Raw genomic sequence first — 54,018 nt, 5'->3', positions numbered from 1 at the left:
ACCGAGATTCTGCCGCTCTATGCGCGCCTGTCCAACGCCGAACAGAACCGGGTGTTCCAGGCGCACAGCGGCCGCCGCATTGTGCTGGCGACCAACGTCGCTGAGACCTCGCTCACCGTGCCGGGCATTAAATATGTCATCGATCCGGGCACCGCGCGTATTAGCCGTTACAGCTACCGGACCAAAGTGCAGCGTCTGCCGATCGAGCCGATCTCTCAGGCGTCGGCTAACCAGCGCAAAGGGCGCTGCGGCCGCGTGTCGGAAGGGATCTGTATCCGTCTCTATTCGGAGGATGATTTCCTCAGCCGCCCGGCGTTTACTGACCCGGAAATTCTGCGTACCAACCTGGCGTCGGTGATTTTGCAGATGACGGCACTTGGACTGGGCGACATCGCCGCATTCCCGTTTGTCGAAGCGCCGGATAAGCGCAACATTCAGGACGGCGTGCGCCTGCTGGAGGAGCTCGGCGCGATTACCCTGAGCGAGGAAGGTGCGTACAAACTGACGCCGTCCGGGCGTAGCCTGGCACAGTTGCCGGTCGATCCGCGGCTGGCGCGCATGGTGCTGGAAGCGCAGAAATTTGGCTGCGTGCGCGAAGTGATGATTATTGCCGCTGCGCTTTCGATTCAGGATCCGCGCGAGCGTCCGGTGGAGAAACAGCAGGCATCTGACGAGAAACACCGGCGTTTTGCCGACAAAGAGTCGGACTTTCTCGCCTTTGTTAATCTGTGGAACTACCTGCAGGAACAGCAGAAAGCACTGTCCGGCAACCAGTTCCGCCGCCAGTGTAAAAGCGATTATCTCAATTACCTGCGCGTGCGCGAATGGCAGGACATCTACACCCAACTGCGTCAGGTGGTGCGGGAACTGGGCATGCCGCTCAACAGCGAGCCGGCACCGTACCGCGAAGTGCACTGCGCGCTTCTCACCGGTTTACTGTCGCACATCGGTCAGAAAGATGCGGAAAAACAGGATTTTACCGGCGCACGCAACGCGCGTTTCGCTATTTTCCCCGGTTCCGGGCTGTTTAAGAAGCCGCCAAAATGGACCGTGGTGGCGGAACTGGTGGAAACCAGCCGCCTGTGGGGCCGCGTTGCGGCGCGCATCGATCCGGAGTGGATCGAACCGCTGGCCCAGCATCTGCTGAAGCGTAGCTACAGTGAACCGCACTGGGAGAAAGCGCAGGGCGCAGTCATGGCCACCGAGAAAGTTACGCTGTACGGGCTGCCGATTGTGCAGGCGCGTAAGGTCAATTACAGCCGCATCGATCCGCAGCTCAGCCGGGAGTTGTTTATTCGCCATGCGCTGGTGGAGGGCGACTGGCAGACGCGTCACGCCTTTTTCCGCAACAACCTGAAACTGCGCAGTGAAATCGAGGATCTGGAGCACAAATCGCGGCGGCGCGACATTTTAGTCGATGACGAGACGCTGTTTGCGTTTTACGATCGCCGCATTGGCAGCGAGGTGGTCTCAGCGCGGCACTTTGACAGCTGGTGGAAACAGGCCAGTAAGGACAATCCGGATCTGCTGAGCTTTGATAAGCAGATGCTGATCAAAGACGGCGCGGAGAAGGTCAGCCAGCTGGATTACCCGAACTTCTGGTATCAGGGCAACCTGAAACTGAAGCTCAGCTACCAGTTCGAACCGGGGGCCGATGCGGATGGTGTGACGGTGCACATCCCGCTGCCGCTGCTCAACCAGGTCGACGAAGCCGGCTTCGAGTGGCAGATCCCCGGCGTGCGCCGCGAGCTGATCATCGCGCTAATTAAGTCGCTGCCCAAGCCGGTGCGGCGCAACTTTGTGCCGGCGCCCAACTATGCCGAAGCCTTCCTTGGCCGCGTGACGGCGCTGGAGCAGCCGCTGCTGGATGCGCTGGAGCGTGAGTTCCGCCGCATGTCTGGCGTCACCATTGAGCGCGACGCCTGGCAGTGGGATCAGGTGCCCGATCACCTGAAAATGACCTTCCGCGTGGTGGATGAGCACAACCGGAAGCTGCAGGAAGGCAAAGACCTGCATCAGCTGAAGCAGGTGCTGAAAGGCAAGGTGCAGGAGACGCTGTCCAACGTGGCGGATGACGGGCTGGAACAGCGCGGGCTGCATTTGTGGAGCTTCGGCGATCTGCCGCAAAGCTACGAGCAGAAGCGCGGCAACTATCAGGTCAAAGCCTGGCCGGCGCTGGTGGATGAAAAAGACAGCGTCGCGATTCGCCTGTTTGACAGTGAACGCGAGCAGCAGAAGATGATGTGGCGCGGCCAGCGGCGGTTATTGCTGCTGAACATCCCTTCGCCGATCAAGTATCTGCACGAGAAGCTGCCAAACAAAGCCAAGCTCGGGCTCTATTTTAATCCGTACGGCAAAGTGCTGGAGCTGATAGATGACTGTATCGCCTGCAGCGTGGATAAGCTGATGGCGGACGCCGGTGGGCCGGCGTGGCAGCAGGAAAACTTCGAGCAGCTGCGCGATAAAGTACGCGCTGAACTCAACGACACGGTGGTGACCATCGCCAGCCAGGTCGAGCAGATTCTCACCAGCGTGTTCAACATCAACAAGTTCCTCAAGGGGCGGGTGGACATGACGCTGGCACTGGCGCTGGCGGATATCAAAACGCAGCTGAGCGACCTGGTGTATCGCGGTTTTGTCACCGGCAACGGCTATCAGCGGCTGGGTGACACCCTGCGCTATCTGAACGGTATTGAGCGCCGGCTGGAGAAGCTGCCGGTTGATCCGCACAGCGATCGGGCGCGGATGCTGAAAGTGCAGGCGGTGGAGCAGGCGTGGCAAAGCTGGCGCAACAAGCTGCCGCCGCAGCGTCAGGACGATGAAGAGGTTCAGGCGATCCGCTGGATGCTGGAAGAGCTGCGCATCAGTTATTTTGCGCAGCAGCTGGGCACGCCGTATCCCATCTCCGACAAACGTATCCTGCAGGCGATGGAGCAGCTGGGCTGACTTATTGCGCCAGCGCTTCCAGCTTATCTTTAAAGGATGTGACGGCGATGGCGCGGTTATCGGCGCGATAACGATCGGCCGGTGCCGGCGCCGAGCTCTGTACCGCAATCAGCTGCCACTCGCCGTCACGCTTCAGCAGCAGCGGTGAACCGCTGTCGCCGGGCAGGGTGTCGCACTGGTGCGACAGCACGGCACGCTGCGCCCAGCCGGTGATCAGGCAATCGCTGTGCGAGTAGAGCGTATCCAGATGGTCAGCGGGATAACCGGCCTGTGTCACTTTGCGGTCGGTGGTTTTCAGCGCGGCGGTTAAATCGCTGCGCGAACCGTCAAACAGCGGAATCGGCACGATACCGGACGGCGGATTGTGCAGAATCACCAGGCCGTAATCGTAAGGTGCCGCGTCTGGCGGCACGATCCAGCCTTCACCATCCGCCTGCAGACGCCGCGCCAGCGAAGACTCCACGCGCGCGTCAATATCATGAATTTCGTAACGCCAGCCTTTGGCACCCGCCATAAAGCGCAGCGCGACCGGCTTGTCGAATTTGCCCGGGGGCGTCAGTAAGCAGTGTCCGGCCGTCAGCGCCAGATGGGCCGAAATCAACGTGGCACTGCACAAATTGCCGCTTTCCGTCTCTAACTGACCAATGGCATCCCACGGCGCCGCACTGACGTCGGTAATGGCTTTACGATGATCTTTGCCGAAGAACAGGGTCTTAATCTCTTCCGGGCTGGGGCCGTCTTCATCATCGGCATGGGCTGTGAGGTTAAAGCTAAAAAGACCTACAAATAACAGGATAGCCAGGCGCATAGTTCTCTCAATGGCGAGAATAAATAGAGGTTATGGTCATCACGCTTGAGCGATAACTATAGTCGGTGAGCGGTAAAAAAGGGAGAAATATTGTAGTAATCAGCACGCTACAACGACTAGATAAAAAAGCTGGCCGCAATAATGCCGCACAGAATCATGACAATCAGGATAATTTCGAAGCGATAGCGACGCACCATTTTTCGCTACTCCAGTAAATAAACACCCGGCAGAACCGGGTGTTTTCAATCATTAATGCGGTGTTGGCGCGCAAGGCAACCTTATTTAGCAGCTTTTTTCGCTTTGTGGTGCTTTTTAGCAGCCTGAGCTTTCTGAGCAGCAGGTTTGGTTACTTTTTTGTGGTGCTTTTTAGCAGCCTGAGCTTTCTGTGCAGCTGGCTTGGTGGCTTTGTGGTGTTTTTTAGCAGCCTGGGCTTTCTGAGCCGCTGGCTTGGTGGCTTTCTTGTGGTGCTTTTTAGCGGCCTGGGCTTTCTGAGCAGCTGGTTTGGTGGCTTTCTTGTGGTGCTTTTTAGCCGCCTGCGCTTTCTGAGCCGCTGTTGCTTTCTTCTCTACTTTCTTGTGCTTTTTGGCAGCCTGCGCTTTCTGAGCAGCGGCTTTTTTGTGGTGAACAGCTTTGTGCTTAGCCGGTGCAGCGGTAGTTGCAGCAGCAGCAGGAGCAGCAGTTGTTGTCTCAGCAGCGAAGGCTACAGAAGACAGACCCATAGCAGCGGCGATCACCAGCGCAAATAATTTTTTCATTGCAAAACCCTCGAACTATTTTTTCATGTGTAGCCCACTGCGGGGCCGGTGAATGCACTATATGTAAAACAATTCGCGCCTTCAGTGAGGGAATGGTATCGGCGTGTAACGGATTGTACAAAGCAGGAAAACCGGGCAGGGCGGGAATAGTTGCGGACCACGCTCCGCGGAAAAAACGGCGGCCGGGCAGGCCGCCGCACGAATCAGGCAGAGAGATAACGCTGTTCCAGATGCTGACGGAAATAGTGTGGATTGAGCGCTTCGCCAGTGGCATTGATCAGCAGCTGCTGCGTCGGGAAGCGGCTGCCGTGCTGCCAGATGTTCTGCTGCAGCCAGTCAAACACCGGTTGCAGTTCGCCTTGCTGAATCAATTCGTCCACCTGCGGAATTGCGCGTTTTACCGCCTGGAACAGCTGAGCGGCGTACATCGCGCCCAGCGTGTAGGTCGGGAAGTAGCCGAAGGCGCCGTCGGTCCAGTGAATATCCTGCATACAGCCGTCGCGGTAGTTGCCGCGCGTATCGATACCCAGCGACTGCTGCATTTTTTCATCCCACAGCGCCGGAATATCCTCGACCTCAATCTCGCCTTCAATCAGCGCCCGCTCGATTTCGTAACGTAAAATCACATGGGCCGGATAGCTCAGCTCATCGGCATCGACGCGAATAAAGCCCGGCTTCACGCGCTGGGTCAGCCGAATAAAGTTGTTGCGCTCCAGCGCCGGCTGGTCGCCCATCAGCGCCACCACCTGGGGATGAATATGCTGCAGGAAGGCGTGACTGCGACCCAGCTGCATCTCCATAAACAGGCTCTGCGATTCATGCATCGCGGTCGAGCGCGCCAGCGCCACCGGCTGTCCGCGCCACTGCTGTGGCAGATTCTGCTCATAGCGCGCATGGCCGGTTTCGTGGATCACGCCCATCAGCGCGCTGAGAAAATCATTTTCGTTGTAGCGCGTAGTGATACGCACATCTTCCGGTACGCCGCCGCAGAACGGGTGCGCGCTCACGTCCAGGCGGCCGTGATTAAAATCAAACCCTAACGTCGCCATCACGCTCAGGCCGAGCTGCTTTTGTGATTCGATGGCGAAGGGGCCGACCGGCTGGGCAATCGGCGTTGCCTGCTGGCGGGCTACCGCTTTTTGCAGCAGATCCGGTAGCCAGCTTTTCAGATCGCCAAAGGTGCTGTCGAGCTGCGCGCTGGTCATGCCTGGCTCAAACACATCCAGCAGCGCATCGTAGCGTGATACGCCGAGCGCATCGGCGCGCAGCTGTGCCTCTTCGCGGCTCAGCTTCACCACTTCTTTCAGGTTAGCGCTGAAGCCCTGCCAGTCGTTGGCCGGACGCTGACTGCGCCACGCGTGTTCACAGCGCGAGCCGGCCAGCGATTTGGCTTCCACCAGCGAGGCCGGCAGCAGCGTTGCCTGGCGCCACGCGCGCTGCATTTCGCCCAGATTGGCCTGCTCCACATCGTTCAGCGACTCCTGTCCGGCGGCGTCAAACAGCCCGCCGAGGCGCTTGTCGGTCAGCAGCTCGTGCATAAATACGCTCAGCTCCGCCATCGCTTCTCCACGCGCCTGGCTGCCGCCCGGCGGCATGGTGGTTTGCATATCCACGCCGGCAATCGCGCCCAGATGGCCAAAACGCGCCAGGCGCTGAAAAGTGCGGCTAAGTTCCTGATAAGCTGCAGTCATGTAACAAGCTCCTTATGAAGGTAAGCGCGGCGTCACGTCGCGCAGGGGGAGATCAACCGGCCAGCAGAAGCGCACGCAAGCGCCGCCCAGCGGACTGCTCTCAATCGAGACCTGGCCCTGCAGCGCCTGCGCAATAGAGTGCACAATCGCCAGACCGAGGCCGCAGCCGCCGGTGGCGCGATCGCGGCTGGGATCGAGCCGTACGAAAGGCTCGAATACCCGCTGGCGTTCATCCGGCGGAATGCCCGGACCATCATCTTCAACCTGCAGATTGCCGATGGCGCCGTCAAACCACAGGCTGACGCGCAGCCGCTGCTGCGCATAGCGCAGGGCGTTATTCACGAGGTTATCCAGCACGCGCTCCATCAGGCGCGTATCTGCCGCGCCAATGTTTTCCAGCTGCGGAATATCCAGCGTAATGTGCGTTTGCGGATTCATGGTCTGCACGTCAGCGATGTGCACGCGCAGCCACTGGGCCAGATCGAAAGATTGCAGATTGAGGTCAACGCGCGGCCGGTCGAGGCGCGCATAGGTCAGCAGCTCCTCAATCAGGCTCTCCAGCTGGCCGACGTCACGGTTCAGCGCCGCGGATTCTGCCGCGCTGAGGTTTTCACTCATCTCCAGCCGGTATCGCAACCGGACCAGCGGCGTGCGCAGCTCGTGCGCGATACCATCAATCAGCTGTTTTTTACTCGCCACCAGCGTATTGATGTTGTCCGCCATCTGGTTGAACGCCACGCCAAGGCTGTGCAGGCTGGAGGTGTTTTCAAAATGGGTGCGCACGTCAAGCTCGCCGCGACCAAAGCGCTGAGCCGCTTTCTCCAGCCGCTGCATCTCCTGCCAGTGAGGCCGCAGCCAGATGAACACCGGCAGCGCCAGCGACATGCCAATAAACGCCAGCAGGGCGATATCAAGGATGCGCATCTGGTGCAGATAAAACAGGTAAGGAATCGGTCCGACCGACAGCACATAGTGGCTGCGCGGGATGTGCTGCAGGAAGGTGTACTGATCGTCAAGGGCGACGATCTCACCGGCGCGCAGCCGCTTCATGTCGGCTTCGTCCAGCTGATATTTGCTCATCGGTTCGATGTGCAGCTCAAAGGATAAATCGAGATCGAGGTTGCGGATGGTTTTATTCCAGTCGCGCGGCGGGATCTCACGCAGCTCGCTGCGCATCAGAAACAGCGAGCTGGCCATCAGATCGTTCATCGACTGGCGTCCGGCGCGCTCGGCGGTGAATTTGTACACCAGACCCACCAGCAGCGTCATCACCAGGAAGCAGACGAACAGCAGCAGATAGAACTGAATGAAGAGCTTTCTCATCAGGAGCGGGTATCCCAGGCCTGCGGCGCGAACAGATAGCCTTTGTTACGGATGGTTTTGATGCGGAACGGCTCGGTGGCGCTGTCGTACAGTTTCTTGCGCAGGCGTGAAATGGCGACGTCGATGCTGCGATCCATGCCGTCATAGCTCACGCCGCGCAGGGTTTTCAGCAACGCGTCACGGTCGAGAATTTCTCCGGCGTGGCTCGCCAGCTCCCACAGCAGGTCAAAATCGGCGGTCGAAAGGGTGATCGGTTCGTCGAACAGGATCACCTGGCGGTTGAGTGCATCAATGGTGAGTGAACCAAACCGCAGCACCTTTTGCGAGCTCTGCACGGCGGGTGCGGCTTCCGGTTTGGCCACGTGCGCCTGGCGCAGATGCAGGCGCAGACGCGCCAGCAGCACCGCCGGCGGCGTGGTTTTCAGAATATAGTCATTGGCGCCCATCTCCAGCGCCAGAATGTGGTTCATGTCGCTGTCGAGCGAGGTCAGCAGCACAATCGGTCCCTGCCAGTGCGCACGCAAATCGCGGCACAGCGTCATGCCATCTTTGCCCGGCAGCATGATATCCAGTAATACCAGATCCGGATCGGCGGCGAGAATGGTCGCTTCCGCGCGATCGCCGCGCGTCTCAACCAGCACCTCAATATCGTGGCGGCCAAGATAAGCCGCAATCAGTTCGCCGACTTCCGGCTCATCTTCCACATAGACAATTTTGTTCATAATGCTCTGTCATGGCTGAGAATGTCAGCAGCATAGCTTTTCCTGGTCCTGAGCTCTACGCTACCGCACGAATTATCCTTGTCTTACTGGTATGTACACCGTGAAATGTGCCATTATTACCGGCGCGTTCTGGCGCAAGGTTCGGAATCGTACTGAAAACAGGAGGAGTGCGAGGGTGTCTGATAAAGAGCTGGCTTCAGCCGGATACAGTGACCGCATCTGCTTCAACTACAGTGACTTCCTTTCCGCTTCCTGCAAAAAACGCTGGAGCTTTGTCGATGCCATTTACGGCGTGATGCCAATTTTTGGCATGGTGACGCGCAAGTCCGGGCACAGTTTACAGGCCAGCGACGACCATCTGAAAGAATTAGCATTACAAATCATTTCAACCCAGGTCAGCGACGAAATTAACATCGCCCGACTGATCACCCTGGCCGAACAGCAGCACATCAGCCGCTTCGATATTCAGTTGCCTTATCCGCTGTCCGCTGAGCAGCTTGACGCCATCCATCTGGAATACCGCAAGCCGCTCAATCTGACACAGCAGAACGATCTGCTGTGCGTTTCCATTCCCTTACAACCGCACTGATTAGCGCGTCAGCTGCCACAGCGCGGGCAGTGAGGCGGCAATTAACAGCACGATGGCGATGCGCTCCAGCGCAAACAGCGGTTGGTCGCCGCGGCCACCGCGTCGTGCATACAGGAATAGCAGCAGACCCGGCGCGTAAAGCACCACCGACAACAGCAGATGCAGCGGCCCCGAGGCGTACAGCAGCCAGAGCCCATAGGCGCTGGCACCGAGGCCCGTCAGCAGGGCCAGCGGTTTATGCTGACCGCGCACCACTTTCACCAGAAACAGACCGACCAGCAAATAGGGCACGAGGATCATTTCTGAGGCGATGGTCAGCAGTGTGTTGTAATCCGCGCCGGTAACCGCAATCAGAATCAGGCACACCTGCACGCTACCGTTGGTCAGCCACAGCGACGCCGCCGGCGCGTTATGGCGGTTTTGCCGGGCAATGCTGCGCGGAAACGCGCCCTGCTGCGCGGCGAGGAACGGGACTTCTGCCGCCATAATGGTCCAGCTGAGATAGGCCCCGCATACCGAGATAATCAGGCCAACCGCAATCACCGCATCGCCCCAGTGACCGAGCAGCCGTTCCATCAGACCGGCCATCGACGGATTGCGCATCTGCGCCAGTTCCGCACGCGGCACCACGCCAAGCGACAGCAGCGTCACCAGCAGATAGACCAGCAGCGCGGCCAGCACCGCCAGCAGCGTGGCGCGCCCGACATCTTTCTTGTGGCGCGCGCGGGCAGAGACCACCACCGCGCCTTCCACGCCAATAAATACCCACAGGGTGATCAGCATGGTCTGTTTAACCTGCTGCCACAGCGGCTGGCCGAGCGCCGCGCCATCAAAGTCAAAACGGAAGCGATCGTAATTAAACGCCAGCAGCGCCAGCACCACGAACAGCAGCAGCGGCACCAGTTTGCCCAGCGTCGCCAGCAGGTTGATGCTGGCCGCGGTCTGTACGCCGCGCAGCACCAGCCAGTGCACCAGCCACAGCAGCACGGAAGCGCCAAGCATCGCCTGCCAGGTGTTGCCATCGCCAAACACGATGCGATCCGGCGTATCGGTAAAGAAGCTCAGCGCTGAAAACACAATTACCAGATACGAGACGTTGGCAATCACCGCACACAGCCAGTAACCCCAGGCCGAGCAGAAGCCGGTCAGCTCGCCGAAGCCGGCGCGCGCGTAGGTGAAGATGCCGCCATCCAGTTCCGGGCGCAGACGCGTCAGCAGCAACATCGCCAGCGACAGAAAGAGGATACCGACACCGGTGATCAGCCAGCCGATCAGTAGCGCCGCCGGACCGGCAACCGCCGCCATATTTTGTGGCAGGCTAAAGACGCCCGCGCCGAGCATCGAGCTGAGCACCAGCGCAGTGAGCGCGCTAAGACCTAATTTTTTATCCAAAACGCCATTCCTGAGCAGCAGAGTGTGCTGGGTAGTAGTTGTTCAGCCAGAGTGTAACGTGGCAATCAGTCCCGTTTAAAACGGAATACCCTGAAAACAGGCGGCAGATTTTACGGAGAGCGAACGGTGAAGGCAATGCAAGACTATGCAGATTTGCACACGGATTATGCAAACGGCAGGGCGACGGTCGCCGCCCTGCGCGGGGATTATTTAAACAGGTCAGCGGTAACGGTCAGGTTGCCGCCGCTCTGGTTCTGCCACTGGCGCGTAATGTGATAGTACTTCGCGCCTTTGGCGATGGCGCGTTTGCCCACGGCTTCTGAGATCTCGGTTGGCGTGCCAAAGTGATCGGAGAAGGAGATGGTGTCAAACGGCTGCATCTGTGCGGCCGTGATCGCATTGACTTCCTGCACGCTGCGGCCATCCGGCTGCGTCACAGTATAACGCTGACCGGTAGAGCTTTGGGTTTCAAAGAAACGACCCACGCTGGTGCTTGGCGTATCTGAGGAAGCAACGCCAGGGATTGCCACTTTCTTCGCCGCTGCGCCGCCCGCAGCCAGGGCTGCTTTACCGGCTTCTGAATCAGCCGGAATGGAGTCAGATGTATCCTGCACCACGCGCGCTTTGGCATCGGCTTTATACACGTAGGCGGTCACGTACTGGTTGCCACCGTTGTTAGCATCCACCTGACGCACAATAAAGAAGGAGGCCGCGCCTTTGTTTTTCGCCGCTTTGGCGATGGCTTCGTTCACGTCCGGCTGGCTGGAGAAGAAGCCGCTGACGGAGACGGTGTCAAACGGCTCAAGGCGATATGCTTCCGCCTTCGGCAGTTCTTTCACTCCGTTGAACATCCGGTATTGCGTGCTTTGTTCCACTTTCGCTGCATTGGCTTTGTACAGATCGGCGGTAACGCGCCAGTTGCCACCGTTACCGTTGCTGTCGTTGATGCCCTGCACGTAGAAAGAGTCCGCGCCTTTGGCGTCGGCGGCTTTAGACACGGCGTCTGTTGCATCGCCAATTGCATTAAAACGGCCGCTAATATTGATACGTTCGAATGGTTTTAACGCGGCCGCTTGTTCTGGCGTTAACTCTTTGGCAGCAAACGCATTGGCTGCCAGCAGTGATAACAGGGTCGACGCCAGAATGGTGTTCTTCAGCTTCATAAAAATGATCCTTCGCCTTACGCAAATTGAGTACGAAAACGTGCTGGACTCTTGATGTATAACAGATTAGCCGCTGATTATTGCATGTAATAATCGGCCTGTCTCAGCCAATTTATGCGCATAACATTGACAATCCCAGCATTTTATTCATCGGCCTGTCATCTTTCGCTGTTATGGCTTTTTTTTGGTCAGCTTACCGCTTTAACCGGTATCGCTTAGTACCATAATAGTTAACGCATTGTTAAATATAGGTTTTTAAAAACAGTTAATTCGTCATGACACGATTAGGCACAGCAGATTATTTTCCATAATGCCGCAAACCTGGTCGCATCCCGCGGTATTCATCGCTGGCATCTGAATATCTGTGTGAATGTCATAAGTGTGCGTTATGGCGCTAGATCGTCCTGGGCATTTTCAGTAGGTTATAAAGACTTTGTTACATAGTGCATTTCGCTCATAAAAAGCTGAAACAGCGTTTCGGCTTTTAAGCATGTGCCCCTTACAGAACCTCATCCTTTAATCATGGAAAGGAAACAGTATGTTAATTGGGATACCCAAAGAGCGGTTAGCTAACGAGTCCCGCGTCGCAGCGACGCCAAAGACCGTTGAGCAGCTCGTTAAGCTGGGATTCAGCGTCACCGTTGAGCAGGGCGCCGGTCTGCGCGCCAGCTTTGATGATGACAGTTTTATCGCCGCCGGTGCCAGCATCAGTCATCCGCAGGATGTCTGGCAGTCCGACATCGTGCTGAAGGTGAACGCGCCAGACGACAGCGAGATCGCCCTGATGCGCGCGGGCAGTACGCTGGTGAGCTTTATCTGGCCAGCACAGAACCCGGCGCTGCTGGAGAAATTAGCCGCACGCAACATCACCGTAATGGCGATGGATTCCGTACCGCGTATTTCACGCGCGCAGTCGCTGGATGCGCTCAGCTCGATGGCGAACATCGCCGGTTACCGTGCCATTGTCGAAGCAGCCCATGAGTTTGGCCGCTTCTTCACCGGGCAAATCACCGCCGCCGGTAAAGTGCCACCGGCCAAAGTGATGGTCATCGGGGCTGGCGTGGCCGGTCTGGCGGCGATTGGCGCGGCGGGCAGCCTCGGTGCCATCGTGCGCGCCTTCGACACCCGTCCGGAAGTGAAGGAGCAGGTGCAGAGTATGGGCGCCGAGTTCCTTGAACTCGACTTTCAAGAGGAAGCGGGCAGCGGCGACGGTTACGCCAAAGTGATGTCCGAGGCCTTTATCAAGGCGGAAATGGCGCTGTTCGCGGCACAGGCGCAGGAAGTGGACATTATCGTCACCACCGCGCTGATCCCGGGCAAGCCGGCACCGAAGCTGATCACCGCAGAGATGGTGGCCAGCATGAAGCCGGGCAGCGTGATTGTTGATCTGGCGGCAGCCACCGGCGGTAACTGCGATCTGACTGTCGCCGACCGCGTCACGCTGAGCGACAACGGCGTCAAAATCATCGGCTACACCGATCTGCCGAGCCGGCTGCCAACGCAGTCCTCGCAGCTGTATGGCACCAACCTGGTGAACCTGCTGAAGCTGCTGTGTAAAGAGAAAAACGGCGAGATCGTGGTTGATTTTGACGATGTCGTGGTGCGCGGCGTCACGGTAATTCGTGACGGCGAAGTGACCTGGCCTGCGCCACCGATTCAGGTCTCTGCTGCGCCACAGGCCGCAAAACCTGCCGCACAGCCGCAGGTGAAAGCGGCAGAGAAGCCCGCTGCGCCGTGGCGCAAATATCTGCTGCTGGCGCTCGCGGTAGTGCTGTTCGGCTGCCTGGCCAACGTCGCGCCAGCGGAATTCCTGTCGCACTTCACCGTGTTCGCGCTGGCCTGCGTCGTCGGGTATTACGTGGTGTGGAACGTCAGTCACGCGCTGCATACGCCGTTAATGTCCGTCACCAACGCCATCTCCGGCATTATTGTGGTGGGCGCGGTGCTGCAGATGGGCCATGGCGGCTGGGTCACCTTCCTGGCGTTTATCGCCGTCCTGATTGCCAGCATTAATATCTTCGGTGGTTTCACCGTCACCCAGCGCATGCTGAAAATGTTTCGTAAGAATTAAGGGGTAACAACATGTCTGGCGGATTAGTGACTGCAGCATACATTGTTGCCGCAATTCTGTTTATTTTCAGCCTGGCCGGGCTCTCGAAGCATGAGACCTCAAAGCAGGGCAATATTTTTGGTATCAGCGGCATGGCGCTGGCGCTGCTCGCCACCATTTTTGGTCCGCACAGCGGCCACGTGGCGTGGATTCTGCTGGCGATGGTGATTGGCGGTGCGATTGGCGTGCGTCTGGCGAAGAAAGTCGAAATGACCGAAATGCCGGAGCTGGTGGCGATTTTGCACAGCTTTGTCGGTCTGGCGGCGGTGCTGGTCGGGTTTAACAGCTACCTTGATCACGCGCCAGGACTGTCGGCGGTGATGGAAAATATCCATCTGACCGAAGTGTTCCTCGGCATCTTTATCGGCGCGGTGACCTTCACCGGTTCGGTGGTGGCATTTGGCAAACTGCGCGGCAAGATCTCCTCAAAAGCGCTGATGCTGCCGCATCGCCATAAAATGAATCTGGCAGCGCTGGTGGTCTCATTCCTGCTGATGCTGTGGTTTGTGCGTACCGACAGCACCGCTGCACAGGTCGTTGCGCTGCTCCTTATGACGGTGATTGCGCTGGTGTTCGGCTGGCATCTGGTGGCGTCGATTGGCGGTGCGGATATGCCGGTGGTGGTCTCGATGCTCAACTCCTATTCGGGCTGGGCGGCGGCGGCGGCGGGCTTTATGCTGAGCAACGACCTGCTGATCGTCACCGGTGCGCTGGTGGGCTCTTCCGGTGCCATCCTGTCGTACATTATGTGTAAAGCGATGAACCGTTCCTTTATCAGCGTGATTGCTGGCGGGTTCGGCACTGACGTGAGCGGTGCGGATGCGGGCGAAGAAGCGGGCGAACACCGTGAAATCAACGCGGAAGAGACGGCAGAACTGCTGAAAAACTCGACCTCAGTGATCATCACGCCGGGCTACGGGATGGCGGTCGCCCAGGCGCAGTATCCGGTGGCAGAGATCACCGAGAAGCTGCGCGCGCGCGGTATTAAGGTGCGTTTCGGTATTCACCCGGTAGCCGGTCGTTTGCCGGGGCACATGAACGTGCTGCTGGCGGAAGCCAAAGTGCCGTACGATGTGGTGCTGGAGATGGATGAGATCAACGATGATTTCAGCGATACCGACACCGTGCTGGTTATCGGTGCCAACGACACCGTCAACCCGGCGGCCCAGGACGATCCGCGCAGCCCGATTGCCGGTATGCCGGTGCTGGAAGTGTGGAAAGCGCAAAACGTCATCGTGTTCAAACGCTCGATGAACACCGGCTATGCCGGGGTGCAGAACCCGCTGTTCTTTAAAGAGAACACTCAAATGCTGTTTGGCGATGCCAAAGCCAGCGTCGAAGGCATTCTGCGCGCGCTGTAAGAAACGAAAGGGCGGTGATGTCACCGCCCTGATAAGCTCAAACCAGGGCGGCGCAGGATGGCCGCCCTGCGTTATTTAATCCTCTTCATCTTCCTCATCGTCGAGGTCAATCGGCGATTTAAAATCATCCGGCTTGATCGCCAGCAAATCACAGCGCAGGTGATCGATCACCTGTTCAGCGGTATTGCCGAGAAACGCAGCTGACAGACCGGTACGACCGATGGTGCCCAGCACCACAATCCCGGCGTCGAGATGCGAAGCGATATCAGGGATGACTTCTTCCGGCAGGCCCTTCGCCACGTGAGTGAACTCCTCGCCGATGGAGAATTTCTGGCGCAGCGCTTTCATCGCCACCAGGTGCTGGCCGCGAATCGCATCGTTATAGACGCTGGGATCAAAATCCGGCAATTCGATGGCAATGTTAATCGGCGTGACAGGATAGGCGCCCACCAGATGCACTTCGGTGTGATTCACCATTTCAGCCAGCTGCGTGGTCTCGCGGATCAGTTTTTGATTAAGCTCATCATGATGCGGTTCCTCGCTGGCAAGGTTTACCGCCACCACCGCTTTGCCGCCTTCCGGCCACGGCTGGTCTTTTACCATCCATACCGGGCACGGGCACTTACGCAGCAGGTGCCAGTCGGTGGGGGTAAAAATCACCGCTTCCAGACGATCGTGCTGGTGCGCCATCTTCAGGACCAAATCATGCTGATGCGCCAGCACTTCCTGAATGATGGCTTCGTACGGCCGGTTATGCCACACCACTTTGATCTCGATATCCACGCCGGCTTCCAGATAGGCCTGCGCCTGTTCGCGGATCCATTCGGTACGCTGGCTAATCACCCCTTTGCGCATGTTGACGCGCTCGTCGGGCGACAGCAGGGTGGTCATTTCGTAGGAGAAGTCGTAGATAGGCAGGAAGGCTTTGATTTTTCCGCCGATACGTTGATTGAGATACACCGCACGCCGCAGCGCCGGCTGGTCGTCCTGCTGAGCATCAATCGCCACCAGAATATGCTGATACCGGGACATAAGGCACTCTCCTCAAACCAAAGCGAAGTTGGATTAAAGATAGCCTAAGATGGCGCAGGGCAGAAGCGGAAAAGTTGTTGCCGGATCAATAAAATAACATTTATCGACCCGGTAGGCGGTTACGCTGCCTGATCGGTCTGGCCGGCCAGTTCAGCCAGCAGCGCATGGTTTTCGATGGTGATATATTTGCCTTTCACCGCCAGCATGCCGCTTTTCTGGAAACGTCCCAGCAGACGGCTGATGGTTTCAACGGTGAGTCCCAGATAGTTACCGATGTCACCGCGCGTCATGGTCAGGCGGAATTCACGCTGTGAGAAACCGCGCTGGCCGAAGCGACGCGACAGGTTCCAGATAAACGCCGCCAGACGCTCTTCCGCGTTCTTCTTCGATAACAGCAGGATCATATCCTGATCGCCTTTGATCTCGCCGCTCATCAGACGCATCATCTGCTGACGCAGCGCCGGCATTTTACCGGACAGATCGTCGAGGGTTTCAAACGGGATTTCACACACCATGGCCGTTTCCAGCGCCTGAGCGAAGCTCGGATGATGCGCGCTGACGATGGCGTCAAAGCCCACCAGATCGCCCGCCAGATGGAAACCGGTGATCTGTTCATCACCCTGTTCGGTAATGGTGTAACTTTTAATGGTGCCGGAGCGGATAGCATAAAGGGATTTCAGTTCATCACCGGCTTTGAACAGCGTCTGGCCTTTCTGAATCGGCTTTTTGCGTTCAATAATATTGTCCAGCTGATCCAGTTCATGTTCGTTCAGCGTGAAGGGAATACACAACTGGCTGATACTGCAATCCTGACAGTGGATGGCACAACCGCCAGACTGAATACGTCGAATGCTGCGTTTTTCCGGGATCATATAGGTACGCTCGATGATTATTGACTGTCGTCAATTTTAACATTTTTCTCTGTCATGTGAACTCATCCGAGCAGTAATAATGATCAAAACCGCACAAATGCTGGGTATTCGCGGCTTTGATGGCTGCAAATTACCAGCCGGTTTTTGATCTGGAACGTTTTCTTTCCATATTTACATCCGGACACAACCTGATCCTGCGCAGAAAGTGACGGATGTGATAGCCGATAACCTTTGCTACTATTTTGCTTTCGGGTGGCATGTTGCGCCCGATTCACCACCAGGCGTGAGGAAAACACCATGAACCTTGATGATGAAGACCTTTTCCGCGATGCCATGGGTGATGTAACCCCGTTAAAAGATTGCGCCAACACCCAGTGGCTGCGCGCGCCGTCTACTAAAGCGCCGCGCCAGCAGCCGCATGACGACGCACCGGAAAACTTCCTGACGCGCGGCTTCCTTGAGATTATCCCGCGCGACACGCCGCTGGAATATAAAGCCGATGGCATTCAGCAGGGCGTGCTCGACAAGCTGCGGCTGGGCAAATATACGCTGGACGCCAGTCTTAATCTGTTACGCCAGCCGGTAGAGACCTGCCGGCAATCGCTGTTTAGCTTTATGCTGGAAGCGCGCAAACAGGGCCTGCGCAATCTGCTGATTATTCATGGCAAAGGGCGGGATGATGAATCGCACGCCAATATTGTCCGCAGCTACGTGGCACGCTGGCTGCGGCAATTTGACGACGTTCAGACCTTCTGCAGCGCGCAACCGCAGCACGGTGGCAGCGGTGCAGTTTATGTCGGGCTGCGCAAAACCGATCGCGCGCGCCTCGACAATCGCGAACGCCACGCCAAACGCAGCCGTTAACTGTGAAATTTGCGGATGGTGGCCATCAGCACTTCCGCGCTTAACGAGAGCGAGTGGCCGCTGCGGGTAATAATGCCCACCGGCTCGCCGGGGCCGGGCGATGCGATGGGCAGTGCGCTGAGCGCATTGTGACTTAAATCTTCCTTCACCGCGCCGGATGGTACAAACCACACATAGTCATAACGCAGCGCCAACTGGCGGGCCAGCGAGGTGGACGAGGTTTCGACACAGTTGCCCGGCAGCGAGCAGCCTTGTTCATCCAGCATGTGCTGGGCAATACGCCGCGGCGCGGTGCCTTCAGGCGAAATCACCACTGGCCACTGCATGGCGCGGGAAAGTGTGACGTTGTCACTTAAGAGCGGATGCTCCGGTCGCACCACCAGCTTGAGCGATTCGAGAAACAGCAATTCGTAGGTCAGGCCGGTCATCATTTCGCTGTCCGCCATACGGCCAATGCCAATATCAAACTCCCCGGCGCGCAGGCCAGCCAGCAGCACATTATTGTGCAGCGTGGCCACCTGTACCGTGGTGTTCGGCTGCTGTTCGTGGAAGCGATCCAGGATCTGCGGCAGCATCCCCATGGCGGCGGTGGTGAGGGCGCCAAGGCGGATCACGATCGGGCGTCCGGAAACCGGCGAGTTGAAACTTTGTCCGGCGTGGTTAAGCGCATCCAGTACTTTCACCGCGTGGGTCAGGAACTGTTCTCCCAGTGTCGTCAGCTGAGCACCGAGGCGACCGCGCTCAAACAGACGTGCGCCCGCCAGTTCCTCCAGCTCATTCAGCGTTTTAGACAGCGCCGGCTGACTCAGATTGAGGGTTTCCGCCGCGCGGCCCAGGGTGCCCTGTTGCGCGACTGCCACAAAGGTGTGTAAATGGCGCAGACGAATGCGCTGATTAAAGAGATGATTTTTGTCCATAAACGCCAGCGTAATGAGTCAGAGTGGTCAGCGGCAAGTGGCTGACCGAGATTCTGTTAACTTACCTGCAAAATTATATTAACAAAAACAGTCAGCGTGAGAAGTTTTAGTAAGTGGCTGTATTGGTTAGGTTTATAAATAACCGGGCGTCCGGGCGCGTTTCTGTACTCAGCGTTATCAGTAGCTTAGCGGGTAAAATGTTGAATAATTCTCAATTTCACTTAAAAATCCTGCCCGTTATTGTTAACGATGCGCTATCATAAGCGCCGTTTTTTTTACCAAAACTGATGACCTATTCGTGATAATCCTGCAGGAGTGGTACCGTGACCAGCGCTGAAGCCATTGACGTCCGCCAGCTCATCAACCAGAGCGCGTTAAGCAGCTGGCAGAAGCGTTTAATTGCGCTGTGCTTTGTCGTGGTAGCGCTGGATGGCATGGATATCGCGCTGATGGGCTTTATCGCGCCGACGCTGAAAGCCAGCTGGGGCGTGACCAATCATCAGTTGGGGATGGTGATCAGCGCGGCGCTGATTGGCCTGGCGCTGGGTGCTATGGTGGCTGGACCGCTGGCCGATCGCTACGGCCGCCGCGTGATGATTCTGCTCAGCGTGCTGTTTTTTGGCCTCTGGACGCTGGCGACCGCCATGGCGCAAAACATCGAACAGATGATGCTGTTCCGCTTCCTTACCGGTCTGGGACTGGGAGCGGCGATGCCCAACGTCGGCACGCTGGTGGCTGAATACGCGCCCGAGCGGCGTCGCTCGTTTATTATCACCGTGGTGTTCTGCGGCTTCACCTTTGGCGCGGCCTCCGGCGGTTTTGCCGCCTCGTGGCTGCTGCCGCGCTATGACTGGCATTCCGTGATGCTGATGGGCGGCGTGCTGCCGCTGCTGGTGCTGCCGTTTCTGCTGCGCGGCCTGCCGGAGTCGGTGCGCTTTCTCATCAGCCAGCGCGCGCCCGCTGCACGCATTCACGCTATTCTGGCGCGCATGCTGCCGGGCAGCGTCCGGCCTGACAGCCATTTTCAAAGCAGTGAACCGCTGGCCGCGCGCCACGGTGCAGTGGCCACCGTCGTCTCACCCCGCTATCTGTTTGGCAGCCTGATGCTGTGGGGCGGCTACTTTATGGGGCTGTTTCTGGTCTACCTGATTGGCAGCTGGCTGCCATCGCTGATCAACACGCTGGGCATGTCTGTCACCGAAGCGGCTATCGTCACCGCCATGTATCAGGCGGGCGGCACCGTTGGCTCACTGTTTGCCGGCTGGCTGATGGACCGCATCAACGCCAATCTGGCGCTGGCCATCATTTACTTTTGCGGCGGCATCGCCATCGTGGCGCTCGGGTTTTCCCCGGCGCAGGTCGGGTTGATGAGCGCCATCGCCTTCTGCAGCGGCTTCTGTTTTAACGGTGCCAACACCGGCATGAATGCACTCTCGGCCAGTTACTATCCCACCCATGCCCGCGCGACCGGCTCCAGCTGGATGCACGGCGTCGGCCGCATCGGCGCGATCATCAGCGCCTTCGTTGGCGCTGAGCTGCTGTCCCTCGGCTGGGCGTTTAGCCAGATCTTTCTGCTGCTGGCACTGCCGGCGGCGCTGACCACGTTGATGCTGGTACTGAAATGCCGCTTTGGTGACCGGCCGCGCGTCACCGAGTGACAGGGCGATCACAGTTCCGCGAAAATGTTACCCGCCGCTAAAGGGTTGATCTACAGTAGCAGCAACCCTTTAGCCCAAGGTGATGACCATGGATAACTTTCTCACCCGCGATGCCATCCGCACGCTGTTTTCTCAGGCCATGTCGGCCATGTACCAGCAGGAGGTGCCGCAATATGGCACCCTGACGCAGCTGGTTACCGCCGTTAACGAACGCACCTTAGAAGCGCAGCCGGCGCTGAAAAACCGTCTGGCCGCCGCCGATGAGCTGAGCCGGCTCGGCGTGGAGCGTCACGGTGCCATTCGCGTTGGCACTGCCGCAGAGCTCAGCACGCTGCGGCAGATGTTTGCCGTGATGGGGATGGAGCCGGTGGGCTATTACGATCTGTCACAGGCGGGCGTGCCGGTGCACTCTACTGCCTTTCGCCCGGTCAGCGACAGCGCGCTGCGGCGCAATCCCTTCCGCGTTTTCACCTCGCTGCTGCGGCTGGAGTTGATCGACGATGCCGCACTGCGCGACAAAGCCACGGCTATCCTGGCGGCGCGCGACATCTTCACGCCTGGCTGCCGGGCACTGATCGCGCAGCATCAGCAGCAGGGCGGTCTCAATGCTGCCGATGCCGCCCGCTTTGTTCAGGAGGCGCTGGAAACCTTTCGCTGGCATGCGCACACCACGGTGGACAGCGCCACCTACCGCGCGCTGAGCCAGCAGCATCGCCTGATTGCCGACGTCGTGTGCTTCCGCGGCTGCCACATTAATCACCTGACGCCACGCACGCTGGACATCGATCGCGTGCAGGCGCTGATGCCTTCGCGCGGCATCGAACCGAAAATCCTGATTGAAGGGCCGCCGCCGCGCGCGGTGCCGATTCTGCTGCGCCAGACCAGCTTCAAAGCGCTGGAAGAGGCGGTGCATTTTAATGATGGCACGCCTGGCACCCATACCGCGCGCTTTGGTGAAATTGAGCAGCGCGGCGCGGCGCTTACGCCTAAAGGCCGCGCGCTGTACGACCGGCTGCTGGCGCAGGCCGGTACCGGCAGCGATAACCAGCAGCATCAGCAGCACCTCAGCGCGGTGTTTCGTGATTTTCCTGATGATGAACAGACGCTGCGCGAGCAGGAGCTGGCGTGGTTCCGCTACCGTCTGACGCCGCAGGGCGAGCATCAGCCGCCGCGCGCCGGGGAAACCGTGGCGCAGCTGCTGGCCACCGGACGTTTACAGGCGGAACCGATTGTCTACGAAGATTTTCTGCCGGTGAGCGCGGCCGGTATCTTCCAGTCGAATCTCGGCAACCAGACTCAGGCCCGCAGCGCCGGCAATGCCAGTCGTGCCGATTTTGAAGCCGCGCTCGGTGCCGCCGTGCAGGATGAGATGGTGCTGTATCAGCAGACGCAACAGCGCAGTCTGGCGCGCTGCGGCGTGCAGGAGTAGGGCGTAAAAAAGCGGCCTGAAAAGTGACAGGATCACTTTTACAGGCCGGCTGTTTTTCTTTCTAATGATTATTGCAGGCGTGCGTCGCGCACCAGCGTATATTTTCCGGCACCCAGGAACAGGATGGCCAGCGCGCCCAGCAGGTAAAGCGCTTCCGTTTCCAGCGACCAGGCGCCGACATCGGTGCGATGCCAGAGTGCGCCCATTTTCACCAGCAGCGTTGCGACTACCATGTTAACGGCAATGATAAAGGCCGCCGGGCGCGTCAGCAGGCCAACGATGACCATAATGGGTGCCACAATTTCCCCGATGTAAGCACCGTAAGCGATGAAACCTGGCATGCCTTTGACGCTGAGCAGATGGGCGATCCAGCCGACGCCATGAATCGCCTTAAACTCGCCATGAAACAGCAACAGCCCGCCGAAGGTTAAGCGTAACAGCAATTTACCGAAATCCGGGTGATCGCTCATCCGGGTGAACAGCTGATTGATGCCAGCAAACATCGCGTCTCTCCGTCACGCCAGGTTAACTTGCAACCATAAAACAGAATGCACCGCTGCAGTTAACCAAAAAATTTGATGAAGTTGTTCAATGAATCGGTCGCTTATTCGGCTTAATCTGCAAATGCTTGCAGAACATAGACATTCCACTGAGGCCTGCAAATAATGGAATCAGGCTTTACCAGGAACCCGCAATGAAAAATGAACGACGTCTGAGGATCATGACGGCAGAAGGTGAACTCAGAGGCCTGATGGATGATGAACTGTTTACCTTTAAAGGAATACCTTATGCAGCGCCGCCGGTTGGCGCACTGCGCTGGCGTCCGCCGCAGCCGGTGGCACCGTGGCAAACGCTGCGCGATGCCACCGCGTGGGGCGATGCCAGCTGGCAAAATCGTGACTACTGCGTGGCGGCCGGCGGCGGCGATCCGGGCCGCTTCAGCGAAGACTGCCTCTATCTGAATGTCTGGACGCCTGATGTCGAACCCGTTACGCCGTTACCGGTGATGGTATGGCTGCACGGCGGCGGTTTCAGCATCGGTGCCGGCAGCCTTGATCCCTATCGCGGCAAAGCGCTGGCAGCGCAGGGTGTGGTGGTGGTGACACTCAATTACCGCCTTGGTCATTTCGGCTTTTTCGCGCATCCGGCGCTCGACGCCCAGTATCCGCCGGGCAAGGTGGTCAATAATTTTGCGCTGCTGGATCAGATTGCCGCGCTGCAGTGGATTCAGCGTAACATCCCGGCATTTGGCGGCGATCGCCATAACGTCACGCTGTTTGGCGAATCGTCCGGCGCGCGCAGCGTACTGTCGCTATGTTGCTCGCCGCTGGCCGAAGGACTGTTTCATAAGGGCATCGTGCAAAGTGCCTACAGCCTGCCGGACGTGCCGCATAAGCAGGCGCAGCAAACCGGCCTGCAGGTGGCAGCGCATTTCAATCTGGCCGCGGATGCCAGTGCGGAACAGCTGCGCGCACTGCCGGCCGACAGTTTCTGGCCGCTGGAGCGACCGCTGGCGCTGGGGCCGGTGGCCATCAGCGGCGATGCGGTGCTACCCAGACCGATGCTCGACACCTTTATGGCGGGTAAACAGCATCGCGTGCCGTTGATGATTGGCAGCAACAGCGACGAAGCCAGCGTGCTCGACTACTTCGGCGTGGATGCCCGCAGCGTGTTACAGCAGCTGCGCAGCAAAAGTCGCCTGAGTTATCGCCTGCTGAAGTGGCTGTACGATATCCATGATGACAGCCTGCTGGGGCGCGCGGTGGCGCGCGACATGGCGTTTACCGTCATGCCGCTGCTGGTGGCGCAGTCGCAGCACAGCATCGGCATGCCTGCGTGGCGTTACTGGTTTGATTATGTGTCAGAAAACGCGCGTCATCTCTACCCGCACGGCACCTGGCACGGCAACGAAATTCCTTATGTCTTCAATACGCTCGCGACGCTGCCGCCGCCGGGTGACTGGCATTACAGCGCCAGCGATATCGCCTTTGCCGGCCGCGTCAGCGCCTGGTGGGTGGCCTTTGCACGGGATGCCAGTGAGTTCAGCCATCGGCTGCGGCTCGACGGGGAACCCGACTGGCCGGTGTGGCGGCCAGGTGAAGATTTGACTCTCGCCTTTGGCCACGACGGTAAAGCGGAATCGGTGCTGAAGGCGCGATTTATGCGCGGCCGTCTGCGTCTGTTTCGCCTGATGATGCGCAGCCACGTTAAACTTTAATAAGCCTGCTAATCATGTAAAAACATCAATGTTTTTTTAAGGCAAATTGGCCGCTATCTGCCTGATTTTACGACCGCTCAGCCGCCCCGCGCGGCACCCCATCCTGCAATTAATTAGCTTACAAAACATTTATCTTTTCCCGGTTCGCTGCCGATAAATACCCTAAGCCCTGTTTTATCCGGGCTGCCAGCGTTCACACCAGGGGATTATGTATGGGTATGTTAAAAAACTTCACGATTCGCGCCGTTATGCTGACCATTCTCGGGCTTTTCTGCCTGTTATGGTGTGGCGTAGGGCTGTTCAGCGTCCATTCGCTGAATGCGCTTGGCGAGGGTAACGAGATTGATCGTCAGCTGGTAAACCAGATGACGGCGCTCAGCAAAGGCAACGATCAATATTTCCGCGTGGTCACGCGTCTGTCGCGGGTAATGGAAGGCCGCACCGCCGGTAACGCGCCGACCGCAGAAGCGTTCGCGCCGGTGCAGCAGGCACTGGATAACATGAAACAGCAGTTAACCCAGTTCAAAGCCATGGCGCCGGGTCCGATGGACAGTGAGACGGTGAACAATGTGATCAGCAGCTGGCAGAAACTGCTGGATGAGGGTATCGCACCACAGGTGGCGCTGGCGCAGCAGGCTTCACTGGATGCATGGCGCGCGCAGGCCAACAATGTCACGCCGCCGCTGAGCCGGGCGTTTGGTGCCAGCGCAGAAGCGTTTAATCAGGCCGCCAGCAGCAAGCTGGATGAGACCCGCGTGACCGTGGACACGCTTACCAGCATGACCAAAGTGATTATTGTGTCGGCGGTGGTGTTCGGCTTATTGATTCTGCTGTTCACTGACCGTTACCTGGTGACGATGCTGGTGAAACCACTGGATCGCATTCGTAACCATTTTACCGTGATTGCGCAGGGCGATCTCAGCCAGCCGGTGGAAGAATTTGGCCGCAACTGCGTCGGCAAACTGGTGCCACTGCTGCGGGCGATGCAGGACAGCCTGCGTGAAGCCGTCAGCGCCATCCGCAGCGGCACGGAGAACATCTACCGCGGCGCGGCAGAAATTTCAGCCGGCAATAACGATCTTTCATCGCGCACCGAAGAGCAGGCGGCCGCGCTGGAACAGACCGCAGCCAGCATGGAGCAACTGACCGCCACGGTGAAATTCAACGCCGACAACGCACGTCAGGCCAGCGCGCTGGCGGAGACCGCCACCGGCACCGCACAGCAGGGCGGCCGTCTGGTTGGCGAAGTGGTGACCACCATGCAGGGCATTTCCGGCAGTTCGAAAAAGATTGCCGAAATCACCAGCGTGATCAACGGCATCGCCTTCCAGACCAACATCCTGGCGCTCAACGCGGCAGTCGAAGCAGCGCGTGCTGGTGAGCAGGGGCGCGGCTTTGCCGTGGTGGCCAGCGAAGTGCGCAACCTGGCGCAACGCAGCGCCGGCGCCGCAAAAGAGATCGCCACGCTGATTGAAGATTCGGTGTCACGCGTTGAAAAGGGCTCGGAGCTGGTCAGCAGCGCTGGCAGCACCATGCATGACATTCTGAAGTCGGTGCAGGATGTGAATGAGATCATGAAGCACATCGCTGCCGCGTCGGAAGAGCAGAGCAAAGGGATTTCGCAGGTCGGCACCGCCGTCACCGAAATGGACAGCGTCACCCAGCAGAACGCATCGCTGGTGGAGCAGGTGTCGGCGGCGGCCAGCGCGCTGGAGCGTCAGACCGAAGAGCTGCAGGCGTCGGTGGCGAAGTTCCGTCTGTCCGACAGCGCGCCGCGCGCACAGGCTGTGGCATCCACTGCTGCGCCTGCGCTGCGCCGGCCGGTGTTATCTGCCGCCGCAGGCGCTCAGGGTAAACCCGCCAGCAGTGAAGAGTGGGTTTCATTCTGAGACTGACACAACCACGCCACCAGCTGCGGCAAAAACGGTGGCGCATCTTTTTCCGCCCGCTGTAACAGGCTGTAGCTCGCCCCGGTTGCCACACTCGCGGCAAACGGGGCGATTAACCGCCCATTCGCCAAATCATTCTCCACCAGCGTAATATCCGCCACCGTCACGCCAAATCCCTGAATCGCCGCGCTGATCGCCAAATCCATGGTGGCGAAGTGCTGATTGCGCGCCATCGGCAGCTGCTCCGCCTGGCCGGACAGCCACAGCTGCCAGTCGCGCGTATCGCCGGTCGGGTGCAGGAAGGTGAATCTGGCCAGTTCGCTGACATGGCGCGGCGCCGGCACGCTGCTGGCCAGCACCGGCGTCAGGCGCTCGGCAAACAGCGGAATGGCACCGGCAGGCGGCGTGCCGAATACAATTGCCGCATCAAAGTTTTCCAGCTGCGACGCGTGATCGAGCGTGGTGGTCAGCGCCACGTGAATGTCTGGCCGCTGCTGCTCCAGCGCCACCAGACGCGGCACCAGCCAGCGCATGGCGCAGGTCGGGGCTTTCAGCCGAATCGAGGCATTGCTGCGGCTGGCTTTCTCAGTGGCATTGACCAGCAGATTGAATCCCTGCTGCAGCTCCGGCAGTAGCGCCGCGCCCTGATCGGTGAGATGCAGACCGCGCGCGTGGCGCTCAAACAGGGCAAACCCCAGCCAGCTCTCCAGCGCCGCAATTTTGCGGCTCACCGCGCCCTGAGTGATGCACAGTTCGCTGGCGGCGCGCGTCAGGTTGAGATGACGGGCAGTGACCAGAAAGGCATGAATGGCGTTGAGCGGCAGAGCAGAGCGGGACATAACGGCCTCAAGCTATGATTTTTTATCATGGCTATTATGACAACAATTCGCTTGTCGACTCAAGCGTCGCGCCGTTGAATAGAAATCTACTTCCGATACGTGGTTATGCAACCTGTGGAGCAATGATGACCCTGAACAGCAGCGTGAAGCTCTCCTCCAAACAGCCGGACGTCGGCACCACCATTTTTAGCGTGATCGGCCAGCTGTCCGCACAGCATCAGGCCGTTAATCTGTCCCAGGGCGCGCCCAATTTCCCGTGTGACCCGCAGCTGGTTGAGCTGGTCAGCCAGGCGATGCGCGACGGCCATAATCAGTATGCCGCGATGACCGGTTTACCGGCGCTGCGCGAAGCGCTGGCGGAGAAGGTGCACCGCCTGTATGGCCAGCCGTACGATGCCGCCAGCGAAGTCCTGATCACCGGCAGTGCCAGTCAGGGCATCTACATGGCGATTTCGGCGCTGGTGCATCCGGGTGATGAAGTGATCTTCTTTGAGCCGGCCTTTGACAGCTACGCGCCGGTGGTGCGGTTGCAGGGCGCGACGCCGATCGGCCTCAAGCTGCAGGTGCCGGATTTTGCGATTGACTGGGACGAACTGCGTGCCGCGATCACGCCGCGTACGCGCATGATTATCATCAATACGCCACATAACCCGAGCGGACAGGTACTGAATGCCGCCGATCTCGACCAGCTGGCGGCCCTGACGCGTAATACCGACATCGTGGTGTTGTCTGATGAAGTCTACGAACACATCGTGTTTGACGGCCAGACGCACTGCGGCATGGCCACGCATGCGGAACTGGCACAGCGCAGCGTGGTGGTGTCCTCCTTCGGCAAAACCTTCCACGTGACCGGCTGGCGCGTCGGCTATGCGCTGGCGCCTGCTGCGCTGATGGCGGAGATCGTCAGGGTGCATCAGTTCATGATGTACGCCGCCGATACGCCGATGCAGGTTGGCTTCGCGCAGTATCTGCAGAACCCGCAAAACTATCTGCAGCTGTCGTCGTTTTATCAGGCGAAGCGCGATCGGCTGCAGACGCTGCTGCAGGATTCACCGTTCAGGCTGTTACCGAGCGCCGGTTCGTTCTTTATGTTGGCCAGCTACGGACATTTCAGTGACGAAAGCGACAGTGAAATGGTAAAACGTCTCATCGTCGATCACGGTGTGGCTACCATTCCGCTGTCGGCGTTTTATATGGATGGCACTGACAATAAATTAATCCGCCTTTCTTTTGCTAAAGACGACGCAACGCTCGAAGCCGGCGCGCAGGCGCTGTGCCGGGTTAAAGGGTAATTAGGGGAAAATAATGAAAAAACTGAACGCACTGTTTATCGCACTGGGCATGATCACCTCCGTGCAGGCGCTGGCGCAGGAGAGCCTGCGCTACGGTCTGGAGTCGCAATATCCGCCGTTTGAAAGCCGCAACGCGCAGGGCGAGCTGGAGGGTTTTGACATCGAACTGGGCAAAGCCATCTGCCAGGTCGGCCATTTTGACTGCAAATGGGTTGAGAGCAGCTTTGATGCGCTGATCCCGGCGCTGCAGGCGAAAAAATTTGATGCGATTAACTCGGCGATGAACATCACCGAGGCGCGGGCGAAAAGTATCGACTTCACCAACCCGATCTACCGCATTCCCACCATGCTGATCGTGAAGCAGGGCGAGAAACTCGAGCCGACGGCGGCGTCGCTGAAAGGTAAAAATATTGGCGTGCTGCAGGGCTCGATCCAGGAAACCTACGCTAAAAAGCACTGGGAATCCCAGGGCGTGACGGTGACGTCGTATCAGGATCAGAACCAGGTGTATAACGACATGGTCGCTGGCCGTCTTGACGGTACGCTGGTGATGTCCGCCGCCGGTCAGTCTGGTTTCCTCGATAAGCCGCAGGGCAAAGGTTTCGCCTTTGCCGGTAAGCCGGTGGAAGACGACACCATTCTCGGTTCCGGCATTGGTTTCGGTCTGCGCAAAGGCGATAGCAAGCTGAAAGGTGAACTGGATGCGGTCATCGCCAAAGTCCAGGCCGACGGCACCGTCACTAAACTGGCGGCGAAATTCTTCCCGGGCATTGACGTCAGCGTCAGCAAATAAGCGGGTGTCAGCCTGACCGGCAGTCGCCGGTCAGGCAGTTTTAACGTTTCTCTGCAACCGCGCTTATCGGGCTGCCAGATAACAGAGTGCTTCCGCCACCTGATACGACTTCACAAATGACGGGATCGGCAGGAATTCAAAGCGCGAATGGAAATTGTGCGCGCCGGTGAAGAAATTCGGCGTCAGTAACCCTTTGGCCGACAGCGCAGACCCATCGGTGCCGCCGCGCATCGGAATCACTTTAGGTTCCACGCCCACCTGCTGCAGCGCAGCAAAAATCAGATAGATTGCCCGCCGGTCCTCACCTATCGCGTTACTGATGTTGCTATAGATATCATTGATCTTCAGCGCGACGTGACCAGTCGGATAGTGCGCGGCGATCTGATCGGCGACTTCCACCAGCTGCTGCTTCTTCGCATCAAAACCCTTTAAATCGAAATCGCGAATCGACGCTTTCAATACCGCCTGGCTGGCATTGGCCTGCATATCATTGAACCAGATATAGCCATCGCGCCCGGCGGTATGCTCGGGCGTGGCAAGCCGGTCGAAGCGGGAGATGAAGTCGTGCGCCATAAGTAGCGGATTCACCAGCACGCCTTTGCCCGACATGGGATGCGCCGGCACGCCGGTGAAGGTAATTTCAGCGGAGGCGCCGTTGAAGCATTCATACACCACTTCGCCCAGCTCGCAGCAGTCGATGGTCCAGGCGAAATCGACGTTAAAGCGCGTCTCCAGGTCCAGCGCTTTGGCGCCGCGCAGGCCGATCTCTTCATCCGGCACAAACGCCACCACCACATCACCGTGCTCGCCACGCAGGTTCTCCACCAGCGTCATCACCACGCTGACTGCCGCTTTGTTGTCGGCCCCCAGCACGCTGGTGCCGTCGCTGAACACAATCTCCTGACCGACATACGGCAGGATTTCCGGATGCTCCGCCACCCGCAACCAGATGTCCTGCTGCGCATTCAGACACAGATCCGCGCCCTCAAAGCGCAGGGTTTGCGGATGGATATCCGGTGATAGCCCGACATCGACGGTATCAATATGGGTGATAAAGCCCACGCGCGGCGCGCCAGGCCGGTTGCCCGGTTTCACGGCGGTCACCGTGGCATGCTGATCAATCACCACATCCTGCAGACCGAGATCGCGCAGCTCCTGCGCCAGCAGTTCCGCCATGGCGTGTTGCGACGGCGTACTGGGCAGCGTGCTGGATTTGGCATCGCTCTGGCTGGAGACCGCCAGATAACGGTAAAAACGCTGGGTCAGCTGACGGGCAAGTTGGTCTGTCATCACAATTCCTTATTAGCTTTGCGCCACTGGAGATACGCCAGACGGCTAAATCATGTTATTTATGAAATAAATACCGATGCTGGCTCATGGAAGTCAATAAAAAGCGAGAAGACGATGAAAAAGATGATAGGAAAACTGGCGCTTAGCGCACTGGGGTTAGCGGTTGCAGGCGGCGTCTCGGCGAAGACGCTGGTTTACTGTTCTGAAGGCTCGCCGGAAAACTTCAATCCGCAGCTCTACACCTCCGGTACCAGCGTGGACGCCAGCGCCGTGCCGATTTTTAACCGCCTGGTGGATTTCAAACCGGGCACCACCGAGCTGGTGCCCAGCCTGGCGGAGCGCTGGGAGATCAGCCCGGACGGCAAGGTGTATACCTTCCATCTGCGCAAAGGGGTTAAGTTCCAGGGCAATAAACTGTTTACGCCGTCGCGCGATCTCAACGCCGATGACGTGATCTTCTCGTTTATGCGCCAGCTCGATACGAAAAACCCGTATCACACCGTTTCGGGCGGTAACTATGCCAACTTTGAAAGCCTCGAGCTGGCAAAACTGATCACCCGTATCGATAAGGTGGATGATCTGACGGTGCGGATTACGCTGGCCCATGCCGAAGCGCCGTTTCTCGCCGATCTGGCGTGGTATTTCGCCTCGATTCACTCGGCGGAATATGCCGACCAGATGCTGAAAGCCGGTACGCCAGAAAAAGTGGACATGCAGCCGATTGGCACCGGACCGTTTGAGCTGGTGCAGTACCAAAAAGATTCCCGCATTCTCTACAAAGCCTTCCCGCAGTACTGGCAGGGCAAGGCCAAAATCGATCGTCTGGTGTTTTCCATCACCCCGGACGCCTCGGTGCGCTATGCCAAACTGGAGAAAAACGAGTGCCAGGTTATGCCGTTCCCTAATCCGGCCGATCTCGACAACATGCGCCACAACCCGAACATCACGCTGGAACAGAAATCTGGCCTCAACACCGGTTTCCTGTCGTTCAACACCACCAAAGCCCCGCTGGATAACGTGAAAGTGCGCCAGGCGCTGGCGATGGCCATCAATAAGCAGGCGATCATTGATGCCATCTTCAAAGGTACCGGCACGGTGGCGAAGAATATTCTGCCGCCGGATGTGTGGAGTGCTGATAAAGATCTGCAGGATTACGCCTACGATCCGCAACAGGCCAAAGCGCTGCTGCAGCAGGCCGGCATTCAGCCGGGCACCGAAATTTCGCTGTGGGCGATGCCGGTCCAGCGGCCGTATAACCCCAACGCCCGCCGCATGGCTGAGATGATTCAGGCCGACTGGGCAAAAGTGGGCATCAAAGCCAACATCGTCAGCTATGAGTGGGGCGAATACCTGAAGCGCGTCAAGGGCGGCGAGCATCAGGCGGCGCTGATGGGCTGGACCACCGCCACCGGCGATCCGGATAACTTCTTCGGGCCATTGTACAGCTGCACCTCGGCGAACGGCGGCTCCAACTCGTCCAAATGGTGCTATGCGCCGTTTGAGAAAATCATCACCGAGGCGCGCGCCGAGCAAAATCACGACAAGCGCGTGGCGTTGTACCGCGAGGCGCAGCAGATGATGCATGACCAAATGCCGGCGGTAATGATTGCGCACTCAACGATTTTCGAGCCGGTGCGTAAATCGGTCAGCGGCTACCAGGTGGATCCGTTCGGCAAGCACATCTTCTATCCGGTGGATATCACGCCTTAATCGCAGCGGACAGCGCGCTGAGCTGCTGTTGCAGAAAGGTCAGAAACAGAGTCAGGGCGGCGCTGCGGGGTCGCCCTGACTGCGTCTGCAGCTGCAGCGTACGCTGGCTTAGCTGATCGATATTGACCGCGCGCATCACCAGACCCTGCTGCTGCGCTTCCTCCAGGGTAAAACTGCTGCAAATGGTCACCGCCAGCGGCGTGCGCAGTAAAAAATGGAACAGGGTGGAGAAATTGTCGCAGGTCAGCACCGGTTCAATCAGGTGGCCACTCATGTGGCTGGCCAGCTCAAACAGCTGGCGTACCGTGGTGTTTTGCTGCGGTAGTGCCAGCGGATAGTGGCTGAGATCGGCCAGCGCCACCTGCGGCACGCCCGCCAGCGGATGGCTGTCATGCATCACCAGCAGCACCGGCGCCGGCCATGAGCCCACCACCTCAACCGCACGTTCCGCGTGCAGGCTGAATTGCAATGCCACATCGCACTCGCCGCTGCGCAGCAGTTCAGCCACGCCCTGAGCGCTTGCCACCCGGACGTCAAACAGCACGCCGGGATGATCGCGGCGAAAGGCGGCAATCAGCCGGGGCAGCAGGGTAAACGCCAGCCCGTCGGTACAGGCGACACGAATCAGCGTGCGCCGCACCGCCTTCAGCCCTTTGATCTCCGCCAGCGCATACTCCATATCCAGCAGATTTTTACGCACGTGATGGGCAAAAATCTCGCCGGCCTCGGTCAGCACCATCCCGCGCGCATGACGGGCAAACAGCGTCACGCCCAGCTGCTGCTCCAGCCGCTGAATTTGACGGCTGATGGCAGAGACCGCCACAAACAGCTGGGCGCTGGCCGCGCTGAGCGAACCGCAATCGGCTACCGCGAGAAAATAACGCATTTCCGTGCTTAACATGCCATGGCCTCCGTCTGTGCCTGCCTCGAAATCGGGCAACGCAGCTTTGCTTTAAAGGCAAATCTTACTCGATAAATTGATAATTGTGGCAAAGCTGCCTTTCCGCAAAGATGAAAAAACAGCAGACCTATAACAGGCAGGGCAAACATGACAGCACAACAGGCGGTTCAGCAGGCCACCGCATATTTCGACAGCGGGGAATTTCAACGTATCCTGGCGCGCCGCGTGGCGTGGCGCACCGAGAGCCAGCGCGACGATCGCGATGCGGCGTTACAGGACTATTTGCAGCAGGAGATTGCACCGCAACTGCAGGCGCTGGGCTTCACGCTACAGCTCATCGATAACCCGCACGCTGCCGGCCGGCCATTCCTCGTGGCGGTGCGCATGGAAGATCCCGCCTTACCGACCTTGCTGAGCTACGGGCACGGTGATGTGGTATTCGGCGATGACGAAAACTGGCGCAGCGGGCTGTCGCCGTGGCAGCTGACCGAAGAGGGCGATCGCTGGTACGGGCGCGGCAGCGCCGACAACAAAGGTCAGCACTGCGTCAATCTTGCGGCGCTGGAGCAGGTGTACCAGGCGCGCGGCGGCCGTCTCGGCTTTAACTGCAAATGGCTGTTTGAGATGGGCGAAGAGATCAGCTCGCCGGGGCTGGCGCAGCTGTGTCAGCAGCAGGCGGAACTGTTGCAGGCTGACCTGTTCATTGCCTCAGACGGTCCGCGGCTCAATGCCGTGCGGCCGACGCTGTTCCTCGGTTCGCGCGGTGCGGTAAATTTCCGCCTGACCATCAACGCGCGTGACAATGCTTATCACTCCGGCAACTGGGGCGGACTGCTAAGCAATCCCGGCACCCGACTGGCCAGCGCCATCGCCACGCTGGTGGACGCGCAGGGCGTGCTGCAGGTTGAGGCGCTGCGGCCCGATTCGCTGACCCCGCAGGTGCGCGCGATTCTCAGCGATATCGAGGTGGGGGGCATGCCAGGCGATCCCGCGATTGACACCAACTGGGGCGAGCCAGGCCTGACGCCTGCCGAACGCCTGTACGGCTGGAACACGCTGGAAGTGCTGTCGTTTCTCACCGGTAACCCGGCGCGCCCGATGAATGCCATTCCCGGCAGCGCGACGGCGGTGTGCCAGCTGCGTTTTGTGGTCGGTACCGACTGGCAGCGGCTGGCGCAGCACGTCAGCGCGCATCTGGCGCAGCACGGCTTCCATGATGTTGAGGTTGAATTTTTGCGCGGTTCACCCGCCACGCGTCTCGATCCTGACGATCCGCTGGTGCACTGGGTGCTGAACAGCATGGCGGCAACCAGCGGCAAAAAACCTGCGCTGCTGCCCAACCTTGGGGGATCGCTGCCGAATGAAGTGTTCGCGGAGATTCTGGGCCTGCCAACGCTGTGGGTGCCACATTCGTATCCCGCCTGCGGTCAGCATGGCGTGAATGAGCACATGCTGAAATCGATTGCCCGTGAAGGGCTGCAGATCATGACGCAGCTGCTGTGGGAGCTGGGCGAGCAGGGAACGGAATGGCTGGCGCAACACCGCGCCTGTGCGGGAGGTGGCGCATGAGCAGCCTCAGCCATAGCGCGCCGCTGAGCGGGGTGAAGCCAAACCTGCATAAAACGCTGTTTGCGACCTGCATCGGTAATGCGCTGGAGTGGTTCGACATTGCGGTATATGGCTTCTTCGCCAGCTATATCGCCCACGCCTTCTTTCCCACCAGCGATGCGTCGGTCTCGCTGCTGCTGACCTTTGGCAGTTTCGGCGTCTCCTTTCTGATTCGCCCGCTGGGCGCGGTGGTGCTGGGCAATTATGCCGATCGCCACGGGCGTAAAAAAGCGCTGCTGCTGTCGATCAACCTGATGATGCTTGGCGGAGCCATCATTACTTTTATGCCGGGCTACGACAGCATCGGCCTGCTCGCACCGCTGCTGATCCTGCTGGCGCGCCTGGTGCAGGGCTTCTCTGCCGGTGGCGAATTTGGCAGCTCTACGGCGTTTCTGGTCGAGCATTTTCCCGAGCGCAAAGCCTTTATTGCCAGCTGGCAGTTCGCCACTCAGGGCGCCAGCACGCTGATGGCCTCGGCGTTTGGTCTCGGTCTGACGCAGCTCCTGAGCGAAGGCCAGATTCAGGCGTGGGGCTGGCGTATTCCGTTTGCCTTCGGCCTGCTGATTGGCCCGCTCGGGCTGTATATCCGCCGTCACGTGCACGAGCCCGCCAGCTTTGCCGCGCAGACGCCGGAAGCGGCCCCGCTCAAACGGCTGTTTGGCCGGCAAAAAGCGCTGATGCTGCTGGCGATTGGCCTGATGGTGATCTCCACGGCGGTCAACTACATGCTCAACTACGTGCCGACCTACGCAACCAAAAATCTGCATCTGCCGGGCTCGGTGGCCTTTACCGCCACACTGCTGGCCGGGGTGATTCTGACGGTAGTGACGCCGCTGATGGGATGGTGGGCGGAGCGCATTGGCCGCCTGCCGCTGATGTGGGGCTCGCTCATACTGCTGATGGTCACCATCTTTCCGGCCTTTCGGCTGGTGGTCAATCACACCACGCCGGCCACGCTGATTGTGCTGGTGTGCTGGATGGCGCTGCTGAAATCGATCTATTTTTCCACCGTGCCCTCGGTGATGGCGGATCTGTTCCCGATTGGTACGCGCGCCAGCGGCATGGCCATCAGCTATAACATTGCGGTTACGGTGTTTGGCGGTTTTGCGCCGCTGATTTGCACGCTGCTGATCAGTGCCGCCGGCACCAGTCTGGCGCCGGGCTACTACCTGATGGCGATGTCGCTCTTAAGCGGGATAGCGCTGCTGCGCAGTCAGAAACGGATACGCTAAGTGGCAACCGGTGCGCGCGCTGCGCACCGGTGTTTACGCATCAGGCAAACTGCAGATAGGCGACGTGCGTTTGCAGATACTCCTCCAGCCCGTGGCGGCCATCGGCACCGCCGATGCCGGATTTGCGCCAGCCGGCATGGAACCCCTGCATCGCTTCAAAATTTTCGCGGTTAATGTAGGTTTCCCCGAATTTCAGCCGGCGCAGCGCGATCATCGCGGTGTTCAGATCGCGGGTATACAGCGATGAGGTCAGGCCATAGTCGCAGTCGTTAGCCAGCGCGATGGCTTCATCCAGCGTGTTAAAGCGCATCACCGGCAGCACCGGGCCAAAAATCTCCTCACGCATGATCGCCATCTCCTGACGTACCCCGGTGATGATGGTCGGTTCAAAATAAAAACCACGTTCACCGGCGCGTTTGCCCCCCAGCACCACCTTGCCGCCCTGCGCGACGGCGCTGGCGACCTTTTGCCCGACGCGGTCGCACGCGGCTGCGCTAATCAGCGGCCCCATATCCACATCGGCCTGCTGCGCCGGATCGCCAAATTTCACCTGCTGCATCGCCACGGTCAGGGCGCTGATAAAGCGATTGTAAATGCCGTCTTGTACATACACGCGCTCGGCGCAGTTACACACCTGGCCACTGTTAATAATGCGCGAACTGACGATAGCCCTGACGGCCAGATCGAGGTCGGCGTCGTTCATGACAATTGCCGGCGCTTTACCGCCCAACTCCAGCGACACTTTGGTCACATTCGGCGCCGCGGCGGCCATGGTGGCGATGCCGGCGTTGACGCTGCCGGTCAGGCTCACTAACCCGACTTTAGGATTGGCGGCCAGTTCCTGTCCTACCTCCGGGCCATAGCCGTAAACGATGTTAATTACCCCGGGCGGCAGGCCGATGTCGTCGATAATGGCGGCGAACAGGGCGGCGTTGTTCGGGGTGATCTCACTCGGCTTCAGCACGATGGTGTTGCCGGTGATCAGCGCCGGTGCCGCTTTGCGCGCAATCAGGAAGAAGGGAAAATTCCACGGCAGAATGCCGGTGGTCACGCCAATCGCTTTCTTAAACACAAAGATGTTTTCGTTTGGGCGATCGCTGTTGATGATTTCGCCTTCGTAGCGTCGCGCCCATTCCGCCATGTAGTCGAAGTAGTCAGCGGTAAACAGCACTTCAGTTTGCGCCAGCGCCTGGGTTTTGCCGCCCTCCGCGACGAGGGTGGCGCTCAGCTCAGGCTCGCGCTGGCGAATTGCCGTGGCGATGCGGTGCAGCCAGTCGCCGCGCGTCACCGCCGGTAACGCTTCCCAGCCGGGCTGAGCGGCTTCTGCGGCGGCAATGGCTGCCGCCGCCTGCTGTTTGCTGCCCTGGGGCACGCGTGACAGCAGGGTCTCCGTCGCCGGGTTAATCACTTCAATCCAGCTATCGTTATGCGCCTCGACAAACGCGCCATTAATGTAGTGTTGATGATGAAGGGTCATGTGCAGGGGCTCCACGCTCGGTTTTGTTAAACTGATGTGAAGGAAGAGTGAAGCAGATGAACGCTGGCGACCTTTTTATCACTGCCAGCACCGGCAGGGCGCTGGCAATAGCGGCAAGAATCACGCGACCGACGCAGCATTCTGCGTCAGTGGACCGTTTCAGGAACCAGGCATCATGGCGCCGCTGGCAATAAACCAGACCAGAAAACTGACACCGGCAACGATAATGGCGATGGGGAACAGCAGACCGATTTTCATATGCATCCTGAGCGTTAGGCGAGCTGGATTAGCGCGCGGTGGGTTTTCATCATACTGAATAGCTGAAATTGTGTCGCGTCATCGACCTGACGCAGATGTTCGCCTTTCTGATACTGAATCTGATGCACATGGCCGAGCTGACGCCACACCACAATGGCTGACGCCAGCAGCGCGCAGTTCTCTTCGCTCTGCACGCAGTCCAGCGTGGCGTAGTGAGTAGTATCTAAGCCATTAATGAACACATTCAGCGCCTCGGGCGGCACGATGGCGCGGATGTCATCCAGCATCACGCGGCTCACCGCCTGCGACAGCACCAGCGTTAACCGTTTGCTCTTCATCTCAATCCCTGGTTCCGATGATTTTTCCCACGTTATACGGATTTAACCCCGTCGGGGGAAGTGATTCGCGCAGCTTTGTGTGAGTGCCATGTTAAGCGGCGCGCTGGCAACAGATGAAAAACTGTGCCGATCAACACAACATAAATCAAAAATATGCCGAATAATAAGCAACTTAAAGAACTCGCCCGGCATAACAGCGGCAAATGCGAATTTGTGATCCTCATGTTGCATACCCCCCCGATTTTGCCAGTCAGCCTGGCTTTACGGCAACTATCCAAAGGCTGAGTCCACGTAGTGCGCCATAGACTGCCACTAATCGGAAACCGCAGGTGTTTCCGTCTGGCCTCAACCTTACGAAGGAATAACAATGAACAGTGCCATTCTTGCAGGTATCTTCTGGCATCTGGTGGGTGCCGCCAGCGCCGCCTGTTTTTATGCTCCGTTTAAACAGGTTAAAAAGTGGTCATGGGAAACCATGTGGTCGGTCGGCGGCGTGATGTCGTGGCTGATTCTGCCCTGGGCAGTCAGTGCCGCGCTGTTACCGAACTTCTGGGCGTACTACAGCAGTTTCAGTTTATCGCAGCTGCTGCCGGTGTTTCTGTTTGGTGCCATGTGGGGCATCGGCAACATTAACTATGGCCTCACCATGCGCTATCTGGGGATGTCGATGGGGATTGGTATCGCCATTGGCATTACGCTGGTGGTGGGGACGCTGATGACGCCGCTGTTGCAGGGCCGATTCGTTGAACTGTTCAGCTCCGCCGGCGGCCGCATGACGCTGCTGGGCGTGCTGGTTGCGCTGCTGGGTGTGGCGATTGTGTCACGCGCCGGGCTGCTAAAGGAGCGGGCGCTGGGGATCAACGCCGAAGATTTCAACCTGAAGAAAGGCCTGGTGCTGGCGGTGCTGTGCGGCATCTTCTCGGCTGGCATGTCGTTTGCCATGGATGCGGCGAAGCCGATGCATGAAGCCGCTGCCAGTCTGGGCATCAATCCGCTGTATGTGGCATTGCCGAGTTACGTGGTGATCATGGGCGGTGGCGCGCTGATCAACCTCGCGTACTGCTTTATCCGCCTGGCGGTGAAGCCGGAGCTTTCGCTGAGCCGTGACTTTTCCGTGGCAAAACCGCTGCTGATCGCCAACATTGCTTTCGCCGTGCTGGGGGGAACCATGTGGTATCTGCAGTTCTTCTTCTATGCCTGGGGCCACGCAAAAATTCCTCCGCAGTACGACTTCGTAAGCTGGATGCTGCACATGAGCCTGTATGTGCTGTGCGGCGGCCTGGTGGGACTGGTGCTGAAGGAGTGGAAATCGGTGGGGCGTCGACCGGTGAGCGTGTTGTCGATTGGCTGCGTGGTGATCATTATCGCGGCAAACATTGTCGGTCTCGGTATGGCCGCCTGACCGCGCTTAACATCACACCGCCTGACGCGTCTCTGCGCGCGTCAGGCTTTTTCTTTGTCTGCCATCGGTTCGCGCGGCGACAAAAAACGCTGACGCCACGCGCTGGGTGTTAACCCGGTTTCGCGCGTAAACACCACGGAAAAGTAGTTGCTGTCATCAAACCCGCAGCGCGCCGCCACTTCGCTAATCAGACATGCCTGCGTGCGCAACAGATATTTTGCCTGACACAGCTGCAGCTGACGCAGGTAGTGGCCGATGGTCATGCCGGTTTGCTGACGGAACAGCTGTTTCAGCGACCGTTCGCTGAGCTGATTTTGCTGGCAGAAATGGGACAGATCGAAGGGGCGGCTGATATCGCCGAGCAGCGCCGACATCAGCAGATCGAGCTGTTCGCCCTCCGGAAGCACCCATGGGCGATCGGCGGCGTAGCCGTGACGGCGCAATATCAGTGCCAGCTGCAAAAACAGTGCTTCCGACAGCTGAATCGATAGCGAATCGCTTTTGCGACTTTCGCGCTCCAGCTGGCTGATGACGCCGCGCGCCAGCGCCATGCCGCGCGTGGTCAGACGCCAGCTGGCGGGTGTATCTTCATCCTGTGGCGGCAGCAGCTGCTGCCAGTCGAGCGCCAGGCTGAAGCGATCGCGGCAGTAGAGAATATTGTCGAGCGCCAGATCGTTGACGCTATCAAAGCTGTGGCAATCACTGTCACGAATGTAAAACACATCGCCGCAGGTGATCAGCCACGGCCGATCGTTGAGGATATGCAGGCCATTACCGCGCCAGACAATCACAATCTCGCTGAACTCATGCCGGTGCGGTGGGAAAGAGGGCTGCGGCATGCGTTCTGCCACGGCAATAGGCAAATTGCTGGCCGGGAAGTAATCCTCGCGCGTCAGTAACAGCGGCATGTCAGCCCTCCGGTTACCCCATCTGCTGGCGCGCCATGCGTGGCGCGCAGCCAAATTCCCGCCGGAACAGGGTGGAGAAGTGATTACTGTCACCAAACCCACACTGATAGGCGATGTCCGTGATGCGCATCTCGCTGTGGCGCAACAGGTGCCGCGCCTGCAATAAACGCAGCCGATTGAGATAGCGCTGCGGCGTGCTGCCGGTCTGCTGCTTCATCTGGCGATGCAGGGTACGCAGCGACAAACAGAAGCGATCGGCCAGCGCTTCCCACGCAATCTCCTCACTGTAGTGCGCATTCAGCCAGTCCAGCAAGCGGTGCAGGCGGGCATCCTGGTCCTGCGCCTGATCGTTGTGCGCCGCCTCGCGCAGCAGCACCAGCAGCTGCAAAAAGTGCTGTTCCTGCTGCGCCTGACGTTCCAGCGACCAGCTGGCCGGCTGCTTCATCTGCGTCACCAGCTGCAGCGCCTGCGCCATCACTTTATGGTTAATTCGCCAGTGTGAAACATACTGGCCGTCCTGTTCGCGCGGCAGCAGCGCCTGCAGGCCGGACAGGAAGCGGAACGCCGCCGGACTGCGATACAGCACATTCGTCAGGCACAGATTGTCGGTTTGCTCGTACAGATGGCGATCGTGATCGCGCACAAAACAGACGCAGCCGGCGCTGAGTGCCTGCGGCTGACCATTAAATACGTGGATGCCCGAGCCCTGTTCCACCAGCACAATTTCATGAAAATCATGGTGATGCTCCGGAAACGCCGACTGCGGCACACGTGGCTCAATGGCTATCGTGTAATCGCCGGCCGGAAAGAAATCAGCACTGTGTAATACCGTCATCATGCGCCCTCAGTTAACAAAACCGTAACCGAGTCTACGCAGCCGCCTGCCACCTTACCTTGAATTTTGCACCGGGCAGCGCATGAAAATCGCCAATTATTCAAGATCGCCTAAGTGATTGATGGAATTGCGGCAAGGCTCACAACTCTGCCGTTATGCGGTTCTGTGAGCTCACTCACGAACACCTTTGCAAACCTGCCAGCGGTGATGACCCGCTGGCACTCGCGGGAAGGTGTCTGCGGCGCAGGATTTCTACTCTGTCGCCATGTCTTCACAGGGAGTACTCGCCATGAGTCTGCGTAATATTGTTGCCATCGATTTAGGCGCATCCAGTGGCCGCGTCATGCTGGCCAGCTGGCAGGCTGACCGTCAGCAGCTCAGCCTGCGCGAAGTGCGGCGTTTCGCCAACCCGCGCGTGCAGCGCGGCGATTATGACTGCTGGGATTTGGACCGGCTGGAACAGGAGATTCGCGCCGGGCTGCAGCAGCTGGATGAGGAGGGCATTGTGCCGGACAGCCTCGGCATTGATACCTGGGGCGTGGATCTGGTGCTGCTGGACGCGCACGGCGAGCGGGTGGGCGAAGCGGTCAGCTACCGTGATAAACGCACCGACGGCCTGATGGCCCAGGCGATGCGTGAACTCGGGAAACCGGCGCTTTATCAGCGCACCGGCATTCAGTTTCTGCCGTTCAACACGCTGTATCAGCTGCGCGCGCTGCATCTGCAGCAGCCGGACTGGCAGGCGCAGGTGAAGCACGCGCTGATGATTCCGGATTATCTGCACTATCGCCTGACCGGTGAACTCAACTGGGAATACACCAACGCCACCACCACCCAACTGCTCAACATTCACAGCGGCGAATGGGATCGCGAGCTGCTGGCCTGGGCGGGCGCCGACGCCAGCTGGTTCGGCACGCCGCGTGCGCCGGGCAATACCGTCGGTTACTGGCGCAACGCCAGCGGCCAGCGCATTCCGGTGATCGCCGTCGCCACCCATGATACCGCCAGCGCGGTGCTGGCCACGCCGCTGGAGCAGGACGATGCTGCCTATCTCAGCTCCGGCACCTGGTCGCTGATCGGCATCGAAAGCCTGCAGCCCTGCGTCAGCGAGGCGGCGCTGCAGGCTAATCTGACCAATGAGGGCGGTGCGGAAGGCTATCGGGTGCTGAAAAACATCATGGGCCTGTGGCTGTTGCAGCGGGTGTGCAGCGAACTGCACATCAGCGATCTCACTGCGCTGATTGCCGACGCCGCGCGGGAACCGGCCTGCCGCGCCCTGATTCACCCTAATCATCACCGCTTCATTAATCCGGCCAGTATGGTGCAGGAGATCCAGAACGCCTGCGCCGAACAGGCGATGCCCGTGCCGCACAGCCCGGCGGCGCTGGCGCGCACCATCTTTGACAGCCTGGCGCTGCTCTATTCGCAGACGCTGCAGGAGCTTAGCGACCTGCGCGGCGCTGCGCTGCGTCAGTTACATATCGTCGGTGGCGGTTGCCAGAATCCGCTACTTAACCAGCTGTGCGCCGATGCCTGCCAGCTGCCGGTGTTTGCCGGTCCGGTGGAAGCCTCGACGCTTGGCAACATCGGCTGCCAGCTGATCGCGCTGGGTGAGTTGCGCGACGTGGCCGATTTACGCCGCTGCATTCGCCACAATTTCCCGTTAGAAAAATTTATCCCGCTGAATCACAGCGTCTTTGCGGCCCATCAGGCTCGCTTTGCGGCGCTGAGCCTACCTGCTAAGGAACTTGCATATGACAAAGCTGATTGAACAGGCCTTTGAACTGGCCAGACAACGCTACGCCGCCATTGGGGTGGATGTGGAACAGGTGATGGCACAACTGGATACCATTCCGGTGTCGATGCACTGCTGGCAGGGCGACGATGTACGTGGGTTTGAGAATCCGCAGGGGGCGCTCACCGGCGGCATTCAGGCGACCGGCAACTATCCGGGGCGGGCGCGCAACGCGGTTGAACTGCGTGCCGATCTCGACAAAGCGATGTCGCTGATTCCCGGCGCCAAACGCCTCAACCTGCATGCCATCTACCTCGAGAGCGACCGCCCGGTGGAACGTGATGCGATTGAACCGCAGCACTTCAGCAACTGGCTGGAGTGGGCGAAAAGCAAAAAGCTGGGGCTGGATTTTAACCCAACCTGTTTTTCTCATGCGCTCAGCGCAGACGGGTTTACGCTGTCGCATGCCGATCCGGGCATTCGCCAGTTCTGGATCGACCACTGCACCGCCAGCCGCCGTATTTCCGCCTGGTTTGGCGAGCAGCTGGGCACGCCGTCAGTCATGAATATCTGGGTGCCGGACGGCATGAAAGATCTCACCGTCGATCGCCTCACGCCGCGCCAGCGTCTCGCCAGCGCGCTGGATGAGATCATCCGCGAACCGCTGAATCCGCAGCACCACATTGATGCAGTGGAAAGCAAACTGTTTGGCATTGGCGCGGAGAGTTACACCGTGGGTTCCAGTGAGTTCTGCCTCGGTTACGCCACCAGCCGCCAGACCGCGCTGACGCTGGATGCCGGCCACTTCCATCCTACCGAAGTGATCTCCGACAAAATCTCCAGCGCCATGCTGTTTGTGCCGCGCCTGCTGTTGCACGTCAGCCGTCCGGTCCGCTGGGACAGCGATCACGTGGTGCTGCTGGATGATGAAACCCAGGCGATTGCCAGTGAGATCGCCCGTCAAAAGTTGTTCGACAGGGTGCACATCGGTCTCGACTTCTTCGATGCCTCGATCAACCGCATTGCCGCCTGGGTGATCGGCACGCGCAATACCCAAAAAGCCCTGTTGCGGGCGCTGCTGGAGCCGGGCGAACAGCTGCGTCAGCGGGAGCGTGATGGGGATTTCACCGCCCGGCTGGCGCTGCTTGAAGAGCAAAAGTCGCTGCCGTGGCAGGCGGTATGGGAAGCGTGGTGCCTGCGCCACGATGTGCCAGCCGATGCCAGATGGCTGAGCGAAGTCCGTCACTACGAACAACACGTGCTGCGTCAACGTTAAGGAATCGATTCATGCAAACAATTCTCTCCGCGTGGTTTGTGCGCGACATGGTTAAAGCCACCAGTGACATGTGGCTGAAAGGCTGGGATGAACGTAACGGCGGCAACGTCAGTCTGCGTCTGTTGCCGGAAGAGGTCAGCGCGTATGCCAGCGATTTTTATCCGGCACCGCGCTGTATTGAGCTGAGCAAGCCGGCGCCCGCGCTGGCCAACGACTGGTTCCTGGTGACCGGCTCCGGTAAGTTCTTTCGCAACGTGCAGCTCGATCCGGCAGACAGTCTGGTGCTGCTGCAGGTGGATGACAAAGGGCTGTCGTACAAAATTCACTGGGGGCTCAGCAACGGAGGGCTGCCAACGTCCGAGCTGGCGGCGCACTTTCAGTCACACAGCGTACGCAAGGCACTGAGCCACGGCGCGGACCGGGTGATTATGCACTGTCACGCCACCCACTTCATGGCGCTCAGCTATGTGGTGGATCTGGATGCGGCGCGCTTTACCCGCCTGCTGTGGGAGGGCAGCACCGAGTGCCTGGTGGTGTTCCCCGATGGCGTAGGCATTTTGCCCTGGATGGTACCGGGTACCGATGGCATTGGTCAGGCGACGGCAGAAGCGATGGCCAGCCATAGCCTGGTGATGTGGCCTTTCCACGGAATCTTTGGCGCCGGACCGACGCTCGACGAAACCTTTGGTCTGATTGATACCGCTGAGAAGTCATCGCAGGTGGTGGTCATGGCGCTGTCGATGGGCGGCATTCGTCAGAGCATCACCACTGAACAGCTGATTGCGCTGGGCGAGCGCTTTAACGTGAAGCCGTGGCCGGCGGCGCTGCAGGCGGAGCGCAGTGATGTTGCGTAAAGCGTTCGTCATGCAAGTCTATGCGCACTGCCATGCAGAGTATCAGCGCCGTCACACGCCAATCTGGCCGGAGCTGGAACGGACGCTGAAAGCGCATGGCGCGCACAACTACGCGATCTGGCTGGATGCTGAACGCAACCTGCTGTTTGCCAGCGTCGAGGTTGAATCCGAAGCGCGCTGGCAGGCCGTGGCGCAAACTGAGGTGTGTCAGCGCTGGTGGGCGTCGATGCGTGATCTGATGCCATCAAATCCCGACAACAGCCCGGTGAGCAAAACACTGCAGCCGATGTTTTTCCTGCCTTAGCCGGCCATGTCAGCAGCGGTGCCGCCAGGGGCGCCGCTGCCTGTGAAACGCACTAGCCGTTGGAGCGCAGTTGCGGATAACGGCGGAAAATGGCGATGCACCAGAACAGTCCCGCCAGGCCAATGATTGCGCCCACGTTGCCCACGTCTGCCATCTGCAGATGCAGACTGACCTGGTTACCGAGTAGCGCGCCTGCGCCAATACCGATGTTATAAATACCGGAAAACAGCGACATGGCGACGTCGGTGGCGTCCGGTGCCAGCGATAGCACGCGCACCTGCATCGCCAGGCCGATCATCATCATTGCCATGCCCCAGATAATACACAGCACGGTAATCGCTGCCGGGCGTACCGCAGCAAACACCAGCAGACCCATACACAGGGTAATCAGCGCAATGGCGGCGATCAGCAGCGCGGACGGGAATTTATTGCCCAGCGTGCTGAACAGAATGCTGCCCAGAATGCCGGCTGAGCCGAACAGCAGAAGTAACAGGGTGGTGAAGTTCTCATCGGCGCTGGCCACTACCTGCATAAACGGCTCGATATAGCTGTAAGCGGTGTAGTGCGCGGTCACCACGACGGTGACCAGAATGTACATCGCCACCAGCGCCGGGCGGCGAAACAGCATCGGCACGCTGCTGAGTGAACCGGTGTGCTCACTCGGCAGGCGCGGCAGTATCCGCACCAGCATAATCAGCAGTACCAGTGCTGACAGGCCGATCATACCAAAGGTGGTACGCCAGCCCAGATACTGACCCACAATACGACCAATCGGCACGCCCAGCACCATCGCCAGCGCCGTGCCCGTGGCCAGCATACTCAACGCCTGGGTTTTCTTGCCGGCCGGCGCAACGCGAATCGCCAGCGAGGCGGTGATCGACCAGAACACCGCGTGCGCCAGCGCAATACCAATGCGCGACAGCACCAGCGATGTGAAATCCCACGCTACGGCCGATAACAGGTGGCTGGCAACAAACAGAATAAACAGGATGGCCAGCAGCAGGCGGCGCTCGACGTTGCGCGTCAGCAGCATTAACGGCAGCGATAACAGCGCCACGACCCAGGCATAGATGGTGAGCATGATACCGACATCAGCGGTTTTCATTGCAAAGCTGCTGGCGATGTCCGACAGCAGGCCAACCGGCACAAATTCGGTGGTATTGAAGACAAAAGCAGCGATAGCCAGCAGCACTACGCGCAGCCAGGCTGTTTTACGGGAAACGGTTGTTGATTGCATTGAATTCAAATCGGCTACACGACGAGTGAGGGGGCAGGAACGCACCCGGTAAAGTGACCTCGATCACAAATTTCCGCTATTGTGGAGCATTAGTCAGCCGATGAAAACCGTTAACCCGGGTTTTATCACTGAATATTTCTTATCGCGCTGAGCGTGGTAAATAGCCTGCGGTTATGGGGAGCTGCTGCGCCTGCGTGCTGCCGGCCCGCGAGTCTGCCGTACCAGCACAGGCTAAGTCAGGTGTTTCTGTAATAGAAAAATCGCTTAGCCGTGCTGAGTGCGGGTACCGTGTAGACGGGTGCGGTTCAGACCAGGATTATCAGAGTCACGCCATATGCTTTAGTGCCACGCTAAAGTTGTGGGTCGGACTTTTTTTTACGCCCACCGGGCAGCAGTGTTCGCAGCCCAACGCAGTGGCGTAAAATTTACGCGCCTGCTGGATTGCAGCCCCGGGCGTGTAAAAAGTCCCGAGAAAACGACGACCGCCGTCGGATGGCAGGAACGGACAGCCCTTCGCATGCACCACATGATTGTCGTTATAACCGGCATGCTTATCGACATAATAGTAAAGCTCCATCTGACTACCTCATTGCTGTGTAAAAAATAAGTCTATGTATTATTGGAATAGAACGAATTATAGCGATGAATTGCTATTTTGTTTTAAGTGGTACGGCGCGAATGCCTGATAATTCGAATCCAGCGGAGCAGGCGGGACGCTGAGGTCCCGCGCTAACGATGAAGGGTATTACAGTTTGCGGCCCTGTAAACGCAGGCCAACCAGCAGTGCCAGCACCAGCAGGGCGCTGATAAACAGGGTCACGCCCGGCCAGCCGTAGCGGTGCCAGAATACGCCGCCGAGGGTGCCGGCCACGCTGGAGCCCACATAGTAGCTGAACAGATAAAGTGATGATGCCTGGCCTTTCGCCCTGCGCGCGCGCGGTCCAATCCAGCCGCTGGCCACCGAATGGGCGGCAAAGAAGCCGGCAGTGAACAGCATCATGCCCGGCAGAATCAGCCACAGCGAATTATAGGCGGTCAGCAGCAGACCGGCCAGCATGATCGCCGTGGCGCCCGTCATCACCGGACCGCGACCAAAGCGGCTGGTCATCGCGCCAGCTTTCGGCGAACTCCACGAACCGGTGAGATACACCACAGACAGCAGCCCGACCACCGCCTGGCTCAGTGACCAAGGCGCGCTCAGTAAACGGTAGCCGATGTAGTTAAACAGCGTGACAAACGCGCCCATCAGCAGAAAGCCTTCGGCAAACAGCAGCGGCAATCCTTTGTCGCGCCAGTGCAGGCGGAAGTTGATCAGCAGACTGCGTGGCCGCAGCGAGGCAGGGCGAAAATGGCGCGACGCGGGCAGAATTTTCCAGAACATCAGCGCGCCAGCCAGCGCGCAGCAGCCAATGACGCCAATGGCAATACGCCACGAGAAAAAGTCGGTCAGCACACCGGAGAGTAAACGACCGCTCATGCCGCCAATCGAGTTACCGCTGATGTACAGCCCCATGGAGAAGGCGATGACCCGCGGATGCATCTCTTCGCTCAGGTAAGTCATGCCCACCGCCGCGACGCCACTGAGCGACAGACCGGTCAGCGCGCGCATCAGCAGAATCCCCTGCCAGCTGCTCATGGTGGCGGAGATCAGCGTACAAATCGCCGCCAGCATCAGCGCGGTCACCATCACCGATTTACGCCCAATCGCATCTGACAGCGGGCCGGTGAACAGCAGGCCCAGCGCCATCAGCCCGGTGGAGAGCGACAGCGAAATACTGCTTTCGGCAGGCGTCACGCCAAACTGCTGTGACAGCACCGGCAGAATCGGTTGTACGCAATAGAGCAGGGCGAAAGTGGCAAGACCGGCAGAGAACAGCGCCAGCGTCACGCGCATAAACTGCGGCGATCCACGTTCAATCCATTCAGTAGCGGTATCGGCGGTAACAGGCTTCGTGGACAAGCTGTCCTCATCAAGCGTCACAGCCTGGGAAGAGCGACTCACAGTACATCCTCAATTCAGCAAATGTCTGAATACTGTAGGAAAGGCTAAATAGGTTGTACAATATATTAATAATCTCAAATGAGACGTTTAAGATATGATGATTGAGCTGCGCCATCTGCGCTACTTTATTGCCGTTGCGGAAGAGCTGCACTTTGGCCGCGCAGCGCAGCGGCTGCACATTTCTCAGCCGCCGCTCAGTCAGCAGATTCTGCAACTGGAACAGGCACTGGACGCGCAGCTGCTGACCCGCACTAATCGCAGCGTACAGCTCACGCCGGCCGGCCAGTCGTTTTTACAGGATGCGCGCGCGGTTTTATTGCAGGTGGAACAGGCGACCGGGCGCGCGGCGCGCATTCATCACGGTCAGCAGGGAGAGCTGCGCATCGGCTTTACCTCCTCGGCGCCGTTTACCGGACTGGTGTCGGATGCGCTGTATCACTATCGGCAGCGCTGGCCGGACGTGCATATTCAGATGCAGGAGTACAACACGCGGCAGCAGCTGGCGCCGCTGCACGAAGGGCGACTCGACCTGGGCGTCATGCGCAATACGCCGCTGCCGGAGGATCTTCAGCACCGCCTGTTGCTGCGTGAACCGCTGTGCGCGGTGGTGCACCACGCGCATCCGCTGGCACAGGCCACGTCAATTAGCATCCGGGCGTTAGCCAGCGAACCTTTTGTTTTCTTTGATGCGCAGGGCGGCACGGCCCTGTACGGTGAAATTCTGGCGCTGCTGCATCGCTACCAAATCAAACCTTACATTACCCAGGAAGTGGGTGAAGCCATGACGATACTCGGCCTGGTGGCAACCGGCCTTGGCGTGTCGATTTTACCCGCCTCGTTTGCCCGCGCGCGACTGGCGGAAGTCGCCTGGATTCCGCTACAGGAAAGCGATGCCATTTCTGAGGTGTGGCTGGTGTGGTCAGCGCTGCGCCAGCCGAGTGCGCAGATGAGCAATATGATGGCGCTGCTGCTGCACCATGCCGAGGATTGAACCCACGGGTACAGAAAACCGCGTTCTTTGTGTGCGATAAATCACATTTCTAATCAAATATTTGACGCTGCGCGCCAATCTGCATCACCATAGCTGCTGTTTATTTAGAAGCGCGAAAATATCCGGGAGCAGGGCGTGAATCTGGACAGTCAGCCTGGCCATATTGACCAAATAAAACAGACCAATGCCGGTGCAGTGTATCGTCTGATTGACCATTACGGTCCGATTTCGCGGATTGAGCTGTCGAAACGTGCCCAGCTGGCCCCGGCCAGCATCACCAAAATTGTGCGCGAAATGCTGGATGCGCATCTGGTGCAGGAGACCGAGTTTCAGGAGCCAGGCAGTCGCGGACGGCCGGCGATAGGGCTGATCCTCGATACCCTGGCCTGGCACTATCTGGCTGTTCGCCTCCAGCCGGGGTTCATTACCCTGACGCTGCGCGATCTCAGCAGCCGCGCGCTACAGGAAGATCGCCTGCCGCTGCCTGCCAGCGCCGACACGCCGCTACTGCAGACGCTGCAGGAGCTGGTCAACGCCTTTTTCATTCGCCATCAGCAAAAACTTGAGCGTCTGACCGCTATCGCCATTACCCTGCCGGGACTGATCAACGCCGCCTCCGGCGTGGTGCACCGTATGCCGGGCTATGAGGTACAGGATATGCCGCTGGGCGAAACCCTGGCGCAGCGCACCGGGCTGCCGGTATTCGTCCAGCACGATATCTCCGCATGGACGCTGGCAGAGGCGCTGTTTGGTGCCTCACGGGGTGCGCAGGACGTGATTCAGATTGTTATTGACGAAACGGTGGGCGCCGGGGTGATCAGCGGTGGCCAGCTGTTGCACAAAAGCGGACGCGCGCTGGTGGAGATTGGTCATACGCAGATCGATCCTTACGGCCAGCAGTGTTACTGCGGCAACCATGGCTGTCTGGAAACGGTGGCCAGCACCGGCAGCCTGCTGCAGCTGGCGGCACAGCGTTTATCGTCGCAGCCGGACAGCCAGCTGCACCAGCAGCCGCTGACGCTGGCCTCGCTGTGTGCCGCTGCGCAGCAGGGCGACCGGCTGGCGCGGGACGTTATTGCTGGCGTCGGTCATCATATCGGGCGCATGCTGGCGATGATGGTCAACATCTTTAATCCTCAACAAATTCTTATCGGTTCACCGCTTAACCAGGCGGCGGACGTGCTGTTCCCGGCGGTCAGCAGCACCATTCGCCAGCAGGCCCTGCCGGCGTACAGTCACGCTATCCAGCTAACCCCTGCGGCCTTCAACGATCCCGGCACGCTGGGCGGCGCGGCGCTGATCAAAGACGCGCTCTATAGCGGCCATTTACTGATAAAACTGTTGCAGGGCTAACGCCAGCCCGCCTTAAGTTTGCGCTAACGCAAGCTCTCGCCTGGGACAAATCCTTAAACTGCCTCCTTTGCAGGTTACACATCGCTTTAATGAAGGAGGAGAAAGGTGAAAACGATTTTTGTCACCGGTACCGACACCGCGGTGGGTAAGACCGTGGTTTCCCGCGCACTGTTACAGTGCTTTGCCAAAGCGAATCTGTGTGCCGCTGGCTACAAGCCGGTTGCCAAAAGCGCGCAGCACACGCCGGAAGGGCTCCGTAATAAAGATGCCGTACTGCTGCAGCAGGCATCCGGTCTGACGCTGAACTACAGCGACGTCAATCCCGTGACGCTGGAAGAGGATGAAATCAGCACCAGCCCGGCGCAGCGCATCGATTATCCGTTACTCAATCGCGGGCTGGCTGGCTTACAGGATCGCGCTGCACGTGTGGTGGTGGAAGGCACGGGCGGCTGGCGCAGCCTGATGAACGACTTACGGCCCTTGTCGCAGTGGGTGCAGCAGGCGCAACTGCCGGTGGTGCTGGTGGTGGGCATTAAAGAGGGTTGCATTAGCCACGCTTTACTGACCGCCGAAGCGATTGCCGCCGATGGTCTGACGCTGGCGGGCTGGGTCGCCAATCGTATTAATCCAGGTCTGGCGCACTATGCTGAAATCATTGATGTTCTGCGCGATAAGCTGAACGCGCCGCTGTTGGGCGAATTGCCTTATCTGCCGCGCGCCGAACAGCGTGATTTGAGTGGTTATCTGGATATTACGTTACTCGGAGGTGATGCGCTGCACAGCGAGAGTGCAAAGCCCGCCGCCTGATGAAACAAAATGCGGCATATCGCACGCAGCTGAATCCGGAGTTTCAGGGGCGGCTGCTTTTTTTTATGCCGTAAACCTTTTTATATTCAATCATCTGTCCTGAATTTTCCCTGTCCGCTGTCGCCCTGGCGCGTTTCATGCATCAGGCAAACTGATAAATCGTTTGCCGGAGCCCTGCTATGTCGCACCCAGAAGAAGAGAAAGGTTTGTTGTACGGGCTGGATGCCCGCATCGGTCCTGCACCGGCGTTCTTTGCCGCCCTGCAGCACGTGCTGGCCAGCGTGGTCGGTATCATCACGCCGCCGCTGATTATCGGTTCCGTGCTGGGGTTACAGGCCTGGATCCCGTATCTCATCAGCATGTCGCTGCTGGTTTCCGGACTCGGCACCTTTCTGCAGGCGCGCCGTTTCTGCGGCATTGGCGCAGGCATGATCTGTCTGCAGGGCACCAGCTTCGCCTTTCTCGGCGTCATTCTCTCGGCGGGGATGACGGTGAAAGCGCAGGGCGGTTCACCGCAGGCGATCCTCGCCATGATTTTTGGCTGCAACCTGGTGGCGGCGCTGATCCCGATGCTGATTAGCCGCTGCATCACACCACTGCGTAAAGTACTGACCCCGGTGGTGACCGGTACGGTGATCACCCTGATTGGTATCAGCCTGATAAAAGTCAGTATTACCGACTGGGCGGGCGGGCATAACGCCCGCGATTTTGGTGCGCCGGGTAATCTGGCGTTGGGGGCGCTGACCCTGCTGGTGATTATCGTGCTTAACCGTTCCCACTCGCGCTGGGCGCGGCTGGTGGCGGTGGTCGCCGGCATTGGTGCGGGCTGCATCGCGGCGGCGCTGAGCGGTCATCTGCCGCTGAAGCCGATGGCGGAGACGCACTGGCTGGTGCTGCCTTCGCTACTGCATTTTGGCTTTGATTTTAGCTGGACGCTGTTTGTGCCGATTGCGCTGGTCTCGGTGATCTGCGTGATTGAGGCGGTGGGCGATCTGACCGCCAACTGTCTGATTTCACGCCAGCCGCTGGAAGGCGACGGGTTTCAGCGCCGGCTGCAGGGCGGGATTCTGGCCGATGGCCTCAGCTGTCTGCTGGCGGCATTGTTCTCGGCATTTCCCAATACCACCTTTGCGCAGAACAACGGGGTGATTCAGATGACCGGCGTCGCCAGTCGCTACGTGGGGATGGTGATTGGCCTGATGCTGGTGCTGCTGGGCATCTTCCCGCTGGTCGGCAACCTGCTACAGCAGATTCCGCCGCCGGTGCTGGGCGGGGCAACGCTGGTAATGTTTGGCAGCGTGGTCGCCGCCGGTATTCGCGTGATGACGCAGGCCCCGCTGGGGCGGCGTGAGATGCTGATTGTGGCGGTGTCGTTTGGCATCGGCCTCGGGGTGGAAGCGGTTCCGGACGTGCTGAAACAGTTCCCGCCGCTGGTCAGCAACCTGTTTGGTCATGCAGTCACCACCGGTGGAATTCTCGCTATGCTGCTGAACGTGGTGCTGCCGAATGAAGCTAAAACGGTTGCGGCGGTCGGCGCGGTCGAAGAGAGCAACTGACGCACAGTTTACCTTCAGAATCGCGCCCTCCGTGGCGCGGTTCGGTCGGGGTTACGGGTTGAGACGACGGCGCGTGCGGCCGGAGCTGAGGTAATCCGCGATGTAATCCTGCGAAATTTCGCCGCTGTAGCGACCTTCCTCATCGACAATCGGCATCCATACCGTGTTGTGTTCATACAGCTTCGACAGCACCACGCGCAGGTTCTCCTCCGCTTTGCCGGTGACCTTAAAGGTGTGCAGCATCTCCTCGCAGCGGCCGGTGGCGCCGCGCGCTTCACGACGTTTGACAAAGCCCAGCGGTTTGCCATCTTCGTCGACTACCGTGACCGAACGCATGTCGTTGTCGTCCATGGTTGCGAACGCCTCCTGCAGCGGGGTACTGCGCTGCACGGTGATGGTCGGCTGCTGATCGGTGACGTCGCCGGCCTGCACCAGCAGCAGACGTTTCAGCGTACGGTCCTGACCGACGAACGAGCCGACAAATTCGTTGGCCGGCTGCGCCAGCAGTTCGTCCGGGCTGGCGCACTGCACGATTTTGCCCTGGCCAAACACCGCGATGCGGTCACCGAGCTTCAGCGCCTCGTCAATGTCGTGGCTCACCAGCATCACGGTTTTCTTCAGCTGGCGCTGCATATCGAGGAACTCGTTCTGAATCACCTCGCGGTTGATCGGGTCGACGGCACCGAACGGTTCATCCATCAGCAGTACCGGTGGATCCGCCGCCAGCGCGCGGATCACGCCGATGCGCTGCTGCTGGCCGCCCGACATCTCACGCGGGTAGCGATGCAGAAACTTCGTCGGGTCAAGCGCCACCATGCTCATCAGCTCCGTCGCCCGTTCCCGACAGCGTTTTTTGTCCCAGCCCAGCATGCGCGGCACCACGGTAATGTTCTCTTCAATGGTCATGTTCGGGAACAGACCAATCTGCTGAATCACATAGCCGATGTTACGGCGCAGCGTGACGGTATCCTGGCCGCTGGTGTCTTCGCCATTAATTAAAATCCGCCCGCTGCTGGCGGGGATCAGACGGTTAATCATCTTCAGCGTGGTGGTTTTGCCGCAGCCGGACGGGCCCAGCAGCACACACATCTCCCCGGCAGGCACTTCCAGGCTGACGTTATCGACGGCATTGAATGTGGTGCCGTTTTTTTGCGTAAAGGTTTTCGTCAGGTTTTCCAGTTTTATCATTATCGAATCCCCTTAGGAGTCAGCGCCGACTGCAGACGGTGCAGCAGCCAGTCAAGAATAATCGCCAGTAAACAGATCATCAGTGCGCCGGCA

46 protein-coding genes and 1 pseudogene are annotated in these 54,018 nt (G+C 59.0%); 23 read left to right on the top strand and 24 right to left on the bottom strand.

The window, feature by feature from the left end; translation table 11 throughout:
• Positions 1 to 2,946: ATP-dependent RNA helicase HrpA (gene hrpA / locus FT726_RS12900; RefSeq protein WP_346302902.1), on the top strand; the 2,946-nt coding region annotated here is incomplete at its 5' end.
• Position 2,947: 1 nt separating this feature from the next.
• Here hrpA and FT726_RS12895 read toward each other — a convergent pair.
• From FT726_RS12895 to rstA, 5 genes are all read right to left on the bottom strand, one after another.
• On the bottom strand, positions 2,948 to 3,754 hold the full coding sequence (locus tag FT726_RS12895) for a serine protease (RefSeq protein ID WP_282995628.1): 807 nt from the start codon (positions 3,752 to 3,754) through the stop codon (positions 2,948 to 2,950).
• A 278-nt stretch (positions 3,755 to 4,032) separates the two neighbouring features.
• Positions 4,033 to 4,509 carry an acid resistance repetitive basic protein Asr gene (gene asr / locus FT726_RS12890; RefSeq protein ID WP_288422620.1) on the bottom strand — a complete coding sequence of 159 codons (477 nt, stop codon included), beginning with the start codon at positions 4,507 to 4,509 and terminating at the stop codon, positions 4,033 to 4,035.
• A gap of 203 nt (positions 4,510 to 4,712) precedes the next feature.
• Positions 4,713 to 6,200, bottom strand: a complete 1,488-nt coding sequence (locus FT726_RS12885) for a carboxypeptidase M32 (protein ID WP_125308779.1) — start codon at positions 6,198 to 6,200, stop codon at positions 4,713 to 4,715.
• Between the two features lie 12 nt (positions 6,201 to 6,212).
• Entirely contained in the window at positions 6,213 to 7,523 is a 1,311-nt protein-coding gene (gene rstB, locus FT726_RS12880) for a two-component system sensor histidine kinase RstB (RefSeq protein WP_021506114.1), read from the bottom strand.
• Entirely contained in the window at positions 7,523 to 8,245 is a 723-nt protein-coding gene (gene rstA, locus FT726_RS12875) for a two-component system response regulator RstA (protein WP_021506113.1), read from the bottom strand. Before rstA ends, rstB begins: the two co-directional genes overlap by 1 nt.
• 175 nt (positions 8,246 to 8,420) lie before the next feature.
• Here rstA and FT726_RS12870 point away from each other — a divergent pair, with 175 nt between their 5' ends.
• Positions 8,421 to 8,834: a hypothetical protein gene (locus FT726_RS12870; protein WP_021506112.1), complete on the top strand. Its 414-nt coding sequence runs from the start codon at positions 8,421 to 8,423 to the stop codon at positions 8,832 to 8,834.
• On the opposite strand, the gene FT726_RS12865 is transcribed toward FT726_RS12870, so the two are convergent.
• Both FT726_RS12865 and ydgH read right to left on the bottom strand, forming a co-directional pair.
• Positions 8,835 to 10,226 (bottom strand): basic amino acid/polyamine antiporter, encoded by a 1,392-nt coding sequence (locus tag FT726_RS12865; RefSeq protein WP_125308773.1) that lies wholly within the window; start codon positions 10,224 to 10,226, stop codon positions 8,835 to 8,837.
• A 206-nt stretch (positions 10,227 to 10,432) separates the two neighbouring features.
• Complete coding sequence (gene ydgH, locus FT726_RS12860) at positions 10,433 to 11,389, bottom strand: DUF1471 family protein YdgH (protein ID WP_021506110.1); 957 nt, start codon at positions 11,387 to 11,389, stop codon at positions 10,433 to 10,435.
• A gap of 538 nt (positions 11,390 to 11,927) precedes the next feature.
• Between ydgH and pntA the strand changes: the two genes are divergently transcribed.
• On the top strand, positions 11,928 to 13,460 hold the full coding sequence (pntA, locus tag FT726_RS12855) for a Re/Si-specific NAD(P)(+) transhydrogenase subunit alpha (RefSeq protein ID WP_152391027.1): 1,533 nt from the start codon (positions 11,928 to 11,930) through the stop codon (positions 13,458 to 13,460).
• An 11-nt stretch (positions 13,461 to 13,471) separates the two neighbouring features.
• Positions 13,472 to 14,860, top strand: a complete 1,389-nt coding sequence (pntB, locus tag FT726_RS12850) for a Re/Si-specific NAD(P)(+) transhydrogenase subunit beta (RefSeq protein ID WP_104186706.1) — start codon at positions 13,472 to 13,474, stop codon at positions 14,858 to 14,860.
• Between the two features lie 75 nt (positions 14,861 to 14,935).
• On the opposite strand, the gene uspE is transcribed toward pntB, so the two are convergent.
• Both uspE and FT726_RS12840 read right to left on the bottom strand, forming a co-directional pair.
• The gene (uspE, locus tag FT726_RS12845; protein WP_058769760.1) at positions 14,936 to 15,892 is read right to left on the bottom strand and encodes a universal stress protein UspE; all 957 of its coding nucleotides are present in this window, start codon (positions 15,890 to 15,892) and stop codon (positions 14,936 to 14,938) included.
• 119 nt (positions 15,893 to 16,011) lie between these two features.
• Positions 16,012 to 16,764, bottom strand: coding sequence for an FNR family transcription factor (locus FT726_RS12840; protein WP_031279133.1), 753 nt, complete (start codon positions 16,762 to 16,764; stop codon positions 16,012 to 16,014).
• A 297-nt stretch (positions 16,765 to 17,061) separates the two neighbouring features.
• On the opposite strand from FT726_RS12840, the gene smrA reads away from it, so the two are divergent.
• The gene (gene smrA, locus FT726_RS12835) at positions 17,062 to 17,628 is read left to right on the top strand and encodes a DNA endonuclease SmrA (RefSeq protein WP_346302901.1); all 567 of its coding nucleotides are present in this window, start codon (positions 17,062 to 17,064) and stop codon (positions 17,626 to 17,628) included.
• Here the strand turns inward: smrA and FT726_RS12830 are convergent.
• The gene (locus FT726_RS12830; RefSeq protein WP_021506104.1) at positions 17,625 to 18,545 is read right to left on the bottom strand and encodes a LysR substrate-binding domain-containing protein; all 921 of its coding nucleotides are present in this window, start codon (positions 18,543 to 18,545) and stop codon (positions 17,625 to 17,627) included. The genes smrA and FT726_RS12830 overlap by 4 nt on opposite strands.
• A gap of 323 nt (positions 18,546 to 18,868) precedes the next feature.
• On the opposite strand from FT726_RS12830, the gene FT726_RS12825 reads away from it, so the two are divergent.
• Both FT726_RS12825 and FT726_RS12820 read left to right on the top strand, forming a co-directional pair.
• Positions 18,869 to 20,203, top strand: coding sequence for an aromatic acid/H+ symport family MFS transporter (locus FT726_RS12825; RefSeq protein WP_058774713.1), 1,335 nt, complete (start codon positions 18,869 to 18,871; stop codon positions 20,201 to 20,203).
• An 88-nt stretch (positions 20,204 to 20,291) separates the two neighbouring features.
• Positions 20,292 to 21,632: a VOC family protein gene (locus FT726_RS12820; protein WP_125308767.1), complete on the top strand. Its 1,341-nt coding sequence runs from the start codon at positions 20,292 to 20,294 to the stop codon at positions 21,630 to 21,632.
• A 68-nt stretch (positions 21,633 to 21,700) separates the two neighbouring features.
• Here the strand turns inward: FT726_RS12820 and FT726_RS12815 are convergent, their stop codons facing one another.
• The gene (locus FT726_RS12815) at positions 21,701 to 22,135 is read right to left on the bottom strand and encodes a DoxX family protein (RefSeq protein ID WP_058769762.1); all 435 of its coding nucleotides are present in this window, start codon (positions 22,133 to 22,135) and stop codon (positions 21,701 to 21,703) included.
• Positions 22,136 to 22,326: 191 nt separating this feature from the next.
• Here FT726_RS12815 and FT726_RS12810 point away from each other — a divergent pair, with 191 nt between their 5' ends.
• Positions 22,327 to 23,850 (top strand): carboxylesterase/lipase family protein, encoded by a 1,524-nt coding sequence (locus FT726_RS12810; RefSeq protein ID WP_104092915.1) that lies wholly within the window; start codon positions 22,327 to 22,329, stop codon positions 23,848 to 23,850.
• A gap of 212 nt (positions 23,851 to 24,062) precedes the next feature.
• Entirely contained in the window at positions 24,063 to 25,739 is a 1,677-nt protein-coding gene (locus tag FT726_RS12805) for a methyl-accepting chemotaxis protein (protein WP_058769764.1), read from the top strand.
• Here FT726_RS12805 and FT726_RS12800 read toward each other — a convergent pair.
• Positions 25,697 to 26,578 (bottom strand): LysR substrate-binding domain-containing protein, encoded by an 882-nt coding sequence (locus FT726_RS12800; protein ID WP_282995483.1) that lies wholly within the window; start codon positions 26,576 to 26,578, stop codon positions 25,697 to 25,699. The two genes, FT726_RS12805 and FT726_RS12800, sit on opposite strands and share 43 nt — an antisense overlap.
• A 125-nt stretch (positions 26,579 to 26,703) precedes the next feature.
• Between FT726_RS12800 and FT726_RS12795 the strand changes: the two genes are divergently transcribed.
• Both FT726_RS12795 and FT726_RS12790 read left to right on the top strand, forming a co-directional pair.
• A complete protein-coding gene (locus FT726_RS12795) occupies positions 26,704 to 27,870 on the top strand; it encodes a methionine aminotransferase (protein WP_288422648.1) in 1,167 nt (388 codons plus the stop codon).
• A gap of 13 nt (positions 27,871 to 27,883) precedes the next feature.
• The gene (locus FT726_RS12790; RefSeq protein WP_288422624.1) at positions 27,884 to 28,663 is read left to right on the top strand and encodes a transporter substrate-binding domain-containing protein; all 780 of its coding nucleotides are present in this window, start codon (positions 27,884 to 27,886) and stop codon (positions 28,661 to 28,663) included.
• A gap of 63 nt (positions 28,664 to 28,726) precedes the next feature.
• Here the strand turns inward: FT726_RS12790 and pepT are convergent, their stop codons facing one another.
• Complete coding sequence (pepT, locus tag FT726_RS12785; protein WP_282995482.1) at positions 28,727 to 29,953, bottom strand: peptidase T; 1,227 nt, start codon at positions 29,951 to 29,953, stop codon at positions 28,727 to 28,729.
• 114 nt (positions 29,954 to 30,067) lie between these two features.
• Between pepT and FT726_RS12780 the strand changes: the two genes are divergently transcribed.
• Positions 30,068 to 31,663 (top strand): ABC transporter substrate-binding protein, encoded by a 1,596-nt coding sequence (locus FT726_RS12780; protein ID WP_282995481.1) that lies wholly within the window; start codon positions 30,068 to 30,070, stop codon positions 31,661 to 31,663.
• On the opposite strand, the gene FT726_RS12775 is transcribed toward FT726_RS12780, so the two are convergent.
• Complete coding sequence (locus tag FT726_RS12775; protein WP_058774705.1) at positions 31,653 to 32,564, bottom strand: LysR family transcriptional regulator; 912 nt, start codon at positions 32,562 to 32,564, stop codon at positions 31,653 to 31,655. The two genes, FT726_RS12780 and FT726_RS12775, sit on opposite strands and share 11 nt — an antisense overlap.
• 147 nt (positions 32,565 to 32,711) lie before the next feature.
• Here FT726_RS12775 and FT726_RS12770 point away from each other — a divergent pair, with 147 nt between their 5' ends.
• Positions 32,712 to 34,133 carry a M20 family metallopeptidase gene (locus FT726_RS12770; protein WP_346302900.1) on the top strand — a complete coding sequence of 474 codons (1,422 nt, stop codon included), beginning with the start codon at positions 32,712 to 32,714 and terminating at the stop codon, positions 34,131 to 34,133.
• Complete coding sequence (locus FT726_RS12765; protein ID WP_346302899.1) at positions 34,130 to 35,404, top strand: MFS transporter; 1,275 nt, start codon at positions 34,130 to 34,132, stop codon at positions 35,402 to 35,404. The genes FT726_RS12770 and FT726_RS12765 overlap by 4 nt, the downstream gene beginning before the upstream one ends.
• 40 nt (positions 35,405 to 35,444) lie before the next feature.
• Here the strand turns inward: FT726_RS12765 and aldA are convergent, their stop codons facing one another.
• The 3 genes from aldA to FT726_RS12750 all read right to left on the bottom strand — a co-directional run bounded on the left by aldA (position 35,445) and on the right by FT726_RS12750 (position 37,477).
• Entirely contained in the window at positions 35,445 to 36,881 is a 1,437-nt protein-coding gene (aldA, locus tag FT726_RS12760; RefSeq protein ID WP_346302898.1) for an aldehyde dehydrogenase, read from the bottom strand.
• Between the two features lie 159 nt (positions 36,882 to 37,040).
• Positions 37,041 to 37,139, bottom strand: a complete 99-nt coding sequence (locus tag FT726_RS12755) for a YoaK family small membrane protein (RefSeq protein WP_021313714.1) — start codon at positions 37,137 to 37,139, stop codon at positions 37,041 to 37,043.
• A gap of 14 nt (positions 37,140 to 37,153) precedes the next feature.
• On the bottom strand, positions 37,154 to 37,477 hold the full coding sequence (locus FT726_RS12750) for a hypothetical protein (protein ID WP_058780589.1): 324 nt from the start codon (positions 37,475 to 37,477) through the stop codon (positions 37,154 to 37,156).
• Positions 37,478 to 37,844: 367 nt separating this feature from the next.
• Here FT726_RS12750 and rhaT point away from each other — a divergent pair, with 367 nt between their 5' ends.
• On the top strand, positions 37,845 to 38,879 hold the full coding sequence (gene rhaT / locus FT726_RS12745) for an L-rhamnose/proton symporter RhaT (protein WP_288422627.1): 1,035 nt from the start codon (positions 37,845 to 37,847) through the stop codon (positions 38,877 to 38,879).
• Between the two features lie 41 nt (positions 38,880 to 38,920).
• Here the strand turns inward: rhaT and rhaR are convergent, their stop codons facing one another.
• Together rhaR and rhaS are read right to left on the bottom strand one after the other, a co-directional pair.
• The gene (gene rhaR / locus FT726_RS12740; RefSeq protein ID WP_288422628.1) at positions 38,921 to 39,787 is read right to left on the bottom strand and encodes an HTH-type transcriptional activator RhaR; all 867 of its coding nucleotides are present in this window, start codon (positions 39,785 to 39,787) and stop codon (positions 38,921 to 38,923) included.
• 13 nt (positions 39,788 to 39,800) lie between these two features.
• Positions 39,801 to 40,622 carry an HTH-type transcriptional activator RhaS gene (gene rhaS / locus FT726_RS12735; protein WP_058769862.1) on the bottom strand — a complete coding sequence of 274 codons (822 nt, stop codon included), beginning with the start codon at positions 40,620 to 40,622 and terminating at the stop codon, positions 39,801 to 39,803.
• Between the two features lie 289 nt (positions 40,623 to 40,911).
• On the opposite strand from rhaS, the gene rhaB reads away from it, so the two are divergent.
• From rhaB to rhaM, 4 genes are read left to right on the top strand one after another with little or no spacing between them, the layout of a single operon-like run.
• Positions 40,912 to 42,393 (top strand): rhamnulokinase, encoded by a 1,482-nt coding sequence (gene rhaB, locus FT726_RS12730; RefSeq protein WP_288422629.1) that lies wholly within the window; start codon positions 40,912 to 40,914, stop codon positions 42,391 to 42,393.
• Entirely contained in the window at positions 42,377 to 43,633 is a 1,257-nt protein-coding gene (locus FT726_RS12725) for an L-rhamnose isomerase (RefSeq protein ID WP_346302897.1), read from the top strand. Before rhaB ends, FT726_RS12725 begins: the two co-directional genes overlap by 17 nt.
• Positions 43,634 to 43,644: 11 nt before the next feature.
• A complete protein-coding gene (gene rhaD, locus FT726_RS12720; protein ID WP_088515799.1) occupies positions 43,645 to 44,487 on the top strand; it encodes a rhamnulose-1-phosphate aldolase in 843 nt (280 codons plus the stop codon).
• Positions 44,477 to 44,791, top strand: a complete 315-nt coding sequence (gene rhaM, locus FT726_RS12715) for an L-rhamnose mutarotase (RefSeq protein ID WP_141495452.1) — start codon at positions 44,477 to 44,479, stop codon at positions 44,789 to 44,791. Before rhaD ends, rhaM begins: the two co-directional genes overlap by 11 nt.
• Before the next feature lie 52 nt (positions 44,792 to 44,843).
• Here the strand turns inward: rhaM and FT726_RS12710 are convergent, their stop codons facing one another.
• The 3 genes from FT726_RS12710 to FT726_RS12700 all read right to left on the bottom strand — a co-directional run bounded on the left by FT726_RS12710 (position 44,844) and on the right by FT726_RS12700 (position 48,030).
• On the bottom strand, positions 44,844 to 46,028 hold the full coding sequence (locus FT726_RS12710) for a sugar transporter (RefSeq protein WP_031279126.1): 1,185 nt from the start codon (positions 46,026 to 46,028) through the stop codon (positions 44,844 to 44,846).
• Between the two features lie 325 nt (positions 46,029 to 46,353).
• Complete coding sequence (locus FT726_RS12705; RefSeq protein ID WP_288422631.1) at positions 46,354 to 46,605, bottom strand: hypothetical protein; 252 nt, start codon at positions 46,603 to 46,605, stop codon at positions 46,354 to 46,356.
• 168 nt (positions 46,606 to 46,773) lie between these two features.
• Entirely contained in the window at positions 46,774 to 48,030 is a 1,257-nt protein-coding gene (locus tag FT726_RS12700; protein ID WP_282995475.1) for an MFS transporter, read from the bottom strand.
• A 94-nt stretch (positions 48,031 to 48,124) separates the two neighbouring features.
• Between FT726_RS12700 and FT726_RS12695 the strand changes: the two genes are divergently transcribed.
• The 4 genes from FT726_RS12695 to FT726_RS12680 all read left to right on the top strand — a co-directional run bounded on the left by FT726_RS12695 (position 48,125) and on the right by FT726_RS12680 (position 52,737).
• Positions 48,125 to 49,021 (top strand): LysR family transcriptional regulator, encoded by an 897-nt coding sequence (locus FT726_RS12695; RefSeq protein WP_346302896.1) that lies wholly within the window; start codon positions 48,125 to 48,127, stop codon positions 49,019 to 49,021.
• A gap of 135 nt (positions 49,022 to 49,156) precedes the next feature.
• Positions 49,157 to 50,374 carry an ROK family transcriptional regulator gene (locus FT726_RS12690; RefSeq protein ID WP_058758528.1) on the top strand — a complete coding sequence of 406 codons (1,218 nt, stop codon included), beginning with the start codon at positions 49,157 to 49,159 and terminating at the stop codon, positions 50,372 to 50,374.
• Positions 50,375 to 50,479: 105 nt separating this feature from the next.
• The gene (bioD, locus tag FT726_RS12685) at positions 50,480 to 51,181 is read left to right on the top strand and encodes a dethiobiotin synthase (RefSeq protein ID WP_021506076.1); all 702 of its coding nucleotides are present in this window, start codon (positions 50,480 to 50,482) and stop codon (positions 51,179 to 51,181) included.
• Between the two features lie 179 nt (positions 51,182 to 51,360).
• Complete coding sequence (locus tag FT726_RS12680; protein WP_058758529.1) at positions 51,361 to 52,737, top strand: nucleobase:cation symporter-2 family protein; 1,377 nt, start codon at positions 51,361 to 51,363, stop codon at positions 52,735 to 52,737.
• Positions 52,738 to 52,788: 51 nt separating this feature from the next.
• On the opposite strand, the gene osmV is transcribed toward FT726_RS12680, so the two are convergent.
• Together osmV and FT726_RS12670 are read right to left on the bottom strand one after the other, a co-directional pair.
• A complete protein-coding gene (osmV, locus tag FT726_RS12675; RefSeq protein ID WP_021506074.1) occupies positions 52,789 to 53,925 on the bottom strand; it encodes an osmoprotectant ABC transporter ATP-binding protein OsmV in 1,137 nt (378 codons plus the stop codon).
• A pseudogene (locus FT726_RS12670) lies at positions 53,925 to 54,018 on the bottom strand (ABC transporter permease); the annotation flags it as partial. The pseudogene FT726_RS12670 and the gene osmV, both read right to left, overlap by 1 nt.

This window comes from Pantoea sp. Morm (genome assembly GCF_016643525.1).
GTDB classification, from domain to species: domain Bacteria; phylum Pseudomonadota; class Gammaproteobacteria; order Enterobacterales; family Enterobacteriaceae; genus Pantoea; species Pantoea dispersa.
This window is presented reverse-complemented; position numbering and strand designations above follow the sequence as displayed.

Excerpts from the sequence above, each read along its gene's own strand:
- FT726_RS12895 (WP_282995628.1), bottom strand. The coding sequence starts at position 3,754 with ATGCGCCTGGCTATCCTGTTATTTGTAGGTCTTTTTAGCTTTAACCTC.
- asr (WP_288422620.1), bottom strand. The coding sequence starts at position 4,509 with ATGAAAAAATTATTTGCGCTGGTGATCGCCGCTGCTATGGGTCTGTCT.
- FT726_RS12885 (WP_125308779.1), bottom strand. The coding sequence starts at position 6,200 with ATGACTGCAGCTTATCAGGAACTTAGCCGCACTTTTCAGCGCCTGGCG.
- rstB (WP_021506114.1), bottom strand. The coding sequence starts at position 7,523 with ATGAGAAAGCTCTTCATTCAGTTCTATCTGCTGCTGTTCGTCTGCTTC.
- rstA (WP_021506113.1), bottom strand. The coding sequence starts at position 8,245 with ATGAACAAAATTGTCTATGTGGAAGATGAGCCGGAAGTCGGCGAACTG.
- ydgH (WP_021506110.1), bottom strand. The coding sequence starts at position 11,389 with ATGAAGCTGAAGAACACCATTCTGGCGTCGACCCTGTTATCACTGCTG.
- pntA (WP_152391027.1), top strand. The coding sequence starts at position 11,928 with ATGTTAATTGGGATACCCAAAGAGCGGTTAGCTAACGAGTCCCGCGTC.
- pntB (WP_104186706.1), top strand. The coding sequence starts at position 13,472 with ATGTCTGGCGGATTAGTGACTGCAGCATACATTGTTGCCGCAATTCTG.
- uspE (WP_058769760.1), bottom strand. The coding sequence starts at position 15,892 with ATGTCCCGGTATCAGCATATTCTGGTGGCGATTGATGCTCAGCAGGAC.
- FT726_RS12840 (WP_031279133.1), bottom strand. The coding sequence starts at position 16,764 with ATGATCCCGGAAAAACGCAGCATTCGACGTATTCAGTCTGGCGGTTGT.
- smrA (WP_346302901.1), top strand. The coding sequence starts at position 17,062 with ATGAACCTTGATGATGAAGACCTTTTCCGCGATGCCATGGGTGATGTA.
- FT726_RS12830 (WP_021506104.1), bottom strand. The coding sequence starts at position 18,545 with ATGGACAAAAATCATCTCTTTAATCAGCGCATTCGTCTGCGCCATTTA.
- FT726_RS12820 (WP_125308767.1), top strand. The coding sequence starts at position 20,292 with ATGGATAACTTTCTCACCCGCGATGCCATCCGCACGCTGTTTTCTCAG.
- FT726_RS12815 (WP_058769762.1), bottom strand. The coding sequence starts at position 22,135 with ATGTTTGCTGGCATCAATCAGCTGTTCACCCGGATGAGCGATCACCCG.
- FT726_RS12810 (WP_104092915.1), top strand. The coding sequence starts at position 22,327 with ATGAAAAATGAACGACGTCTGAGGATCATGACGGCAGAAGGTGAACTC.
- FT726_RS12805 (WP_058769764.1), top strand. The coding sequence starts at position 24,063 with ATGGGTATGTTAAAAAACTTCACGATTCGCGCCGTTATGCTGACCATT.
- FT726_RS12800 (WP_282995483.1), bottom strand. The coding sequence starts at position 26,578 with ATGTCCCGCTCTGCTCTGCCGCTCAACGCCATTCATGCCTTTCTGGTC.
- FT726_RS12795 (WP_288422648.1), top strand. The coding sequence starts at position 26,704 with ATGACCCTGAACAGCAGCGTGAAGCTCTCCTCCAAACAGCCGGACGTC.
- FT726_RS12790 (WP_288422624.1), top strand. The coding sequence starts at position 27,884 with ATGAAAAAACTGAACGCACTGTTTATCGCACTGGGCATGATCACCTCC.
- pepT (WP_282995482.1), bottom strand. The coding sequence starts at position 29,953 with ATGACAGACCAACTTGCCCGTCAGCTGACCCAGCGTTTTTACCGTTAT.
- FT726_RS12780 (WP_282995481.1), top strand. The coding sequence starts at position 30,068 with ATGAAAAAGATGATAGGAAAACTGGCGCTTAGCGCACTGGGGTTAGCG.
- FT726_RS12775 (WP_058774705.1), bottom strand. The coding sequence starts at position 32,564 with ATGTTAAGCACGGAAATGCGTTATTTTCTCGCGGTAGCCGATTGCGGT.
- FT726_RS12770 (WP_346302900.1), top strand. The coding sequence starts at position 32,712 with ATGACAGCACAACAGGCGGTTCAGCAGGCCACCGCATATTTCGACAGC.
- FT726_RS12765 (WP_346302899.1), top strand. The coding sequence starts at position 34,130 with ATGAGCAGCCTCAGCCATAGCGCGCCGCTGAGCGGGGTGAAGCCAAAC.
- aldA (WP_346302898.1), bottom strand. The coding sequence starts at position 36,881 with ATGACCCTTCATCATCAACACTACATTAATGGCGCGTTTGTCGAGGCG.
- FT726_RS12755 (WP_021313714.1), bottom strand. The coding sequence starts at position 37,139 with ATGAAAATCGGTCTGCTGTTCCCCATCGCCATTATCGTTGCCGGTGTC.
- FT726_RS12750 (WP_058780589.1), bottom strand. The coding sequence starts at position 37,477 with ATGAAGAGCAAACGGTTAACGCTGGTGCTGTCGCAGGCGGTGAGCCGC.
- rhaT (WP_288422627.1), top strand. The coding sequence starts at position 37,845 with ATGAACAGTGCCATTCTTGCAGGTATCTTCTGGCATCTGGTGGGTGCC.
- rhaR (WP_288422628.1), bottom strand. The coding sequence starts at position 39,787 with ATGCCGCTGTTACTGACGCGCGAGGATTACTTCCCGGCCAGCAATTTG.
- rhaS (WP_058769862.1), bottom strand. The coding sequence starts at position 40,622 with ATGACGGTATTACACAGTGCTGATTTCTTTCCGGCCGGCGATTACACG.
- rhaB (WP_288422629.1), top strand. The coding sequence starts at position 40,912 with ATGAGTCTGCGTAATATTGTTGCCATCGATTTAGGCGCATCCAGTGGC.
- FT726_RS12725 (WP_346302897.1), top strand. The coding sequence starts at position 42,377 with ATGACAAAGCTGATTGAACAGGCCTTTGAACTGGCCAGACAACGCTAC.
- rhaD (WP_088515799.1), top strand. The coding sequence starts at position 43,645 with ATGCAAACAATTCTCTCCGCGTGGTTTGTGCGCGACATGGTTAAAGCC.
- rhaM (WP_141495452.1), top strand. The coding sequence starts at position 44,477 with ATGTTGCGTAAAGCGTTCGTCATGCAAGTCTATGCGCACTGCCATGCA.
- FT726_RS12710 (WP_031279126.1), bottom strand. The coding sequence starts at position 46,028 with ATGCAATCAACAACCGTTTCCCGTAAAACAGCCTGGCTGCGCGTAGTG.
- FT726_RS12705 (WP_288422631.1), bottom strand. The coding sequence starts at position 46,605 with ATGGAGCTTTACTATTATGTCGATAAGCATGCCGGTTATAACGACAAT.
- FT726_RS12695 (WP_346302896.1), top strand. The coding sequence starts at position 48,125 with ATGATGATTGAGCTGCGCCATCTGCGCTACTTTATTGCCGTTGCGGAA.
- FT726_RS12680 (WP_058758529.1), top strand. The coding sequence starts at position 51,361 with ATGTCGCACCCAGAAGAAGAGAAAGGTTTGTTGTACGGGCTGGATGCC.
- osmV (WP_021506074.1), bottom strand. The coding sequence starts at position 53,925 with ATGATAAAACTGGAAAACCTGACGAAAACCTTTACGCAAAAAAACGGC.